General features: G+C 70.0%; 65 protein-coding genes. 6 read left to right on the forward strand and 59 right to left on the reverse strand.

Annotated features, from left to right (window positions below; translation table 11 throughout):
* The first annotated feature begins 160 nt into the window (after positions 1-160).
* From NLX83_RS39425 to NLX83_RS39445, 5 genes are all read left to right on the forward strand, one after another.
* A complete protein-coding gene (locus NLX83_RS39425) occupies positions 161-1483 on the forward strand; it encodes a DUF2637 domain-containing protein (RefSeq protein ID WP_254240408.1) in 1323 nt (440 codons plus the stop codon).
* A gap of 108 nt (positions 1484-1591) precedes the next feature.
* Entirely contained in the window at positions 1592-2794 is a 1203-nt protein-coding gene (locus NLX83_RS39430) for a helix-turn-helix domain-containing protein (protein WP_254240409.1), read from the forward strand.
* 662 nt (positions 2795-3456) lie between these two features.
* Positions 3457-3690, forward strand: a complete 234-nt coding sequence (locus NLX83_RS39435; RefSeq protein WP_254240410.1) for a hypothetical protein — start codon at positions 3457-3459, stop codon at positions 3688-3690.
* A complete protein-coding gene (locus tag NLX83_RS39440; RefSeq protein WP_254240411.1) occupies positions 3687-3971 on the forward strand; it encodes a hypothetical protein in 285 nt (94 codons plus the stop codon). The genes NLX83_RS39435 and NLX83_RS39440 overlap by 4 nt, the downstream gene beginning before the upstream one ends.
* The gene (locus NLX83_RS39445) at positions 3968-4225 is read left to right on the forward strand and encodes a hypothetical protein (RefSeq protein WP_254240412.1); all 258 of its coding nucleotides are present in this window, start codon (positions 3968-3970) and stop codon (positions 4223-4225) included. Before NLX83_RS39440 ends, NLX83_RS39445 begins: the two co-directional genes overlap by 4 nt.
* Before the next feature lie 254 nt (positions 4226-4479).
* Here NLX83_RS39445 and NLX83_RS39450 read toward each other — a convergent pair whose 3' ends face one another.
* The 58 genes from NLX83_RS39450 to NLX83_RS39735 form a co-directional block, all read right to left on the reverse strand.
* Positions 4480-4911, reverse strand: coding sequence for a DUF6338 family protein (locus tag NLX83_RS39450; RefSeq protein ID WP_254240413.1), 432 nt, complete (start codon positions 4909-4911; stop codon positions 4480-4482).
* A gap of 9 nt (positions 4912-4920) precedes the next feature.
* Complete coding sequence (locus tag NLX83_RS39455) at positions 4921-5781, reverse strand: peptidoglycan recognition protein family protein (protein ID WP_254240414.1); 861 nt, start codon at positions 5779-5781, stop codon at positions 4921-4923.
* Positions 5782-5785: 4 nt separating this feature from the next.
* Positions 5786-6391, reverse strand: a complete 606-nt coding sequence (locus NLX83_RS39460; RefSeq protein ID WP_254240415.1) for a collagen-like protein — start codon at positions 6389-6391, stop codon at positions 5786-5788.
* Complete coding sequence (locus NLX83_RS39465) at positions 6388-6621, reverse strand: hypothetical protein (RefSeq protein ID WP_254240416.1); 234 nt, start codon at positions 6619-6621, stop codon at positions 6388-6390. The genes NLX83_RS39460 and NLX83_RS39465 overlap by 4 nt, the downstream gene beginning before the upstream one ends.
* Positions 6622-6660: 39 nt before the next feature.
* Positions 6661-7590, reverse strand: a complete 930-nt coding sequence (locus NLX83_RS39470; protein ID WP_254240417.1) for a hypothetical protein — start codon at positions 7588-7590, stop codon at positions 6661-6663.
* Positions 7591-7597: 7 nt separating this feature from the next.
* Complete coding sequence (locus NLX83_RS39475; protein WP_254240418.1) at positions 7598-8731, reverse strand: siphovirus ReqiPepy6 Gp37-like family protein; 1134 nt, start codon at positions 8729-8731, stop codon at positions 7598-7600.
* A gap of 6 nt (positions 8732-8737) precedes the next feature.
* Positions 8738-10213 (reverse strand): phage distal tail protein, encoded by a 1476-nt coding sequence (locus tag NLX83_RS42180; RefSeq protein WP_254240419.1) that lies wholly within the window; start codon positions 10211-10213, stop codon positions 8738-8740.
* Positions 10214-10271: 58 nt separating this feature from the next.
* Complete coding sequence (locus tag NLX83_RS39485) at positions 10272-12923, reverse strand: hypothetical protein (protein WP_254240420.1); 2652 nt, start codon at positions 12921-12923, stop codon at positions 10272-10274.
* 188 nt (positions 12924-13111) lie between these two features.
* Entirely contained in the window at positions 13112-13438 is a 327-nt protein-coding gene (locus NLX83_RS39490) for a hypothetical protein (protein WP_254240421.1), read from the reverse strand.
* Between the two features lie 19 nt (positions 13439-13457).
* Complete coding sequence (locus tag NLX83_RS39495) at positions 13458-14042, reverse strand: hypothetical protein (protein ID WP_254240422.1); 585 nt, start codon at positions 14040-14042, stop codon at positions 13458-13460.
* 23 nt (positions 14043-14065) lie between these two features.
* The gene (locus NLX83_RS39500; protein ID WP_254240423.1) at positions 14066-15037 is read right to left on the reverse strand and encodes a phage tail tube protein; all 972 of its coding nucleotides are present in this window, start codon (positions 15035-15037) and stop codon (positions 14066-14068) included.
* A complete protein-coding gene (locus NLX83_RS39505; protein ID WP_254240424.1) occupies positions 15037-15255 on the reverse strand; it encodes a DUF7302 family protein in 219 nt (72 codons plus the stop codon). The genes NLX83_RS39500 and NLX83_RS39505 overlap by 1 nt, the downstream gene beginning before the upstream one ends.
* Positions 15256-15314: 59 nt before the next feature.
* A complete protein-coding gene (locus NLX83_RS39510; protein ID WP_254240425.1) occupies positions 15315-15758 on the reverse strand; it encodes a hypothetical protein in 444 nt (147 codons plus the stop codon).
* A gap of 23 nt (positions 15759-15781) precedes the next feature.
* Positions 15782-16414: a hypothetical protein gene (locus NLX83_RS39515; protein ID WP_254240426.1), complete on the reverse strand. Its 633-nt coding sequence runs from the start codon at positions 16412-16414 to the stop codon at positions 15782-15784.
* Positions 16415-16417: 3 nt separating this feature from the next.
* The gene (locus NLX83_RS39520) at positions 16418-16660 is read right to left on the reverse strand and encodes a hypothetical protein (RefSeq protein WP_254240427.1); all 243 of its coding nucleotides are present in this window, start codon (positions 16658-16660) and stop codon (positions 16418-16420) included.
* On the reverse strand, positions 16660-17076 hold the full coding sequence (locus tag NLX83_RS39525) for a hypothetical protein (protein WP_254240428.1): 417 nt from the start codon (positions 17074-17076) through the stop codon (positions 16660-16662). Before NLX83_RS39525 ends, NLX83_RS39520 begins: the two co-directional genes overlap by 1 nt.
* 75 nt (positions 17077-17151) lie before the next feature.
* Positions 17152-18381: a phage major capsid protein gene (locus NLX83_RS39530; protein ID WP_254240429.1), complete on the reverse strand. Its 1230-nt coding sequence runs from the start codon at positions 18379-18381 to the stop codon at positions 17152-17154.
* 2 nt (positions 18382-18383) lie between these two features.
* The gene (locus NLX83_RS39535; protein WP_254240430.1) at positions 18384-19124 is read right to left on the reverse strand and encodes an HK97 family phage prohead protease; all 741 of its coding nucleotides are present in this window, start codon (positions 19122-19124) and stop codon (positions 18384-18386) included.
* Positions 19124-20494: a phage portal protein gene (locus NLX83_RS39540; protein WP_254240431.1), complete on the reverse strand. Its 1371-nt coding sequence runs from the start codon at positions 20492-20494 to the stop codon at positions 19124-19126. Before NLX83_RS39540 ends, NLX83_RS39535 begins: the two co-directional genes overlap by 1 nt.
* Complete coding sequence (locus NLX83_RS39545) at positions 20491-20664, reverse strand: hypothetical protein (RefSeq protein ID WP_254240432.1); 174 nt, start codon at positions 20662-20664, stop codon at positions 20491-20493. The genes NLX83_RS39540 and NLX83_RS39545 overlap by 4 nt, the downstream gene beginning before the upstream one ends.
* A 16-nt stretch (positions 20665-20680) precedes the next feature.
* Positions 20681-22042, reverse strand: coding sequence for a terminase large subunit domain-containing protein (locus NLX83_RS39550; protein ID WP_254240433.1), 1362 nt, complete (start codon positions 22040-22042; stop codon positions 20681-20683).
* Positions 22043-22064: 22 nt separating this feature from the next.
* Positions 22065-22271 (reverse strand): hypothetical protein, encoded by a 207-nt coding sequence (locus tag NLX83_RS39555; protein WP_254240434.1) that lies wholly within the window; start codon positions 22269-22271, stop codon positions 22065-22067.
* A gap of 216 nt (positions 22272-22487) precedes the next feature.
* Entirely contained in the window at positions 22488-22877 is a 390-nt protein-coding gene (locus tag NLX83_RS39560; RefSeq protein WP_254240435.1) for a hypothetical protein, read from the reverse strand.
* Between the two features lie 4 nt (positions 22878-22881).
* Complete coding sequence (locus tag NLX83_RS39565; RefSeq protein WP_254240436.1) at positions 22882-23169, reverse strand: HNH endonuclease; 288 nt, start codon at positions 23167-23169, stop codon at positions 22882-22884.
* Positions 23170-23555: 386 nt separating this feature from the next.
* Complete coding sequence (locus NLX83_RS39570) at positions 23556-23777, reverse strand: hypothetical protein (protein WP_254240437.1); 222 nt, start codon at positions 23775-23777, stop codon at positions 23556-23558.
* 291 nt (positions 23778-24068) lie between these two features.
* A complete protein-coding gene (locus NLX83_RS39575) occupies positions 24069-24938 on the reverse strand; it encodes a hypothetical protein (protein WP_254240438.1) in 870 nt (289 codons plus the stop codon).
* Between the two features lie 57 nt (positions 24939-24995).
* Positions 24996-25247 carry a hypothetical protein gene (locus tag NLX83_RS39580; protein ID WP_254240439.1) on the reverse strand — a complete coding sequence of 84 codons (252 nt, stop codon included), beginning with the start codon at positions 25245-25247 and terminating at the stop codon, positions 24996-24998.
* Positions 25248-25289: 42 nt separating this feature from the next.
* Positions 25290-25532, reverse strand: a complete 243-nt coding sequence (locus NLX83_RS39585) for a hypothetical protein (protein ID WP_254240440.1) — start codon at positions 25530-25532, stop codon at positions 25290-25292.
* A gap of 134 nt (positions 25533-25666) precedes the next feature.
* Positions 25667-26047 carry a hypothetical protein gene (locus tag NLX83_RS39590; protein WP_254240441.1) on the reverse strand — a complete coding sequence of 127 codons (381 nt, stop codon included), beginning with the start codon at positions 26045-26047 and terminating at the stop codon, positions 25667-25669.
* Between the two features lie 143 nt (positions 26048-26190).
* On the reverse strand, positions 26191-26634 hold the full coding sequence (locus tag NLX83_RS39595; protein WP_254240442.1) for a hypothetical protein: 444 nt from the start codon (positions 26632-26634) through the stop codon (positions 26191-26193).
* Complete coding sequence (locus tag NLX83_RS39600; protein ID WP_254240443.1) at positions 26631-26891, reverse strand: hypothetical protein; 261 nt, start codon at positions 26889-26891, stop codon at positions 26631-26633. The genes NLX83_RS39595 and NLX83_RS39600 overlap by 4 nt, the downstream gene beginning before the upstream one ends.
* A 26-nt stretch (positions 26892-26917) precedes the next feature.
* The gene (locus tag NLX83_RS39605) at positions 26918-27760 is read right to left on the reverse strand and encodes a hypothetical protein (RefSeq protein WP_254240444.1); all 843 of its coding nucleotides are present in this window, start codon (positions 27758-27760) and stop codon (positions 26918-26920) included.
* Positions 27757-28341: a hypothetical protein gene (locus NLX83_RS39610; RefSeq protein WP_254240445.1), complete on the reverse strand. Its 585-nt coding sequence runs from the start codon at positions 28339-28341 to the stop codon at positions 27757-27759. The genes NLX83_RS39605 and NLX83_RS39610 overlap by 4 nt, the downstream gene beginning before the upstream one ends.
* Positions 28338-28625 carry a hypothetical protein gene (locus NLX83_RS39615; RefSeq protein WP_254240446.1) on the reverse strand — a complete coding sequence of 96 codons (288 nt, stop codon included), beginning with the start codon at positions 28623-28625 and terminating at the stop codon, positions 28338-28340. Before NLX83_RS39615 ends, NLX83_RS39610 begins: the two co-directional genes overlap by 4 nt.
* Positions 28622-29596 (reverse strand): hypothetical protein, encoded by a 975-nt coding sequence (locus NLX83_RS39620; RefSeq protein ID WP_254240447.1) that lies wholly within the window; start codon positions 29594-29596, stop codon positions 28622-28624. The genes NLX83_RS39615 and NLX83_RS39620 overlap by 4 nt, the downstream gene beginning before the upstream one ends.
* 11 nt (positions 29597-29607) lie before the next feature.
* On the reverse strand, positions 29608-29901 hold the full coding sequence (locus NLX83_RS39625) for a zinc finger domain-containing protein (RefSeq protein WP_254240448.1): 294 nt from the start codon (positions 29899-29901) through the stop codon (positions 29608-29610).
* Entirely contained in the window at positions 29898-30203 is a 306-nt protein-coding gene (locus tag NLX83_RS39630) for a hypothetical protein (protein WP_254240449.1), read from the reverse strand. Before NLX83_RS39630 ends, NLX83_RS39625 begins: the two co-directional genes overlap by 4 nt.
* Before the next feature lie 19 nt (positions 30204-30222).
* Positions 30223-31422 carry a helix-turn-helix domain-containing protein gene (locus NLX83_RS39635; protein WP_254240450.1) on the reverse strand — a complete coding sequence of 400 codons (1200 nt, stop codon included), beginning with the start codon at positions 31420-31422 and terminating at the stop codon, positions 30223-30225.
* Positions 31419-31691: a response regulator transcription factor gene (locus NLX83_RS39640; protein ID WP_254240451.1), complete on the reverse strand. Its 273-nt coding sequence runs from the start codon at positions 31689-31691 to the stop codon at positions 31419-31421. Before NLX83_RS39640 ends, NLX83_RS39635 begins: the two co-directional genes overlap by 4 nt.
* The gene (locus NLX83_RS39645; RefSeq protein ID WP_254240452.1) at positions 31688-32053 is read right to left on the reverse strand and encodes a hypothetical protein; all 366 of its coding nucleotides are present in this window, start codon (positions 32051-32053) and stop codon (positions 31688-31690) included. Before NLX83_RS39645 ends, NLX83_RS39640 begins: the two co-directional genes overlap by 4 nt.
* A 2-nt stretch (positions 32054-32055) precedes the next feature.
* Positions 32056-32265, reverse strand: coding sequence for a hypothetical protein (locus tag NLX83_RS39650; protein ID WP_254240453.1), 210 nt, complete (start codon positions 32263-32265; stop codon positions 32056-32058).
* A complete protein-coding gene (locus NLX83_RS39655) occupies positions 32262-32687 on the reverse strand; it encodes a hypothetical protein (RefSeq protein ID WP_254240454.1) in 426 nt (141 codons plus the stop codon). The genes NLX83_RS39650 and NLX83_RS39655 overlap by 4 nt, the downstream gene beginning before the upstream one ends.
* Positions 32684-32998 carry a hypothetical protein gene (locus NLX83_RS39660; protein ID WP_254240455.1) on the reverse strand — a complete coding sequence of 105 codons (315 nt, stop codon included), beginning with the start codon at positions 32996-32998 and terminating at the stop codon, positions 32684-32686. The genes NLX83_RS39655 and NLX83_RS39660 overlap by 4 nt, the downstream gene beginning before the upstream one ends.
* Positions 32998-33210, reverse strand: coding sequence for a hypothetical protein (locus NLX83_RS39665; RefSeq protein WP_254240456.1), 213 nt, complete (start codon positions 33208-33210; stop codon positions 32998-33000). The genes NLX83_RS39660 and NLX83_RS39665 overlap by 1 nt, the downstream gene beginning before the upstream one ends.
* Entirely contained in the window at positions 33210-33548 is a 339-nt protein-coding gene (locus NLX83_RS39670; protein ID WP_254240457.1) for a hypothetical protein, read from the reverse strand. Before NLX83_RS39670 ends, NLX83_RS39665 begins: the two co-directional genes overlap by 1 nt.
* Positions 33541-34056 (reverse strand): hypothetical protein, encoded by a 516-nt coding sequence (locus NLX83_RS39675; RefSeq protein WP_254240458.1) that lies wholly within the window; start codon positions 34054-34056, stop codon positions 33541-33543. The genes NLX83_RS39670 and NLX83_RS39675 overlap by 8 nt, the downstream gene beginning before the upstream one ends.
* Positions 34043-34744, reverse strand: a complete 702-nt coding sequence (locus NLX83_RS39680) for a helix-turn-helix domain-containing protein (RefSeq protein ID WP_254240459.1) — start codon at positions 34742-34744, stop codon at positions 34043-34045. The genes NLX83_RS39675 and NLX83_RS39680 overlap by 14 nt, the downstream gene beginning before the upstream one ends.
* The gene (locus NLX83_RS39685) at positions 34741-35076 is read right to left on the reverse strand and encodes a hypothetical protein (RefSeq protein WP_254240460.1); all 336 of its coding nucleotides are present in this window, start codon (positions 35074-35076) and stop codon (positions 34741-34743) included. Before NLX83_RS39685 ends, NLX83_RS39680 begins: the two co-directional genes overlap by 4 nt.
* Complete coding sequence (locus NLX83_RS39690) at positions 35069-35236, reverse strand: hypothetical protein (RefSeq protein ID WP_254240461.1); 168 nt, start codon at positions 35234-35236, stop codon at positions 35069-35071. The genes NLX83_RS39685 and NLX83_RS39690 overlap by 8 nt, the downstream gene beginning before the upstream one ends.
* Positions 35233-35841, reverse strand: a complete 609-nt coding sequence (locus NLX83_RS39695) for a hypothetical protein (protein WP_254240462.1) — start codon at positions 35839-35841, stop codon at positions 35233-35235. Before NLX83_RS39695 ends, NLX83_RS39690 begins: the two co-directional genes overlap by 4 nt.
* A 304-nt stretch (positions 35842-36145) precedes the next feature.
* Positions 36146-36310, reverse strand: coding sequence for a hypothetical protein (locus NLX83_RS39700; protein WP_254240463.1), 165 nt, complete (start codon positions 36308-36310; stop codon positions 36146-36148).
* The gene (locus NLX83_RS39705) at positions 36307-36744 is read right to left on the reverse strand and encodes a hypothetical protein (protein WP_254240464.1); all 438 of its coding nucleotides are present in this window, start codon (positions 36742-36744) and stop codon (positions 36307-36309) included. The genes NLX83_RS39700 and NLX83_RS39705 overlap by 4 nt, the downstream gene beginning before the upstream one ends.
* Positions 36741-37169 carry a hypothetical protein gene (locus NLX83_RS39710; protein ID WP_254240465.1) on the reverse strand — a complete coding sequence of 143 codons (429 nt, stop codon included), beginning with the start codon at positions 37167-37169 and terminating at the stop codon, positions 36741-36743. The genes NLX83_RS39705 and NLX83_RS39710 overlap by 4 nt, the downstream gene beginning before the upstream one ends.
* Complete coding sequence (locus NLX83_RS39715) at positions 37166-37594, reverse strand: hypothetical protein (RefSeq protein WP_254240466.1); 429 nt, start codon at positions 37592-37594, stop codon at positions 37166-37168. The genes NLX83_RS39710 and NLX83_RS39715 overlap by 4 nt, the downstream gene beginning before the upstream one ends.
* Positions 37591-37977 (reverse strand): hypothetical protein, encoded by a 387-nt coding sequence (locus NLX83_RS39720; protein WP_254240467.1) that lies wholly within the window; start codon positions 37975-37977, stop codon positions 37591-37593. Before NLX83_RS39720 ends, NLX83_RS39715 begins: the two co-directional genes overlap by 4 nt.
* Positions 37974-38285: a hypothetical protein gene (locus NLX83_RS39725; protein WP_254240468.1), complete on the reverse strand. Its 312-nt coding sequence runs from the start codon at positions 38283-38285 to the stop codon at positions 37974-37976. Before NLX83_RS39725 ends, NLX83_RS39720 begins: the two co-directional genes overlap by 4 nt.
* 126 nt (positions 38286-38411) lie before the next feature.
* Positions 38412-38678, reverse strand: a complete 267-nt coding sequence (locus tag NLX83_RS39730; RefSeq protein WP_254240469.1) for a hypothetical protein — start codon at positions 38676-38678, stop codon at positions 38412-38414.
* Complete coding sequence (locus NLX83_RS39735; RefSeq protein ID WP_254240470.1) at positions 38675-38914, reverse strand: helix-turn-helix domain-containing protein; 240 nt, start codon at positions 38912-38914, stop codon at positions 38675-38677. The genes NLX83_RS39730 and NLX83_RS39735 overlap by 4 nt, the downstream gene beginning before the upstream one ends.
* A 172-nt stretch (positions 38915-39086) precedes the next feature.
* Here NLX83_RS39735 and NLX83_RS39740 point away from each other — a divergent pair, with 172 nt between their 5' ends.
* The gene (locus NLX83_RS39740; RefSeq protein WP_254240471.1) at positions 39087-39530 is read left to right on the forward strand and encodes a helix-turn-helix domain-containing protein; all 444 of its coding nucleotides are present in this window, start codon (positions 39087-39089) and stop codon (positions 39528-39530) included.
* Between the two features lie 438 nt (positions 39531-39968).
* Here NLX83_RS39740 and NLX83_RS39745 read toward each other — a convergent pair whose 3' ends face one another.
* Entirely contained in the window at positions 39969-40847 is an 879-nt protein-coding gene (locus NLX83_RS39745) for a tyrosine-type recombinase/integrase (protein ID WP_254240472.1), read from the reverse strand.
* Positions 40848-40999: the final 152 nt, after the last annotated feature.

A 40999-nucleotide genomic window follows, 5' to 3' on the forward strand; every position in this document is an offset into this window, starting at 1 on the left:
TTCGGCAGTATCCGCAGCTAGAGCGTTGTGGTGGAGCGGCTTTGCCCAGGTCGCCGCGAACCGTCGCAGCCTCAATATCCTTCACTATCGATGCGACTCAGATCGCCGCTGAGCGCTCGAAGGACGCTCGCCGGGCCTGCCACCCGACCCCGGAGACGATATGCGCTCAGCGCCGAACGGCACCGATGACCCGCCCACCGGCGTGCCGAGGGGAGCTTCCCCGCACTGGTCTGCACGGCTGGTCGCGTGGACCGGCTTCGCCTTTGGGTCGGTGGCATCCATCGCGGCGAACGTGCTCAGCACCTGGCTGCCGGTTCCCGGCCCCGACGGGAAGCCGGTCGCGCGGCCGGAGGGCTGGGTGCCGGAGCTCGCCCCGCAGCTCGGCGCCCCGCAGCTCGGCGCGGCCGTGTGGTCCATCGCGTTGTTGGTGAGCGTCGAGGTTCTGACCCGCGTCCCGTGGCCGAACACGGCACTCTGGATCTGGGCGCGATACCTCGGAACGGGATCGGTCGCGCTCGGCTCGGCGGTGATCAGCTACTCGCACATGCGGGACGTCCTGCTGTCCTGGGGCTACCACTGGTGGGCCGCCAGCGTCGGGCCGATCGTCGTCGACGGGCTCATGACGGTGAGCGGGTTCGCGCTGTTGGCGATGAGCCGCGCGGCGGACCACGTCGTGGTGGCCGTGGCTGGCCTGGACCAAGCGGTCCAGGCCGGACCAGCTGGACCGCCCGAGCGGTCGGTCCGCCGGTCCAGTCGACTGGACCGCGCCCGGCGGACCGGTCCGGTTCGGGAGCGGACCGTGGACCGCCGGACCACTCGCCGGACCAGGGATGCGGACCGGTCCGCGGACCAGGTGGCCCGGGGCGGCGGACCAGCGTGGACCGTTGCGCCGCTGAGCGAGCCCGAACCGGCCCGTGAACGTGGGCGCTCGGTCCACGCGGACCGGTCCACTGGCCCAGACCTGGTGGTCGCTCCCCTCGACCCGCCTTCTGGTCCGGTCAGCGTGGCCCCGGACCAGACCACTCGGCGGCGGACCGGTCCGGTCCGGGACCAGCGGACCGGACCAGTCCGTGCACGCACTGTGGACCAGCGGACCACACGGCCCGGACCGGATGGACCGGACCCGGCGGGCGGCCGCAACTGGACCGGCGACGCACCACGACCCGGACCACCGACACCGCGGACCGGTCCAGGACAGGCCGCACCGACTGGACCAACTGGTCCGGACCGGACCGAGCGGACCACCGAGACGCGGACCGGTCCGCGAACCTCAACTGGTCCAGGCCGGACCACGCGGACCACTAGCGTCGACGACCTGCACGACGTCGGCGCCCGCGTGCTCCGCGACCTCCAGGCCAGCGGTGCACGGGTCAGCCGCCGACCGTTCGCGGCGGCGATCCGCGCACGGGGACACTCGATCGGCACCGTGCGCGCAGGGGATCTCCTGCGGGAACTCACGGAACGGCAGCGAGTCACGGCCTGACCTTGGTCACCCGACCGTGGCGGGCGTACCGTGGCGGACAGCTCTTTCGCCGAGAGCAACACCCCGGGCCGACGGGCCCGGGGTTCCGGCGAAGGAGACTCGGCGAAGATGAGCGAGGTGTTCATCATGGACACGAACGCGGACATGGGCGCGCGCCTGCGTCAGATCCGACAGGCGCGCCGCAAGTCCCTCAAGGCCGTCGCGGAACTCGCGGGGATCTCCGAGGGCTACCTCTCCCGATTGGAGACAGGCGAACGTGCGCTCGACCGGCGTTCGCTGATCCTCGATCTCGCGAACGCCCTTGAGGTTGCTCCCTCGGAGATCACGGGATCGCCGATAGCCACGCTTGGTGAGCTTGCCGAAGATCAGTCGCTCGGCCCCGTCCGACTCGCGCTGCTCGCGGTCAGCATGGGCGAGCCGCAAGGGCAGGTTCTTCCGGTCGAGGCGCTGTCCGCACGTGCAACAGGCCTACTCGATGCTCAACGCGAATGCCGCTACGCCGCTGTCGGCGAAGAACTTCCAGCACTGATCCGGGACCTGCACGCGTCCTTGGCAGCCAAGCGCGAGGTGAAACAGCTCTTGCGGTTGGCAACCCTGGTGCACGTCCAAGGCACACAGGCTTGGCTGATGGACATCGGCGCCAACATGGACTTGGGCTGGCAGGCCGCCACGCTGGCAAAGAGCGCGGCGGAAGAACTCGACGAGCCCGTCGCTCACGCCGTGAGCGCGTTCGGGACAGGATTCGGCCTGCTCGGCGCAGGCGCGTTCAGCCTCGCCAAGAGGACGCTGACGGCCCCCGAGATCGGGACACGGACGGCGGAGGAAATGCAGCTCAGCGGGATGCTTGCGCTGGCGAAGTCCCTTACGGCGGCAGCCGAGAAGAACGAGAGTGAGCGCGCGTCGGCGCTGGAACATGCGGCCGAGCTCGCCGAGTGGACTGGCGAGGGAAACGCTCTATGGTTCGGTTTCGGCCCGAGCAACGTGGGCGTCTGGCGCATGTCGGTTGCCCTCGAAGCAGGCGAGTACGCCGCGGCCGCGAAGGTCGCCAAGACGGTGAATCCCGAAGCGCTCGCCTCGCCTACCCGGAAGGCGGCCTACTGGCGCGAATACGGTCGGGCATTGGCTCGACTCCCCAAGCAGCAAGATGCCGCCGTGATGATGCTGCGCAAGGCGGAGCTGATCTCGCCTGCGCGAATTCATCGGCACCCGTTCATGCGCTCCGTACTTTCCGAATTGCTTACCAGGGCCAAGCAGGGAGCAGTCCGGCGGGAGCTTCGTGGCATGGCCTTCCGGGCTGGACTGCCTGCCTAAGCCGTTTGGGGGACCCTTGCCACCCAGGCAAGGTTTCGCGCGCAGACGTTTCTACCTTCCTCACCTCCTGATGGAGGCGAGGAACCGCTATGGCCGGATGGCAGGGACTTGCGTTCGTGGCAGGAGTCGGCATGCCGACCTTGGCCGCGTACGAATTCGTGTGGCGTTGGTGGACGCGGCGGCGCGATTGCGGCGCGACCACCGAGGCGAGCTTGAGCATCAGCGAGACGAATCCTGATCTCGGCGCGCTGATCGAGCGCGTCGGAACGCGACACCCCTATGCCCCGCTTGACGGGGCACATCGAGACCGCTCGGCGTCCGGCTGCACACCGGCCGTGACGCGCCGGTCGTCGAGCACCAGCGGGGGCGGAGGCTTTCCGCTCCGCTCCCGCTGGCCCAGGCGGTAGTGGCCGTGGCTAGCCCGGACATCGACAAGTTGCCCGTCATGCCGGAACGGAGCTGGCATTGGCGACCGGTCGAGGGCAAGCGCCACGCGGCGACCGGTCAGGATCACGCCACGGTGGAGACCTTGTGCGACAAGAAGTTCGCGGCCCCCTTAGACCTTCCGGAGACGGCGTACTGGTGGCCGACATGTAGGGCTTGCTGGGACCGGGCAAAGGCGTGAGGACGAGTGTCCTTTGTAGACATGGGGTGAGGGTCAGTTGACAGAGCAGGACATAGCAGCGCAGGCGCGGGGGCGCATCCGGGCCGGGTTCGTGCGGGTACGCGACGCGCTGGCGTTTCTGGACGGGCAGTTCACCGAGGCGGCTGATGAGTTGGAGATCATGGGGTGGCCGGGGCGGAGTCGGCAGCTGCTGTCGGAGTTGCCGGAGCCGTTGGGCAGGCTGATGTCGTTGTCGAAGGATCTGATCACGGAGTTGGAGCCGAAGCGGTGACCGTGCATGGGGACCCGCCGCAGAAGCTGGCGCGTGGCGTGCCGGGTGCTCTGTCCCTTGTGGACTCTGCGCGGGCGAAGGTGGAGGCCGCGGTCGTCGAGCTCGCCGAGGCGCTGCGGTGTGTGGAGGACAATCCGCGTACCGCACCGGATGCGTTGGGTGAGGCGATCAGGAGCAGCGGGACGCAGTTGCGGAACGCGGCTGCCCGGTTGGGGAACGCGGCGGCGCGAGTGAAGCCCGGCGCTGCCGTGATGACGGTTCAGGAGGATGACCGATCGTGAGTTTGGGGCAGAGCCGGGTACAGCTCAATGAAGCGGCGCGGAAGTTGAGTCAGCTCTCCGGTGAGTTGTTCGTCGCGACCGAGACCGCGGAGTACCTGTATGGGGAAATGCGGGACGTCACCGACGGGTTGGAGGACTCCGAGCTCATGCGCGCGGTGGAGTTGGCGGGTCGGATCTTCGACTGCGTGAAGGGGACCTCGAACGACGCGGCCGCGGCGGTGGAGCTCATCGACTCCTACACTGCGCGCATGTAGCCCACGCACGACGAGGAAGCGCCCCTCGTCCCCGGTTCGGCCGGGGACGAGGGGCGCGGGCGTGTCTGGGGCCGGGCGTGCGGGGCTACAACGACAGGACGCCCCCGCCCGGGTTGGGCGGGGGCGTCCTGTCGTGCGCGGTGTAGACGAGCCGAGTGAGCTTGCAGCAGGCCCTGATGCTAGGGCCTGCCGTCGGGGCGGGCAAGATGTCGCGCCCTCCAGCGGCGGGCTTTCGGGGGTGGCCAGGCCGCAGATCACGAAGGAGCGTCGGGGCCACACACCTGTGCGGGTACCGCCGCGGATGCCTGCTCCGCCTTCTCCTCCACCGCCTCCGTCGCCTTCTCCACCGCCGCAGAAGTAGCGGGATCGAGGTAGGTCACGAACATCGTGACGATGCGACGGGCGGAGATGCAGACCGCGCTGGCGGGATAGCTGCGGTCCTCGGCGGTACCGGCGGGCCGGTAGGTCAGGGGTGCGGTCAGGATCAGGTCGCGGTCTGGTGAGTCCTCGCCGAGGGTGTTCCAGGAACTCAGGTGTCCGGCGATGTAGGAGCCGTCGTCGAGAACGCACCCGACATGACGGAGGGCGGTCGGGTCCCAGAGCTCGAACAGCGTCCACCACGACGACACCGACGAGGGGTGCGTTGACCGGCGGCCGAGGAGCCACCCGGCCAGAGTGGTGGGCATGGCGTGATCCTAGGAGGTCAGACCAGCGCGAGCGCGCCGGTCGTCCTCGTCGCGGATGACTGCCCGGACCTTGGCGAGGTCGGCGTCGGAGAGCTGGCCGACCCGATCGGCCAGCACCTGGACGACGACGGCGCTCACCTGGCGGCCGATGGCGTCCTCGTCGACGTCGAGCACCGGGAGCGGACGGTCGGCGGCGCGGTGGGCGGCGATGTTGCCGTAGGTCAGCCACACCCATGCCGCGTGCTTGCTCTTCTCGTCCTGCGGGTCGGTGAGGATGTGGGACCACACGGCGGTGGCGATCTCCTGCGGGCTGGGCATGTCGCCCTCCATCCAGTCGGCGACGTCGTCGCGGAAGCCGGTCAGGTCGCCGGGCCATCCGGCGGGGTCGATCTTGCGGCCGCGGGGGGTGGCCCATTCTTTGTGGCCGAGTGCGCGGTCGGGGCCCAGGCGCAGGTGTCGCAGCAGTGCGGCGACGCCTTCGGGGTAGGACTCCAGCTGTGCGCCGGACCAGTCACCTTGACCGGTGGATTCGGCCTCGACCCCGATGAGGTGGTGGTTGCCGTTGTCGCGGCCGCACCACGGCACGTATCCGGCTCCGGCGTGGTGGGCGAGTCCGGCGGCGATGACGTACCAGGTGCCGTCACGGCCCAGGCCCAGGTTGCACAGCGGGCCCGCGAGACCGGGGCGGCCGTTCACCAGGACGTTGTGCGAGGGGAAGATCCCGGCGCGGGGTCCAGCCGTGTGGTGCAGCAACACACCGCGGATCTCGCCCATGGCGCCGCGGCCGCGGGTCTGCCAGCCGTCGACCTCGATCACGTGCAGCCCGGCGGCGCGCAGGACGTCGGGCATCCAGGTCAGCGAGTAGGCCACGGGCTCACCTCCTCGCGGTCGTCGACGGGGTGCTCGTCGGGGTCGGGGTGACGGTGACGGTGGTGCAGGCGGGGCCGCCGTCCTCGGTGGCGCCGTCGGTGTAGGTGATGCGCCAGCGGCAGTCCTGGACGTAGCTGCGGGCGATACCGCGCCCGGGGATGCCGGTGGGCCCGGGTGGACCAGACGGCCCGGGTGGCCCGTCGGCGCCGTTGGTGCCGTCGCGACCCGGTGTTCCGTCGCGGCCGGGTTGGCCGGTGGGTCCGGGAGCGCCGGAGGGACCCGCGGGTCCCGTCGGCCCGGGTGTTCCGTCGCGGCCGGGCGCTCCGGCGGTCACCGGTGGTGGTGGGGTGACGATGGGCTGCTGGCCGAGGCGTCGGACCTGCTCGGCGAGTGCACGGGCGGCGGCGTCGGCGTCCTCGGCGTGCTGCTGCAACACCGTGGCGCGGCCGTCGAGGATGTCCACGCGCCCCTGGAGAGTGGAGCGGTCGAGCAGGTACACCAGCGCCAGCGCCAGGACACCGAGGATGGTCGCCCCGGCGGCGATCCACATGCGACGGTGGCCCTGATCGTCCTTGGCGCCTTCCACGGTGGAGGCGATGCGATCAGTCATCGCGCCTCCCCGGAGTCGTTGCCCTGCATGCGTTTGCGGATCTCTTCCAGCTCGGCCGTGGTGATCTCGCCGTCGGCGGCCGCGGCGAGCAGTTCGTCGACGACGTCGGTCGCGGTGTTTTTCCGCTCGCGTCGGCTGGTGCGGATCGCGGTGACGACGATGGCCACCGCCCCACCGATCGCGGTGACCAGCGCCGCGACCGCGGAGAGGAGTGTCGCCAGTTCACCCACCGGCCCCCCTCTCGACGGTGTGGCGCACGGGAGAACACCTCAGGCGAGGCGTTCGATGCGTACCCAGGACCCGGTGTAGAGGACGGCGTTGTTGGCCTCGGCCACGTTCTGCGCGACGGAGACGCCGAGCGGGCCCGCGGTTTCACCGGTGACGACGGTGCCCGCCATGCGCGCGCACACCTTGGAGCTGGTGCCCGCGCCACCGACCACCAGGGTGGTAGCGAGTGGGAAGATGCCGAGCTCGATGTCCCCGGAGATACCGCCCACGCCGAACACCAGGCCGTTGGCGGTGAGCTGGCCGGTGGCGCCGCTGGGGCCGGTCATCGCCAGCCGGACGTCGGCGGTGGTGGTGGCGGTGTAGATCAGGCAGGACTCGACCGCGTAGGTGGCATTGGCCGACATGAGCGCGGCGAGCTGGGCGTCGGCTGAGAGGACGTTGGAGTTGGTGACGGTCTTGTCGGTGGACTTGACCACGCGATGGGCGACGCCGTCGATCCAGGTGCGGTTGTCGGCGACCTGGGCGGCATCGATGCTGGTGTCGGTGGCGGGGACGTCGACGATGCCGAGGCCGATCTCCCACTTGGCGGTGGTCTGGGTCAGCGCGGGCGCGACACCAGCACCGGCTGTGCCGGTGAGCACGTCGATTTCGAGGCGGTTGAGCACGAAGTCGTTGCGCAGGATGATCCTGTCCTTGCGGGCCAGGCTGGCGTGCGCGGCCGCCAGGGACTGGATCTTCTCGGCGGTGCTCTGCCCCCACGCCGCGCGCAGCCACGCCTCACCGGTGCGGACCTTGACTTGCAGGCCGGTGCTGTCCGCGTAGACCTCTAGGGCGGTGGATGCGGTGCGCAGCACGCCGTCGCCGAAGGTCGAGCCGCGCATGTGGCGCATCATCGCCCGCCAGGTGTCCTCGCGGACGTCGGCACCGGCGCCGGAGTCATAGGGGGCGTAGGTGTCCAGACTGGTGGCCAAGGAAAGGTCACCTCCGTTCGACGTTGATGAGCCTGGTGTTGAGCAGCCGGTACGCCCGGAACAACCGGAACACGTCTTGGTTGCCGGGGGTGCCGATGATCGGCTGAATGCGTTGCGGCCCTTCGGGTGTGAGCGTGATCTGCACTTCCCGGATCAGTTCGGTGATCGCCTCGTCGACGATCGCGGTCACCTCATCGCCCAGGTCGTAATGGAGGCCGTAGCTCATGCCCGTGGTGTCCACCGGTGTGGCCTTGAACGCCGCGCGTTCACCGACTTCCGGGAGTTGCTTGGCGATCTCCTGGTCAAGCTCGCTCGTGACGGTGGTGTCGCGGCGGTCGATGAACTTCTCGATGCGCCCCCAGGTGGCCACGCTGGCGGAGTCCTGGCCCTCACGGACGGTGCGCGCGGTGCCTTCCCCGCCGCCACCGACGAACAGGTAATTCCCTTCGGGGGCGGTGGATTCGTAGTCGAAGGCGGAGAGGTTGCCCAGTGCTTCGGAGAAGATCACCGAGGCGGTGAGGTCGGCGGGCTGATAGCACCGGAACTCCAGGTGCGAACCGGATTGGCGGATGCGGAACCCGATTCCCCCGCCTGCCAACGCCAATCCCTGCATGAGTTCCAGCAGCACTTGCCAGCGGGCGCGGCCGGTCACGCTCGTCCCGGCCACGTCGACCGCGGGCACCGTCAGTCCCGGGACGCGCCGCGGCGCCAGGGCGCCGGGGCCGAGGTTGATGTCGACGTACTGATCCAGCACCACCGACGCGGTGTTGGTGCGGACGTCGTACTCGGCACCGGAGTACGGTGGCGCCGCGGTTCCGGGTTGTGGGTGTGCCAGGCGGCGGGCCAGCCACACGTTGTCGTCGAACCCGTTCACCGTCACCGTGTTGGTGTTCTCCGCGCGTTGCGGGTGCCGGTAGTTCACCGGTCCACTCAGGACGGTGTTGCCGTCGCTGCTGCGCACGAGCTCGATGCCCGCGCCCGGCGTGGTCAACTCCACCGCCAGCGGTAGCCGACGGTCGAGGGTGATGCTCCAGGTGCCCACGGCGTTGAACCGCGGTATGAAACTGGCGCGCTGGTAGTCCTCCAGCAGCCCGACGCGCTGCAACTCCCGGTTGCGGACGTAGATCCTGAACGTGGTCATCGCCCATCACGCCGTCAGGTAGCGGTGGCGGCGGGAGAGCACGACCCGGGATGCGGCGGTGGTGCCGGACATCTCCACGCGCAGCGCGTTGGCTCCGCGCGCTAGCGCCCATAGTGACGACGCGGAGGACAGGGCGGGGAACTGGTTGGTGCCGTCGCTCTTGGTCACGGTCTTCGCCCCCGGCCTGGTGTCGATGGTCAGGGACTCGCCCGCGGCGAGGGTGATCGTGAGCGTCATGTACTCGCCGGTGGTGAGGTTGCGCAGCGTGATCGCCGACCCGGGGCCGGTGATCGTCCACACTGGCCAGGTCTCGACGTCGCCGCTGTTGGTGATCGTGGCCTCGGCGAACACCGACGAGCTCGACAACCGCAGCGGGAAGAACGGGAAAAATGTTGCGGTGTCACCGGATTCGAACGGGTCGGTGGTGTCGGCGATGTCGTACCAATACGGGTCGACCGCCCGGAACATCGGCACCGCGCGCTGCACCAACGGGCCGCTGGTGCGGCCGAGGGTTTCGTCGAGCTCCAGTCCAGCCGAGACCCGGCAGTAGATCTCGCGCTGATCCCCGGTCGGACTGGTGAGCCGGATGGTGCCCTGCCCGCGCACGGGGTCCATCGCCGCGATCATTGACCGCAGCCGGGCGCGCAGCGCCGCGGGCGAGGAGTCGGTGATCCACAACGGCAGGCTGAACTCGCGGACTCCGTGCCGTGCCTCGCGGAACCGGGCGCCCGGTTGCTCCGGCACGCCCTCGTCGACCAGGACCGGCGGCGGCGCGAACCGCCCCGACACCGCCCACTCGACGTCGAGGGGGATCATGGCGCCGTTGGGGTCGATCCACACCAGCGACTCGGTGCCCGCGCTGGTTCCGGCGGGGTTGACCGCCAGCGACACCGTCAGCGACGCCGTGCTCGCCGAGGCGGTGGCGGTGCGGGTCCCGGTCGCGCCGGAGGCAATCAGCGATTGCCGGGCGATCGCGGCGAACAGATACAACGTGTTGGTGTCGGCAAGCTCGGTCATCGCCGCGGGCGGGGTGTAGGTGCTGCCTCCGGCGACACCGGCCCACGCGCACAACATCATCGTCTCGGGTCGCGCCGGGGAGAGCTCCGGCGCGACGTGGCTGGTCGAGGCCGAGCTCGACCCGCCCCACGCGACGACGTCCACCGGTGTAGAGGTGTCCGCACCGGTCAAGCACTCCACGTGCGCCACGCAGCTGGAGGACGCCGACACCCCGAAGGTGTGCGACGCCGGTTCCCCGCTGCTGACCGCGCGGATGAAGACCTTGCCGAACCCGCAGCCCGCCACGGCTCCGTCACCGCCGACCTGGGACCACCCCGAGGGGGCGGTGATGTCGGCGGCCGCGCCATCGTGGTCGATGAGCACCACAGCGACCAGGACGTCACCGACGCTCGCCCCGGCCGGGGTCGACACCGTCAGCGTCGTCGTGCCGTCCGCGGTACCGGAGCTGACTGACCGATGACCCACCGACACAGCCGCCCACCCCCTCGAAACCGTTTCGGGACAAGGGATGTGGGGCGGCCGGTCAGATCCCGGCGAGTTGTTCCATCCGCGCGAACTGCGCCTGCAAGTCCACCGTGGAATTCCCGGCCTGCACGATCGTCAGGTGGTAGTGGACCTCCTGACCGCCACCGCCGAGGCCGACGCCGAATCCCATGCGCCGGTTGGCCTCGGCGAGGATCGCCATCGAGCGTGCCGACCCGTCCAGTGGGATGAACGCCTCGGTGCCGGTGAGCCGATCACCCACCACCCGCCAGGAGTTCGGGGGCACCATGCGCGCGATCGAGCCGGACATCGGTGTGAGTGCACGGATTCCGCCCTCGGCCATCGGCTCGACGATGCCGCCGAGCGCACCCATCGGGTTGGGACCACCGATCCGGATCGAGCTGTTTCCGACCACCCGGACGTTGACGTTGACCGTGCGCGGTTTGGTGATCTCGTTCAGCTCGGCCTTGGCGCCCTCGGTCTTGGCGTCCACCCGCACCTGGCCGTTGGGCAGCCGCGTGACGATGAACCCGACCCGTTCCAGTTCGGCTTGTGCCTCGCGGGTCAGCGAGGTCACCGTGATGGACTTGCTGTTGGGCACGGCATCGAAGCGGGACTTCAACACCAACAATTCCAGCTGGGTCGGCGTGAGGCCGGGTGCGCGGATCAGCGTCTCGACCAGTCCGGGGATCAGGTGCATCCGGTCGGCCAGCTGCTGGGCCTGGTCGCGGGTGAGCCCCATCTGCGTGGCCATGTTGACGAAGCTGTCGCGGCTGGTCTGCACGACGCCGCGCGCTTTCTCCATGGCCTGCGGGACCGACTGTCCCTGCTGGATCGCGAGCTCGTAGGTTTTCTGCGCGGCCTCGGCGGTGGAGTCGCGCAGCCCGGTCAACGTGCTGAACAGCGACTGGCCGTTCTTGGTCATCGTGTTGACGCTGCCGTCGGCGTTGAGCAACGCGCGGCCGAAGCCCTCCGCCTTGTCGATGTTGCGGCCGAACAGGTCCTGAAGCTGCAACAGATGCGAATTGACCTTGGCCTGTGACTGCTCCAGGTTCAGGCCGCCACCGGTGAGCGCGTCGAGGGCGTCCTTGAGCGCGCGCGCCTTGGTGTCCGCGTCGGAGGCGGTGTCCTTGAGGACCTTGATCGCCTTGGACAGCCCCGAACCCGCGGCGGTGGAGTCCAACATGGACCGACCCGAGGACTGGATCGCCTTGGCGTAATCCCGTTGTCCTGTAGCGGCTTCGCCGGTCTTCTTGTTCAGCGCGTCGAGGTCACCGAGCAGCTTCTGGGCTTCCTGGGCCCGCTCGTTGTGCACCGGCCGGGACAGACCGGTCTTGGCGTTCTCGACATAGGAGGTATTGGCGCGGATGACCTCTTGAAGGTGCCCGCGCAGATCGGCCAGGGCGGTGCCCTGGCCGAGGACCGCGTCCACCACCTGGTCACTGGCGATCCCGAATGCCTTGGCGGAGGTGATGGCGTCCTGGACGGACTGGTCGGCGGCGACGGTGGCGCGGACGCTCTGATTCATCGCACCGCTGGAGTCGCGCAGCGCCGTGGTGAGGTTGCGCGCGAACGAGGTGTGTCGCTGGGTGCGTTCGGCCGCGGACTCCTGCGAGGACGCGAGCAGGCCCAGGCCGACCACCGCGATACCGAGGGCGGCGCCGAACGGCCCGCCGAGCGCGGCCAGCAGCGCCCCGGCCCTGGTGGCGAACTTCGCCGTGGTGGGCATCGCGGCGTTGAGGCCACCGGCGTAGGTGGTGACCGCCGACCCGACGTTGATCAGCATCCCGGAGATCGCCGACCAGGTGCGCCACGCCAACCCGGCCGCCAGGACCACGCCGGTGAGCGCGCCGATCTCGTTCGCGATCGGCTCGATCACGACGAGCAGTCCATTAAGGACGGTCAGCGCGATGGAGAGACCGCCGCCGAGAACGGGCAGCGCCCCGGAGGCCAACCTGGTGACGGCGTTGACCAGGTTGATCACGAACCGCTCAACCTGCGGCATCGTCGCCGCGGCCGTCCCGGCCAGCTGGGCCAGCAGCCCACCGAGGCGGCCGAGCGTGAACTCCACGATCCGGCCCAGCGAGGTGAGCACGGTCCCGGCCGCGGTCGAACCGGAGGAGAGCGCGGTGAGAAAGTCGCTCGTGCCGGACCCGGCCGAGGACATCAGGTCAGCCAGGCCCTTGACCGCAGGCCCCGCCGAGCGGGTCGCGACCACCATGCCGGGCAGCGCGTTCTCGGCGAAGTCCGTCACACCCTTGGTCAGGGTGAGCAGATGCGGACCGGACGCGGCGAACGCCTGGGCCAGCTGGCCCTGCATCCGCATGAACGACGCGCCGATGTCGCTGGCCGCTTGGGTGAGGTAGGGGACCAGGGCGCCCGCGGCCGCGGTCGTCTCGGCCTGGATCGTGTCGCCCAGCTGCGAATACGCCTGACGAACTTCGGCGTTGGAGGACAGCGCGGCCGCGCCCACCGCGGCGAAGAGCACCGGCAGCCCGCCCAGCGCCCCGCCGATGGCCGCGGCCGAGGCCAGGCTCGCCGCGGAGGTGACGGCCATCGTCTTGGCGCTGACGGTGCCGAAGCGGTCCAGCTGACCTTGCAGCTTGTCCAGCTGCTTGGCGACCTTGAGCAGGGTCGGGCTGACCCGGTCCTTGCCCAGGATCGTGAAGGACAGCACCGAATCCCCGGCCACACCCACCACCCCCGCGTCCGTGTGGTGGTGACGTCAGCGGCCGCGGCGGCCCGTGCGGGAACGTGCTGTTTCGGCCACGCGCAGATCAGCGAGTTGCCGCAGCCACAGGTAGTCGAAGTGCCGTAGCTGGGTATCGAAGTCCCAGGGCTTCATTGCCCACAGGACGAAGAACAGCTGCTTGTACCGGGCTACTTCTTCTTTGAGGCGGCGCGCTTGCGCGCGGGAGGCTTGGCGGCCGCGGGGGTAGGAGGGATCGGCGCGTCCTGCTCGAAAGCCAAGTGCGCCAAGTTGAACCGCATGTCGGCGTAGGCGATCTCCTCCCCGGCATGCTTGCGCGCCAACCAGAACATGGCGTTCAACCCCAAGATCCCGCGGTTGAGGAAGCTCTCGTAGACGTCGCCGATCGGACGCCCGGTCACCTCCTCCAAGAGCATGGCGTCGGTGTTGAGCAACGTCTCGGGATCGAACGGAAAGCTGCTGACCCCATCCGGGGTGGTGAGGATGAACCGTGCCATGGCTGCCCTTTTCCTTGTCTCACACCAGTTTGTTCAGGAACTTGCGCACGACGTTCATCGCGCTGCGGCGGACCGTGGGGCCCTCACGTTGCATCACCTCGTCCCACCACCCCGGCGGCGCCTTCTGTCCCACCCACGTCTTCTTCTTCCCGAAGACCGGATGCCTCCACTTGCCCTCGTTGAGGTAGCCGGGCAACGTGCGCTGATCGGCGGGGAGTAGGGAGTTGTTGACGTGCAGGCGGACACTCGCGGTGGTGCCGCCGGTGCGCACGGTGGTCTTGACCGCGCGGGCGATGGTGGCGCGCAACCCCGACCGGGCACGGGCACGCCGCCACACCCGCACCGATCGGGCACTCTTGGTGCGCCGCAACGCATACAGCTCGCGAGCGCGGGCACCGCCGCGTCCACCGGCACGGGCGGTGCTCTTCTCGCCGACGATCTCCAGTCCGGACACCGACGCTTGGGCGGCGCGCTGCACCGGCGCGGCCGCGGTCTTCATCTCCTTGGCCATGGTGCGGGTGAGCTCGCCGCGCCCGGCCTGCCGGAACCGGCGCGCGGCGCGGATGAAGTCCTGCGTGCCGCGGATCTCGACCTTGACGACCACACGCCACCCCCGCCCAGGTCAGATCAGGGGGTGGTGTCGGTGGTCTGGTACTCGACCTTGATCGAGGTGGTGCCGTTGTCGACGACCTTGTACGGCAACGGCTGTTGCAGGATTTCCGTTCCGCTCACGCCCGGGGTTTCCCCGTCGAAGCGCACGTTCGCGGTGATCTTCGTTTCGAACTTGTAGGCGTTGGAGATCGTCGCGCCCTGGAACAGCAGGATCATCTCGGCTTCGGTGCCGTTGATGAACCGGTTGTAGGCGGTGAGGCTTTCGAATTCCGACTCCAGGGTGCCGGTGTACTCCCGCAGCGCGGCCTCCAGTGGTGCCTTGCGCAGCTGGGTGCCCAGGAAGTACCGGTCGTCGGCCAAGCCGTTGTTGCCCTCGACGCTGGCGGACTTGACGCTGTGCGCGGATCCGGCCAGTGACAGTGACCCGTGGACGAACGTCATCAGGGTCGGGCTGGTCGGGTAGGAGGCGGTCGCCAGGGCGGTGCCGGTGTCCTCGTCCTCCCCGATCAGGCTCAGCCCCAGGGTGGCGATCTCCCCGACGGAGCACTCCAGGTTCCACGAGCCGACCCGGCACCCGTGGTAGGTGAACGCCCGCACCGTCCCGGAGACATCCGGGCGCCCCACCTGCCAGGTCATGCCGACCGGGATGTCACCGAGGGTGAAGGTGTGCAGGTAGACCGTCGGGTCGGTGCCCGCGTTCGGCTGGCTGGTGACCAGCCCGCCGAACATGTGCTTGAACAACCGGCCGAAGCTCTTGTTGGTCAGCTCCAGCGACACGTCCCCGCCAACCGACTTCTGGCCGGAGGACCAGTCATCGGAGCGTGTGAGGCGGGTTCCGGGACGCAGCGCCTGGGACTCGATGCGCTCGATGCTCATCGCCAGGGACTCCGACCGGAACTCATAGAAGCGGTCGACCGTGACGGGCGTGCCGTAGGTGGACTCCTCGGCGCACCCGATCTGGGCCGAGAGGCCGGACGGGATCGGCATTACGGGGCCTCCTGCTCAGTCGTGGCCTCGGCGGGAGCCTCGGTCTTGGCCTTGGTCTTGGGCGGCCGCGCCGGGGTTTCGGCCTGCGCCCAACAGGACTGAGCGACCAGGGCGGCGCCGAGCTCGTCGTCGACCTCGACCGACTCGTCACGGCGCACCACGCGGTGCAGGGCGGGGACCTCGACGGCCTCGAACGGGCCGAGATAGGTGATGCGCACGGCAAACTCCAGGCATGCCAAGGAACCCGCACGACGGCGGGCACGGATGTGGTTGGTGCTTAAGGGAAAAGTCGAGCGCGCACGCGGATGGTGACCTCGAAGCGGGCGGCGCCGGAGTTACCGAGCACCGCGGTGCGCTGCTGCCACCCGATGACCTCGGCCCACATGATCGCCTCGATCAGGTCCGGTTTCTCCGCGAACGCCTGCTGCACCTCGGCCAACAGGACCGCGGCGCGGGTGTCGGCGGCCTCCTGGTCGCGGCCGTCACCGAGCAGCACCTGCACCACCAGCGTGGTGGTGTAGGACTCCTCCACCCGCTTGGTCCCGGCCTTCATGACCGGGATCTCGACGACGGCCTCGGCCTCCTCGAACCACAGGCCCTCGGCGGGGGCGGTGGTCTCGGCGCGCGCGTACTCCACGCTCACCCCGGCCAGCCCGGGACGCAACGCCAGGGCGGTGACTGCGGCGCGCTTGAACTCGATCAGCGTGGTACCCACGGCCACCGCGGCTCACCGTCCCTTGTTCCTCAGCCGATCAGCAGGTCGGGTTCCTGGACCTCGCCGTGCATGAGCTCGCGCACGGCGTTGGGGACAGCGAAGCGGGGGAAGATCTGGTTGGGGATGTCGAACTCGCCCATCCCGCCAGAGCTGTCCTGCTGCGAGCGCCACAGGTTGATCAGGATCAGGCTGGCGGCGAGCTTGAACCGCTGGTCAACCGCCGCGGTGTCGACCGCGCGCCCGGCGGTGTAGGTGATGACCACGTTGCCGCGCCCGACCGGGAACCGGGCATCGGCGCCGCTGGAGCGGCGGTGCAGCGCCGGGCCCTTCAGGGTCACATCGGCCGAGTAGGGCTCGGTGAGGTAGGCATCGGCCGGTTGGGTGCCCGGGGTCTCCGCCGTCAGCACGGTGGCGGTGGTGCCGCTGTACTCGGTGACCGAAGCCACCAAGGAGACCGGGAAGAACCTGACGAACACCTGCCCCGCCCCGCCGTCGTGGGTCTCGGCGGAGATCTGCCGCCGCACCACCGGCCCGACCAGTTCGTCCAGGCGCAACGAGGACGCGGTGATAAACCCCGCGAGCTCCACGTCGTGAGCGCCTGTGCCGGTGAGGTTCAGCGCGAGCTTGGCCTCGCTGAGCGTCAGCACGTCCAGCGTCGCCATGGGCTACCTGCTCTTGTCCTCGCCGCGGCCGCGAGCCTTGTCCGCTGCCTTGGCCTTGCCCTTGGCGCCGTCGGCGAGCAGCCCATAGCGGCGGGCGTCGTCCTCGCTGATCTCCTCGCCCTCGGTGCGGTACAGGGTCGCCGCGGCGGTGTCGCCCTCGGTGACGATCTTCTCGTCGTCGGTGAGGTACAGCCGCTGCGTGGCGACCAAGCGGCCGCCCTTCTCGGTGACGTAGTCGCTGCTCATCAGATCTCCACGTAGTAGGCGACCACCGAGAACTTGCCCGCGGTCAGGGCCGCGGTGCCGACGGTGGCGGTGATGGTGCGCGCGGCGGTGGTGCGCACCGGCGCGCTGGTGGCGGTGAGGTCGCCGCGCTTGGCGCCGGTGGTCGACCACGGCGCCCCGCTGATCGCGTCGGCGGCGTTGATGTCCGCCGCACCCTCGGCCTTGATCGCCACCGTTGCCGCGCCACCGGAGGTGAGCGCGGTGTCGACGACGATCAGCGAGTCGACGATCACCGCGCCAGACGGCAGGGTGTCGCCGCGTAGTGCGATGTCACCGACGGCGCCGCCATCGATGGCGAACTCATACAGCGCCACCGCGGACTTGACGGTGCCCTGGCGGCCGACGCCGAGCTTGTTGGTGCCCTCGATCACGGGCATGGGCTTCTCCCTACGGGTGGGACCACACGGGCAGCGGCCGCCCTCGCCTGCGGCCGCTGCCCTCTTCGTGGTGGATCAGATGCCGGTGACCGTGGCGAACGCCGCGGGGCGGTAGACGACCAGCGCGACGCGCATGTCCGCGCGCACCGCGAGCTTGCCGTTGATGAAGAAATCGCTGTGCGAGTTCGACACCTGCACGTCGATGCCGCGGCGGGTTGAGAGCTCGCTGTAGTTGGCGAAGTCGCCGACCAGGCCGGTGTTCTCGGTGATGCCGTCGGCCTCCACCACCGGCAGGCCCCAGATCCGCGCCGGGCCAGCCTCCGAGGGCGAGCCCCAGATGTAGATGCCGTCCGCGGTGCGCAGGAGGCGGATGTCCTGCCAGTCGTTGGGGTGCAGCACCGCGGCGTTCGGCATCGCGCGGCCGGTGACCTTGACCTTGGTCATGGCCTTGTAGATCGCGTCCGGGGTGGGGTCTGCGCCCTTGGCCTGGGTCTGGATGCCGACGGTGTTGAGGATGCCGCGCAGGTTCGGCGCGGTGCCGTTGCCGACCAGGATCTGGGTGTCCAGGCGCTGGCGGAGCATGTTCGGCAGCCGGTTGTTGATGTACCCGGCGGCCTGCGGCTCGTCCTCCAGCTGCTCGTCGGTCACCGGGAGCCACGTCGCGATCTTGCGGACCGGAGAGCTCTTCTCGGTCAGGGCGAGCGCGGACTCGGGGTAGGTCGCGGCCTCGGCGGTCTCGGCCGCGGCGTTGGTGTAGGTCGTCTCCTCCATGTAGACCACGGCCGTCTGGTTCGTGGTCGTCCCCGGGATCAGGTCGATGACCTGAAGCGGGCGGGTGGCGAACTCGACGAGCCTGCCGGTGCGCGTGGTCTCCGGCGCCCACCCGGCGCCGGTCTCCATCAGCGTCTTGAGCTCGACGTCGATGTGCGCCTCGGGGCCCTGCTTGCCCTGGCGGGCCTTGTACGCCTGCGAGGCGACGAAGTGCTCGCCCAGCCGCTTGCGGCCGCGGCCGCCGTCGTCGACGCGCCGCTCACCGTCTCCAGGTTCGCGTGCGCCCGGGATGTTCGCGGCCGCCTCAGCGGCCTTGGCGACCGCGCGCAGCCCTTCGGCCTTGACGGCGAGCTCGTCGAGCTCGGTGTTGAGAGCGCGGATGTGCTCGACCTTAGCGAGGCTGTCACCGCTGATGGACGTGATCTTGTCCATGTCCAGGTCGGGACCGGCCTCGTCGAACACGCTCTTGAGTTCGCGCCGCTTCGCGTCGAGGCGGCCCTCGGCATCGGCCAGCGCGGGGAAGGTCACGGGCATGGTTACTCCTTGGCGAGCTGGGCGGAGTGAGCCAGGAAGCGCAGAAACTCTTGCGCCGCACCGGTCTCAGGGGATGCGGGCGTGGTCTCGGTGCCGGGCGCGAGCAGGTCCTCAAGCCGCGTGAGTTCGTCGCGGATCTGCTTCAGCTGCTGCGCGCTCACTTCACCGAGGGACTTGCCCTTCTCTCGCCGCTTCGCCAGGACGTCGGCGGCGCGACCGGTCAAGCCGGTGACCGCGGCCAGGACCGCGGCGGCGTGATCGGCAAAGGTCATGCCCTCACCGGATTTCACGGTGAGAGTGCGGGTGTTGACCCCGGCGCCGAGCAGCACCGGAGACACCTCGTGCACGGTGAGCGCCTTGAGAAACCGCACGTGGCGGTCGGCGTGCTCACCGAAGCTGTATTCGTCGGCGTCGTAGCCGTAGGACCACTCGCCGAGGCTGTCCTCGGCCAGTGCCTTGACGACCTCGAAGGTCTCACGACCGGCCACAGTGGACAGGAAGAACGTCCCGTCGAGGATCGCCTCGGTGTCGGTGGCGCGGATGACGCCCTTGCCGACGGGGAGCTTGCCCTCCCAGGACCCGTGCCCGTAGGCGGAAATCACCACCGGTGCGCCGTCGGCGAACGCGCCCGCGAGGGTCACGTCCCCGTGCGCGTCCACCACGTCGAAGGTGGAGAACACCGCCGAGACGGTGCCCGCCTCGGCGTCCTTGATCTCGACGCGGCTGAGGGACTTGGTGTGCATCACGACTCCTCGCCTGTCGCAGGTGTGGAGGACGACGGCAGTCCGCCGCCAGGCTTTTGCAACTGCACGGAGAACAGGCCGCTGTGGTGCAACAAGGACCAATCGGAGGCGGCCACGGCGGCGAGCACCGACTCGGCGGTGTATCCGGCGTCCACGAGGGTGCGGATGGTGCGGGACTCGATGCCCTGGATCTCCGCGGCGTCGCGTTCGTCCTCGCGCAGGAACGCGATGTCGCGGGTGTCCACCGCCAGGCGCGAGCCGGTCGGCGGGGCGGTGAGGCGTTGCAGGCTCGCGGCCGCCATCCTCCACAGTGGACGCATGGTGCCGTCGGCGAAACGGCGCCGCGCCTGGCTGTAGTTGGAGTACGTGGCGGCGGCCAGGCCCTCGGACAAGCCGACGATCACCGGCGGGACACCGGCGGCCGCGGCGATGCGGGTCTCACCAGCACCCTGGATCGCCCGGAAGTCAAGCTTCTGGAAGTCCGCGGCCAGCACCGACACGTCCGCGCCCCCGCCCATAAACAGGGTCTTGTAGGCGTTGTCGGCGCCCTCGTGCTGCCGCCTGAACATCTCCACGAACTGCTTGAACTTCTCCGGCGAGGTGTCCTTGTCGAAGGTCACCACCAGCCCGGGACGGGCGCCCCGGCTGAAGAACTTGTCGCGGTAGACGTTGGCGGCCTTGTCGGCCTGGACCTCCCGCAACACCGGCGTCAGCCACGACATGCCCCGGAACCGCGCGGAGGCGTCGGGGATCGGCGAGTAGTGGCAGACCTCCTCCGGCAGCAGCACCACCGGTTCCGGCGCGGCCACACCGCCGTGGGTGGGCGGGTCGTAGAGGTAGGCGATGGTCCGCGCGTCCAACGCGTTGGGGTTGTCGGAGTTCGAGCCGATCAGGATCGTGACCCGGTCCGGGCGCATCCGGACGATGCGCCGCCCCGGGCCCGTGGCGGCGCGGCCGAGGCGGCCGCGGTCGTCGGCGACGGTCGCGTAGAAGTTGCCCGCGAGCGAGGCGTCCACTTCCATACGGGAGAGCAGTTCGCCGGTAGTGCCGCCAGGCCACGGAGTGCTCAGCAGCTCCAGCCCCGCGGCGGTGAACAACTCGCCGGGGCGGCCGCTCTCGTTGCGCTGCCACAGGAATGTGGCCTCGCTGAACACCAGCTGCCGGGTGAGGATGCACGCGAACACCGGGCCGCTCGCCTTGTAGGCGCCCTCGATGTAGCCCTCGAAGTTGCTCGCGATCTGCTCACGGTCACCGGTGAGTCCACCGGAGAGCAGCGACCATGCGCGGTCGAGATCCCAGAACGGCGGCTCACTGAAACCCTTGGTACGACGGGGATTGAGGACGTGGCCGAGGCGTTCGATGAGCTTCACGTCGGCGGCCCCGTCCCGTCATCGAACATCAGCAAGACCGCGCCACTGGCGAGAAGGAGCCCGGCGACGATGAGCGCGGCCGCGCCGGAGAGCAGCGCCACGCCCCAGACGATCAGCGCGGCGGCGAGCACCAACAGCGCGACGACGACGAGCACAGCAAGCGGTGACACCGACCACCCCCTTGCTCTATCCCCAGGCGCACAACGGTTCGACGTCTTCGGGTTCGGGGACCTGGCCGTACTGGGCGAAGCCGTGCAGGGCGCCGGTGACGGCCACGAGCGGGCTGATGTCGATGTCGGGGTCCTGGCGGTCCCACGCCCACGCATGGCCGAGTGGGCGCTTCTTGGCGCCCGCGAGGGCGGCGTTCAGTTCGGCCTGGTTCAGGTGGCGCAGGGCGTCCTTGGTCGCGGCGTCGTAGAAGGCGGAGCAGGCGTGCGCGACGTCGCGGGCGGTCATCAACTTCGGTTCGATCCCGGCCTCGCGCAGCACCGGGATCAGCGCACCGGCGGGGCTGGACGGGTCGAGCACGACGGCGGCGGGGTTGTGCTTCCGCACGAGCTCGATCACCCGCTCGCCCATCCACCCCGTGCGGGGCCGGTGCTCGACGACCTCGACGTGCATCCGCCCGTCAGCACGCCGACCGGCGGCGGCGATGGCCCCGGCGGTCTGCGCGGGCGTCATGTCCAGGAAGAACACCAACGCGCCGGGGATGCGCGAGTGCTCGTCGACGAGCGTGGCCCAGGTCTCGGCGGGGATCACCGGGTCGACGACCACGCGCTTGGGCCACATGTTCAGGTAGGCCCGCATGAACTCGATCCGCTTCATCGACACGAAGTCGTCGCGGATCGCGTCCTCGGTCACGGTGTGGCCGAGCGCGGGCATGCACGCCCGCCACACCGCCGGGTCGCCCGGGTCGGCGTCCTCCGGCGCGGACCACTCGAAGTACGCGACGCCGGAAGTGCGGCCGTCCTCGACGTGGCGGCGGCCGTCAACGACCTTGTCCCACAGGTACAGCGAGCTGCCGCGGTTCCCGGCGGTGGAGACCACCCACAATTGGGGTTGCTCGCGGGTGATCATCGCCGGTTTGAACGCCTGCTCCAACCGGTCGTCGACCTGGGCGAACGCCTCGTCGACGAACGCCAAGTCCAATGTGGAGCCGTGCCCGGCCTTCTCGGTGGTCGAGGAGATCCCGTGCCGGGAGCCGTTGCGCCAGATCACCGCTTCGTTCCCGTTGGCCTTGCGGACCCGGAACAGGCGGGCGAACGGGCTGTTCCTCAACGCCTCGACATGGTCGTCTTCCCACTTCTTGCGGGCGTCGTTGCGGGTCTGCGCGGAGTAGGTGATCACCTGGCGCGAGCCGAAGCCGAGGGCTCGCTGCACCGCGGTGGCGAGGATGAGCGAGGTCTTGCCGGACTGCCGCGGCACGGTCAGCACGACCTGCCGGTAGACCAGCCGCCGCGTGAGCGGGTCGACCTCCAGGGCGATGTCGGCGACGCCGCGCTGCCACGGCATCAGCGGCGTGCCCAGCTGCTCGGCGACCTGCGCCACGCGCGGGCCCAGCGTCGGGCGCTCAGGGGTGCGGGATGTCGCCCACTGGGGTGGACAGTGCCCCCACGAGCTCGTGGAGTTCGTCGGGGTCACTGGCGCCCCCGTCCTTGCACAGCGCGTCCAGGCACGCGCGCAGCTCCCGGGACACCGCCGCGGTCGCCAGGCCCGCGCCGTCATCGAGCTGACGGGCGAGCTTCAGCGCGAGCGCGGACAGCGCCTCGTGCGCCACCGAGAGCCCAGGCAGGTCGTCGAGGGTGGCCCGCAGACCCGCCTCGACTGGCCCCGCGCCCCCCTCCCCAGGGCCTGGGGAGTTTTTGGGCGAGTCGTGAGCGATGGGGTCTCCCTGTCGCACGTCATCACGACCGACCACGGCCCCCCGCCCTCCTGTTACCCCGCCGTGACCGGCGGGACGTTCGTTTCGTGATCGAGCTCGCGGAAGCGGCGATCACTCGCCGTACCAGCGCCGGACCAGGTCCATCGCCGCGGCAGGACGAGCACGCAGGCACCGCGCCACCACCACCGACTGGCCGGGATCGACGACCACGAACTCGGCACCGAGCCGGGCGTAGCGCAGGTGGTCGCGGTCGGTCATGGCCGAGTGGATCACGTACACATCAACGCGATGACGGTGCGCAAGCGCAGCACCGAGCGCCGCCTTGCGTGCTGCCCTGGTGGTGGCCAGCACCGGCGCGGTGTGGTTGTGCGCATCCGCGTTCGCTCCGGTCAGCGCGTGCGCCAGCCGGTCGAAGTCAATGACGATGTCGTAGGGTCGCGCCCTGCTCAGCACCCACGTGGACTTGCCCGCCGCTGGCGGACCGGACACGACGTACAGCACGGACTCACCACGCTCTCGACGTCCGCGACCGCTTCGCCTCGCCGAGCGGTCGGTTGCCGCGGCGGGCGTTGCACCGCCGGTGCGCGGGCGCCATGTTCTCCGGGTCCAGCTCCGCGCCATCACGCGAGAGCGGGTCGAGGTGATCCACCGTCGCGCTCATCGGATGCTCGCGCGGTAGGTCGAGGTCGATCGGGTGACCGCACAGGTGGCACACGCACACCTGGTGCTCGGTCAGCACCGCCCACCGCACCCGCCGGAACGGTCGGCCCGTGCGGCCTTTGCTGCGCGCCACGACGACCACCACCCCGAGAACGTGCGGCGGTAGCGCCGCGGCCTGATCCTCGGCGGCCGGTCACCGGCCACAGGTCGGACACCGCCCGCACGTCGGACACGGCGCAGGTGGTGGCGCGGGCGTGGCAGCCGGGGCGAGGAGCTGCGTCGGGAACTCAGCCACCGGCGTGATCTCGAAGCCCTCGACCATCGTCGTCCAGTCGCCCATCGTGGGGTCACCTCCCGCGGTTCAGGCACGTGCCACACGCCGGGCATCGGGCGCCTTCTCCGGAGAACACCCTCCCGCGAGTGCCCGCGGGCGTGGCCGGTTCCTTCGGCAGTTGCGTGACCGGCTTGGGATCGTGGCCCGGACGGATGGTCACGTACGGATTGCCGCCGGTCATCGCGCTACTCCTCGTCGGTCCACACGAACCGGGTCAGGCCGCCATGTCCGTGGACGAGCTCAGCGTCGGCGAGGCAATCCCAGTGCGCGGTGGACGCCTGGTCACCACGCCAGCGCACGGTGACCGTGCCGTCGGGCCACTGGACGCCGTCAGCCACGCGGCCGGTGCGGGAGCGGCCGCTCGTATCGACCTCCCGCCACACCTGGAAGCGCCGGGGCAGCCTCATCACCTGGTGCTGCAACTCCCTGCGACACGTGGTGCACATACCGGGGCCCCCGCAGCGGGCACGCGGCGGAGGCGGTGTGGTCGGAGTTCCGCGACCGAACCAGTAACCATGGGAGGTGTAGGGCACGCGCCACCTCCCAGCCTGCTCCAACTTGCTCCACAAATTGGAACAACCGCAACGAGCGGAACCCCCAAGCCCTGGGGGGGTGCTCGGGGGTTCCGGGGTGGCCGATCGGGTCCGGTCCACTGGAGACACGGGTTCCACCTGATCAGACTCTACGTTCGCCCCAGCTCAGACGGCAATCAACGGGTCCGGCGCGGTGTGTCGCCGAGCGGTGAAGCTGGCGAGCGCGTCGGTGCGCAGCCACACCGGCCGGGCCCGGGAATGCCCGGCCGGATCGCGGGCCCACCCATCCTGTGCGCACCAGCGGCGCAACGTGCCGACCGGCACGCCCAGCCATACCGAGAGGCTGGCGTAATCCGAGCGCGGGCAGCCCAGGGCGTGGCCGAGCTCGTCCCACCGCTCACGCGGCCACGTGGTGCCGCAGGTGCGGCAGCGCACCAGCTCGGCGTCCGGCCGCACCCGCAGCGCCGTGCCGCACGGCGCGGTGTTGCCCGGGACGCCGCTCGGCACGGGGCACGGACCGATCGGCACGGCGCGGGCCCGCGGCCGCACGATGTGCGCCAGGTGCTCCCGCAGCTCGAAGACCTCACCGCCGAACTCGTCCAGCCACGGTTGCGAGATCACCCACCGCCACACCTTGCGGGAGAGCAGCCAGGCGATGTCACCGGCGACGCTGGCACGCTCCGGCGCGGTCATGTCGGTGGACTCGACGATCTCGCGGACCCACTGCGACAGAATGGCCGGGGCGGACTCGGCGCGCTCGTCGTAGGTGGTGCGCGGGTCGGTGCAGATGATCAGGTCGTCCCGCGCGGGCGAGCGGGAGCCGTAGCCGGGGTTGCCGCGGCCGGACGAGTCCGCGCCAGGCACGAGGTTGCGGGGGTCGAGCAGGAACTCGTAGTCGCGGGCGATCTGCCGGAGCGCGGCGTCCACGGCGTGCGCGCAGATGTCGCACGCGAGGGTGCCCTCGACGGCGGGGTACGGCTGGCCGAACGAGTCGGCGCAGCCCAGCACACACAACGCGAACGGCGCGGCGGTCATGATCGGCAGTATGCGCCGCTCATGACCCCCACAGAAGACCCGAATCGAACGCGCGTTCTACAGCTCCCACCCTTCCAGGTACGGCGTGGACTCCTCCGGGTTCTCGACCACGATGAGCTGGACGCCCGGCCCCGGGCAGACCTGCCCGCTGTAGCAGCTCCAGGGGTCGGACTCGTCGAACGGATCAGCTTTGCCCTTGCGGCGCATGACTTCAAGGAACTGGTCCGGCGTGAGGTAGATCGGTCGGCTCTGGAGTGGATCCGTGGTCATCGTCATGATCTCGGTTAGCTTGTCGATCAGCTTGCTCACCTGATCCCCTTTCCTCTCCTGAATGCTGACGGACGGCGCGGTTCAGCGCGGGGCGTTGTAGTCGTAGCCGTGGACCTCCCACGTCGTGTAGAGCGCGCGGGGGGTGATCCTGGCGGCCTCGGCGATGGCGGTCACGGCGGCGTTGGCCTCGCGGGCGGCCGCGGTGCGCCGGGAGCGCTCGGCAAGCAGTTCGGCGTAGCGCTGCTCGTGTGCGGCGATCTCCTCGGCGATCTCGCGGACCGCGGCGAGTTCGGCCTCGGGCTGGGGGCGGTGTCCACGTGGCATGGCGGTCGTCCTCGTCGGGGTGTGTGACACTGCGAGGGTGGGAACGTGTCGCGTCTCCACACCTCCGTGCCGGTCGTGATGGGCCGGAGCGGGGCCGGGGCGGCACCCTGTGCGGGTGCCGCCCCGGTCATTGATCAGCCGACGAGTGCGCCGATGTCGAGTCCGTCGTGCCGGTCGGCGCGGACCTTGGCGACCTTGATCTCGGCGAGGAATCGCACGTCGTGCTTGTTGTCCTTGCCCTGCCAGTTGTAGCGGGCCGTGACGGTCTTGATGCGAGCGCGGGTGTGCTCGCTGTTGGCGTACTCGCCGGACATCTCGGCGGGCAGCAGGTGCGCCAGGACCGAGATCCGGTTGCCGACCACCTTGAGCACGAACACGATGGCCTGGGCCACGGTGCCGGTGGCCTGGTCGGCCTTGAGGTCGGACAGGATGCGCCCGGCGACTCCGTAGAGGTCCAGCTCGGCGGTGTCGACGTACCGGTAGCCGTAGTACCGGGTGTCTTCAAGCTCGTACATGTGTCGCGTCTTTCTCTTGTGTGGCCCCGCTTTCGGGTGGTGATGCACCCGGGGCGGGGGCCCCGCTGTGCGGGACCCCTTAACTATGAACCACGGTTCACACCATTTCAAGTGGATGGTGTGAACCGTGGTTCACGGTTTGGTCACGACCCGTCGCGCAGCTTCTCGGCCGCCTCGCGCGCCAGCTCCTCGGCGCGCTGCGCCGAGGGCCCGAACGCCGTGACGTGATGGAGGTCGAGGCCCAGCGCGGTGCGGTCGAGCTCGCCCGCCTCGGCGTCGATCAACACCTTCTCGATCGTCGGCAGGGCGTCGCCGGGCAGCACGAGCACCGCGGCACCGCGCATCCGCACCGGCGCCGCCACGGTGACCGCTCCCTCGGCGACGGTGGCGCGACACCGCCACCGCTGGATCACCACGCACTCCTGAGCGCTCACCACCCGGACAGGATGGGCCTGGTAGCCCTCGCCGAGCTCGTCGAGCAGGCGCTCGCTGCCGGGGCCGCGGATCGCGGCCAGCGCCTCGACCTCCCCGCCGGGGCCCGTGCGGATGATCACGGCCACCACGTCGTCGTGGTCCTGGTTGGTCATCGGGTGTTCCTCCTGGTTCGGCGGCGCCGATGGTAGGCGCGGCCGTCGATGGCCAGCCGGGACGGGCGCACGTGGCTGGGGTGTACGCGGCGGCCGTCGCGTAGCTGGACGCGCCGCCGTGCGGCGAGGCTGGTGAGTAGCGGGCGCAGCGTGGCGGCCGCGGCCCGCTGGCTCGCCGCGACGGCGGCCGCCATGTCGGCGAAGGCCGCGCACATGGTGGCGGCGAACGCCTTGACGTCGATGGCGGGTCGCAGCATGGGCGGCGGAGGGTTCTCCGGTGGCGTCACTGGGGCTCCGGGAAGGCTTCGGGCTTGGCGCCGCCAGCCACGAAGCGCAGGACACCGATCTCGCGTCCTTCGCGGAAGGCGTTCCACGCTTTGATGGTGTAGGCGGTGGTGACGACCTCGGGCAGCCGGGCGCGGGCGGTCAGGGGCTGGGTGAGCGTGCGGCGCAGTGTCATGACGGGGTGTCGGGAGCGCAGGTTCTCGCCGGTGCGTACGTGTTCGAAGAACCACGCGCAGTCTTGCGCGTCGATGCGGTGGGTCAGCCAGTGGCACAGGCTCGCCGCGGCCGGTTGGATCGGCACCGCGGCGCCGGTGGCCATGCCCGCGGCGGCGCTGTCGCGGATCTCCGGGTAGGCGTCCAGGACGGCGAGCATCTGGTGCGTGGTGGGCTGGAAGCGGGCGCTGTCGCCGCGGCGGACACCGGCTTCCCACAGCACGACGCGGCGGCACAGCGCGGCCACGGCGGAGTAGTGCGTTTCCTGGCGCAGCTTGAGGATGTCGCCGAAGGTGCGTTTGGCGCCGCCGTCCACGGTTTCCTGGACCTGCATCGGCAGGTTGGCCACCACCAGCATCCGTTGCGTGGTACCGGATTCGACGATGGCGGCCAAGCGGTGCTGTCCGTCGATCACGGTCCCGTCGGTGGCGATCTTGATGCTCTCGCCGTTCTCCGGCCAGGTCCCCGCGGCCATGTCGAGGGCGTACCCGGCCACGATGCGGCGCCGCAGGTTCCGGTTGTGGGTGTTGCGGGCCAGGATCTCCTCAGCCGCGGCCGGGGTGATGTCGAGGACGTCGTAGGTGGGCGGGGAGGACTTGCGGCGGGAGGTGGTGGTGCGCTTGCTCACTCGGCTATCCGTTCAGGTCGTAGTTGGTTGTCGGCGTGCGGGCGCGGGATCGGGCGGATGCGCAGCGGCGCGGTGACGCGGGCGCCGTAGAACTCACCGCTGGGCAGGTAGGTGCGGACGTAGTCCCAGCACCACACGGCGTGCCAGGGCTCAGCCGGTTGTCCGGCCAGGGCCGCGCGCTGCTCGGGTTCGTCGACGATCCCGCCGCAGTCGCATCCGGGGTCGGGGCAGACCTGACCGGCGGGCCCGTTGGCGCGGGTCGGGGTGGATCGGTAGGCGGCTTGGCGGCCGGTGAGCATCGGGCACACCTGGGCGGCGTAGTGCGCGCACTCCGGGTGCATCGGCGGTTCGCCGGTGTCCAGGTGGGTGGTGAGGTTCGAGTCGGGCACGAACAGCACGACCTTGCCGACGATGTAGTCGCCGCAGATCTGGCAGATCCGGCGCAGGAACGCCGCCTCGACCCGGGCACGGCGGGTCTGGCCGAGCACGTGGGTGCCGTCGGCAAGACCGAGGCTGATCCACGGGACGACCAGGCCGCCCTGTAGCGGGCGTTGGTGACAGCGCACGGGGATGGGGATCACTGGTGACCCCGATCCTGCTCGGAGGGCGTGCCGTGGGCTTCGGCGTACATGTCGGCCACGCGGGCGCATCCGACGATCTGGCCGAAGTTGTAGCCAGTCCGAAAGGAAACGGCGGCACCGAGTCCGGCCAGAGCCCACAGGAGCAGGGCACTGCCGAGGTCCTGCGGGATCACGATCATGGCCAGGGGCGCGGTGAAGACCAGGCCGACGAGGTAGCTCATCACCCAGCCCGCCACGATGTGGGGCAGGGACAGCACGCGCTGCCTCGCGGGATGGCGCGTCACCGGTCACCGCCGTCGGTCTCGGTGGCGATGCGGGCGAAGGCGCGGCGGTCGTAGAAGGCGGCCTTGTAGAAGACGCTGATGCGGGGGTGGCCGTTGCTGTCGATGATCTCCGACCACATCGGGTGTTCGGTGGCGCGGCGGGTCCAGCCGTCGGGGAGGGTGACGTGGCGGAACAGCGGGTCGCCGTCGACGATCTCGCCGAGGCTCACGCCGAGGTCGGTCAACACCTGGGGGCCGCCGTGGACCTCGGTCGGTAGCACGGTCGAGGCCACGAACTCGCGCTGCCCGGTGGCTTCCATGTCCTCGATAAAGCGGGAGGGATCTCCTACGGAGGCGACGATCCTGCCCAGCAGCGTCGACGCGCTGAGGCTGCTGGTGTTGGTCACCGTGCCATCGGCCGCGGCCGTGGCGTCGGAGGTCTGGCTGGCGTCCCGGACACGTTCGGCGAGCAGGTTGTACCGGCGGGCTTGGCGGCGGTACCCGGCCCGCGCCGCGCAGCTGTCGAAGCCGCAGCTGTGGTTGGCCGCCTTGGCCTCGGCGAGGACGCGCAGCAGGCAGGCCCGGCGGATCACGCCCTCGGCGGTGGCCCACTTCTCGTCAAGGGTGGGCATGTGGTTGTCCGCGGCCGCGTGGTCGATGTACTGCGTCAGGGACACCACGTAGAGGAACGGGGCGCGGCTGACATCAGCGTGGGTGTGCGCGGTCAGGCGCGGCCGCTGGTGTTCGTCCAGCACTACCGCCCCCGGGCCCAGCGGGTCGTCTTGGGCCATCGCGAGCCAGCCGGTGGGCAGGTCGGCGCGGCGCAGCAGCGGGTTGCCGGGCATCGGCTCACCGACGGTGATGCCGAAGCGGCCGAGGTCGACCGGCCGACCGCGGTGGTCGACGACCGGCAGCAGCAGCGCGGCGGAGGGCTGGGCCGTGGTGTGCGGCCGGGTACGGAGCAGGTCGGTGAGGTCGAGAGTGATGTTCACGCGGGTTCTCCTCAGGTTGTGGAACGGGGATCGGGTACCGCGGGTGGCGCGCCGAGTTGGGCTTGCGCGGCGTCGCGGATGCGGATGTCGTGGTAGCCGCGCAGCAGCGGCACGACGCGGTGGCGCTTGTGGCGAACGCAGGGCTCGCTGACGCGGGCCCGGCACCGCTGGTTGCGGCACTCGACGTCGCGGGGGTTGGCGCGCAGTTCGCCCGCCTGGACCTGCCCGCCGGGGCCCCAGGTGAACAGGCCGCCGGGATCGCGGCCGTCACCGCGGCGGCGGCGGCCGCGCCGGGCGGGGGTCACCGCGCTGCCTGCCGGTGTCCGCCGGGCACCACCTCGACCAGGCCCAGGCCGACGGTGCGCAGCCACCCGGTGGACACCAACCGGTAGACCTCGCCCGCCACCCGGGACTGGCGCAACCCGAGTCGCTTGGCGAACTCCTCCAGCTCGGGCAGCTCGACCGGGCCGAGCACGTCGACCCCGGCATCGGTGGTGTGCCGGGCCCAGCACGCCAGGGCGAGCAGCACCAGGCGCCCGGTCGCGGTGAGCGCTCTGGCCTTGTGGGCGCGGTCGAGGGCGATTTCCAGTGCAGCGCGGGTGATCACGAGTGGGTTCTCCGGTCGATCAGGGGACGGCGGCCAGCAGGGCGGTGAGACCGGTAGCCGGGGGCGGGTGCAGGTTCGGCGGCGGTATCGGGTGACCGGCGCGTCGGCACAGCGGGCAGCGCGGCGCCCCGTCGAGCCGGACCTGCGCCGACAATCGGTGCGCACACCGCGATGGATTCGGCTGTCCTTCATCGCTCGTGCGCGCGGTCGGTAGTTCCGCTGGTACGTAAGGAAATTGTTCTTGTGGCCGGTCGTGGCTGGTAGGTGGCAACCCAGGCTGCCGGTCAATGGGTCCGGAACTGCCGGTCGATTCCTCTGCGGGCATGTCGGCGGGCAGGTTGTCCACAGGGGACTGTCCACAGTGACCGGCAACCTGGGTTGCCGGTGGAACCGGGTTGTCCACAGGGGACACAGCGGGCACGGGCGAGGGCGTGTTGTCGTTGCGTGGCAGGGGCTTGCGGTGGGCGTCAGGGTCGCGGAGCTCGACGACGTCGAGCAGGTTCTCGGGCAGGGTGAGGCGGTACTCGGCGTGCTGATCGGCGCCACCGCGGCCGCCACCGCGGCGCACGCACTCGATGAGGCCGAGCGTGGCGAGGGCACGCAGGTGGGTGCCGATGGTGCGTTGGCAGAACGTCGTGTCGGCGGCCAGGATCTCGGTGCCGGGCCAGATCCGGGTGCCGTCACCGTCGGCGTAGCAGGACAGGGCCAGGGCGGTGAACTTCAGCGCGGACGCGAGGTTGGTGCGGAGCAGGATTCCGCGCCAACGCAGGGTTCGGGCGCCGCGCAGGCCGTTTTGATCGGCAACCTGGGTTGCCGATCGATACCGGCGCGGCATGGGCGGGTCGGGCGGGCGCACGGCGACGTGGTCGACCAGGTCCAGGGGCATCGTCAGCCGGTAGGTGTTGGCCACCAACTCGCCACCGTGGCCACCGCCACGGCGGGTGAGCTGCAACAACCCCAGGCCAGCCAGGCCCCGCACGTATGTGCCGACCGTGCGCATGGACAGGCCCGTGTCGGCGGCCAGCAACGGCAGACCCGGGCGCGCCCGGGTGCCGTCGGCGTTGGCGTAGTGCGCCATCGCCAGGCCGACGAACTTGGTCTGCCACGCCAGCTCAGCGCGCCCGATCAGCTCCCGCCATTCGTGTGCGCGCATCGGTTCCAGCTCGACCGGCGGCGGGCCGGTCGAGCTGGAACCTGCTTCTACAGGGTCAACGCTCACCGGCCCTCCGGCGCGCTCACGTCGGACGGGCGAGGCACCGAGGCGGGCAGCAGGATTCCGCGCTCGTAGGCCAGAGCGACCGCGTGGGTGCGGCCCTGGGCATCGAGCTTGGAGTAGATGCGGCGCAGGTGGGTCTTGATCGTGGAGAACGACAAGCCGAGATGGCGGGCGATGGCCTCATCGGTGAGCCCGTTGGCGGCCTGCCGCAGCACCTGGCGCTCACGGTGAGTCAGCGGGGTACCGGCCGGTGGTCGTCGGGTACTGGTCACCGACACCCCCCGAACAGGTCGTCGGGCAGGTAGGCCGCGAGCCCGTCGGCGTAACCACGCATCGCCTCCACCAACGCCGACGGCACGCCGGACGCGCCGTGCTCGGCGAGCTGGCCCTCCCACAACGCCACGCGGTCGCGGGCGAGGACGTGCTCGCGGGCGACATGGGTCAGGCCGTCGTGGTCGAGCAGCTGCCAGCGGGCCAACTCCGTGCCCGCGTCATAGGGAGACGGGCTCACGCCGAGCTCGGCGAGCATGCTCAGCTGGGTATGGAGTAGACGGCGCGCTCGCCGCAGCGTCCGCCCCGCCGGGACCGCTATGCCCACCGCGACGAGTGTCGAGAGAACCATCAGGATGATCACAGCTACTCCTTGGAAGGTCGAGGGGCACCGGTCGCACACTGGCGGCCGCCGGGATGCAGCGGCGGCAACGCGAACGCGTGCCCGCACCGGGCGTAGGAACGGCGGTCCAGATGCACCCGCATCGCCGAGGTCCTCCCGCACTCCGGACAGGACGCGGGGACGACGACGTTGATCACCCGATCGCCACCGAGGGCGCAGGCGAGGAAGCTCATCCGCCACCACCGCCGTTGTAGCCACCGCCGAACCCGGCACGGGTGACCGCCCCGCCCTCGCGAGGAACACCGCCGCGCTGCACCACCGTGTGTGCCGGTGGCCGCACGTACTGGCCATGGGATCGGTTGACCTGCCCGCCGACACCCGGCGCGGTCGCACCGACGTGGGTGTAGGACCAGAACCACATGACCCCGCCGGGCGGATTGTCGGTGTCGCCGCACCGCTCATCGGCGACACGGGCCTCGGTGGCCGGGTCCACACACACCGCCACGTAGTCGATCTCCGCCGGGCGCTCGCTCTCCTCGATCGCCCTGCCGAGCGCGTAGACACCGACCCCGACCAAGCCGAGCACCGACACCGCGGCGAGCGCGGCGAGACCGGCCTCGGCCCACCGGCCTTGCATCCGGCGTGACTCGGTCACCGGCCACCGTCCGATGTGGACCGGAGCTCGGAGACGAACGCGGCGAGTTCGTCCTCGGACAGCGACCGCACGTCGTCGGCGTGGGTGAGCACCGCGAGCGCGCAGTACCAGCGGCCGGTGTCGTGCCGGTGCCGGTCATGGCGGGCTGGTCCGATGGCCACCAGCGCGACCCGGCGGCCGTCACCGAGCGGCTCCGCGCAGAACGCACACGGGGCCAGCACAGCGGGATGGTCCTCGCCCAGCGGCGGGAACGTGCTCACAACCCGCGGCTGGTCACGCTGCCAGCGCACGTAGGTGCCGTTACCCGCCATCACGCACCGTCCTGGGTGGACTCATCGTCGTCCGTGTCGGTGCCGAGATCGGGGAAGCGCCTCACGGTGTCGCGGTGCAGCTCGCGCCAGTAAATCTGGTTGGCCGTCAGCGGTTTATCTGTTGTAAGCAGCCAGTCCAGCCATTGCTTATTGGGCGTCCCGCAGACGGTGAGCTCGAAACCGGGCTTTTCGATCCGCGACAGGATGGTCATCACGCACCGTCCTTCGTGGACTCGCCGGTGTAGAGACCGTTCGCCGTTCGCCGCTCCGTCATTCCCAGCGCGCGGGTGTAGAGAGGACGGTCAGCCATCACGCACCGCGGGCTGTCGGCTTCCTCGGGCTCGTCGTGGGGGACGTGGCCGAGGTGTTCCCGGCAGGTGCATCCGTCGACCGGTCCCCAGGACGGGCACGTGCTGGTGGCCCCAGCCTTGTGCCCGCAGGGAACGTTGACGGCGGGGCCTTCAGTGTTCAGGCCGCGTGCACCGGTGACCCACCAGGCGCAGGCGTCGCAGGCGAGGTATGGGTTCGCGAAGGTGGTGAGGTCAGCCACGGCTGCCCACCTCCCGGGCGGCGGTGCGGTAGCGGTCGCGCAGCGCCCGGACGCCGTTGACCGCGTGGGCGGCGGCATCGGCCACCGACAGGGCGCGGGGCCAGTCCTCGACGGTGTGCCCGGTCAGTCCGGCGATGAGGACCAGGGCGCCCACGGCCTGGCGCAGCTCGGGCATCCGCCCGACGGCCGAGGCCAGGCCTTCCCCGAACTGTGCGGCGGTGGCCTCGGCTCGCAGCTGTTCGATCTCCGCGCGCAGGGCGGGGACGTCATCGTCGAGCAGCCCGGCACGGGTCGCGGCGCTGAGCCAGTGGGAGGCATCGAGGATCGCGTCCTCCCGTTCACGCTCGCTCAGTTGCTCCCACGTGGGCATGGGCAGCCACCTGACGCCTTCGTGCGCCAGTTGCTGGCGTGCCGCGGCTAGGCACAGCGCCCGGTCCCGCTGGGCCTGCGAGGGGTAGAAGTAACGGCAGCCGTCGACGGTGACGGCGAAGCGCTCACCCGTTGCCATGGACACCACCGGTGAACCCCTCCGTTGCGGCGAGCAGCGGGGCCAGGCGGTCGTTGACCACGCTGGCCACCACCGGGTCCTCGGCGTGCGGGGCGGCCACTCCGGGCGGGATACCGGTGGCGTCCAGGACTGCGCCGAGGATGTGGCGGCGCAACCGCGCCGGGGCGCCGACCTCGGCGAGCGCGGCCACGACCGTGTCGAACACATCGCTGGCCTTCTCGGCCTCGGCACCGGCGAGGATCGTCGACACCGGCGCCGGACACACCTCGACGTAGCGGCGCACCACCGTGGTGACCTGGTCAACCAGCTGCGGCAACGCCAACGCCAGCGGCCACGCCGCGGTGGACTGCCCGCACAGCTGCGCGATCTCGCACAGCGCCGACCGCAGCTTGGTCACCGTGTCGATCATCGCCTCGGCGGCCGCGGCGTCCGGGGTCTCCAGCACCCCCGCCACGTAGGCGATCGCGGTCAGATGTGCGCGATTACGAGCCCGGACTACCTGGTTGATGCTGGCCAGATAGGACTTGACCGTCGGGACTGCCAGACCCATCGCCTCGGCGATCTGCTCATTGTTCAGGCCGCGGGCGACCAAGGGCAGCAGCTCCAGCTCACGCGCACTCAGCCGCCCGATCCCGTGACGGCGCTTGCCCTGCGGGCACAGGTGGATCGCCGTGTCGTTGACGATCACGAAGCCTCACCGGCCTTCCAGGGCGCGGGAGTCATGTTGCGGTTGAACTCCGTCAGCGCGTTCGCCAGGCTGCTGGTCATGGTCACCATCTCGTCGGGGACCGGCGGCGGGCCCTCCGGCCACGGCGACACCGCGCCGGAGGCGACCGCGTCCCACGCGTCGGCCAGCGCCGTGTGCCAGGCGACCATCCCCGAGGACGTGGCCGGGTCCAGCGCGGCGAACCCCGCCACGGTGGCGGCCTGGATCGCCGCTTCCCGCCGCGCGTGATCGCGGATGTGGCTGGTCAAGTGCGCACGCACCGTGCGCAGCGCGGTGCGATCGATCTCAGCCACCCGCAGCCCCCTTGTTGCGTTTGGCCTCCGCGCGCGCGGCGTGGTCCTGGGTGTGGTCGGCCTCGACCAACACCCCGAACCCGACGCCGATCAGCAACACCCACGCATACGGCTGGCCGAAATCCACCAGGACGCCGAGCGCTTCCCACAACCCGATCACCGCGACTCACCACCCGTGCTCGCCGCGACCGTGGACAGCTCGGTCAGGAACACCTCGTCGCGCTCGTCGAGCTCGGCGGCCATGTCGTGCCGGGCGGTGTCGAGCACCGGGTCCAGCGGAATCCAGGCGCCGCCGACGGCCGCGGTCACGGCCTCCGCCGACACGGTCAACATCGCGGTGTCACCGAGGCCGTCGACCGCGTGCTCGTCCAGCCCCGCGTCGGCGGGCAGGGCGTCGAGCTCGGCGGCGAGGTCCTGCTCGATCGGCGCCGGGCTCGTGGTGCCGTACCAGTGGCGGCGCAGCTCATCCAGGCGCGACCCGTCACGGATGTCCACCTCGGCGAGCTCGCGCAGCGCGTTGACGTGCACCAGCAGTGGCTCGTCCAGGCCGAGCGGCAGCTCCGCGACCAGCAGCATGGCGGGCTCGAAGAACGCCGTGCTGCTGGCCCGGACCGGGATGCCGACGCCCTCGGGCAGCTCCGCGGTGATCACGAGCTCGACGGAGTCCTGCTCGCGGATCACCTTCACGTGCTCCACACCCAGCTCGTCGGCGACCGCGCAGATCGCGCCGAAGTGACGGCCGCGGTACATGTCCGGTAGGACCATCCGCACCTCACCTGAGGGCGCTGACGCCGTGGCCTGGACAAACACCCCCGTGGGCGCAGGCAAGTCAGGGCGGACCCCACGATCGCCCAGGAACCGGAACACCGCCCGCAGAGCGGGCACCAACGACGCGATCACAACGAACCTCCACAAGGGACAGTCGCAGCGGTGCCCATGTCGGGAACCGTTGGAGCACAAGGAGAAGACAGGGCCAGCACCAGTGCGGCGCAGGCGATGACCAACAGGGCCTGAGCGGCACGGACCCGCGCGGGCACCGGTGAGCGGCGCAGACGGCGGCGGCGGGCGATCACTCGGTCACCACCGCGGCGGTGACCACGACGGCCTGCTCGTACTTGGTCGCTTCCAACTTGCTGGTGGCCAAGCCCACCAGCAGCAGGACCAGCAGGACGGCGACGCCGTAGGCCAGGGCGATCCGCGGCGGCATCGTGCGCGGCGAGGGCGTGGTGTTCATCGGCCCGCCCGCCTGGCCGATGCCTCGGCGCGTCCCGCCTCGCGAGCACGGTGCAGCCAGGACGCGACCGTCGCCACCGTCGAGGGCTCCCAGCCCGTCAACCACTCGATGATCCGGACGTCGAACTCGCCGAGCTCGACGTCGGCGAGCGGCTGCATCAGCGCCGCCCGGCGTACCGCGGCCGCGCGGACCCGCCACGCTTCGCGACCCTCGCCCGGGTACGGCTGCGGGGACCGGCCGGGCGCGTCGAACGGGGCCGTGAGGTGACGCGGCTCCCGGTGCAGCGGCCCGTACACCGGCCGCGGCAGCTCACCCGAACCCGGGCAGGACCGGCCCGGCGTCTGCGGGTCGGCGTGCGCGAAGATCCGGCCGTCCGCACGGACCCGCCGGTCACGACGACACGCGATGCACACACCACGACCGGGCGCGTTCACGCGCTCACCCCCAACGCGCGAGCGAGGATGTGCACCACGGCGTCACGGCTCACCGACCCGCCGTCGGCGGCGGCCACGCACAACTCACGCCAACCCGCGCCGTCATAGACCACGCACACCTCGGCGACCTGCCCGCCATAGAGCCGCCCGAGGAAAGACACGGCCGCGAAGTCCTCGAAGGCATCCACCTGCACCGGCAGGCAGTGCGACAACGACCGCAACCACGCCAGCACCACCACGGCCTGCCCCGGCGCGCCCGGCATCCGCCACGTCGGCAACTGGATCACCGGGTCGACCCCGCCGACCATCGCCAGATCACCGAGAAGGCCGTGATGCTCGGCGTGATCGGCCACCGCCCGCAGCCACTCCCACACCTCGATGCCGAGCTCGGCCAACGGAAGCGAGTGACGCTCGAACTCGATCACGACCCCACCACCCCGGCCTCGGCGCCGATGATGCGCGCGAACTCCGCGACCTCGACACGCTTGGCGTCACCGGCGGCATCCCGCAGCGTCCTCACCTGCTGGCCCCGGTAGGACAGGTTCACCTCGACGGGGGCACCGCTGACCAGCTGCCCCCGCGCCTCCAGATGCAGCCACACCGATTGGTCCTCCTGCGTGTAGGTGCGGACCTCGATCTGCTCGACCGCGCGCAACGACTCCACCCACCGCAGGAGGATCAGCAGTTCGACCTCCTCGTCGAGGCAGCTCACCCGCACCTCGGGAACCAGGCTGGGCGAGACCACCAGCGGCAGCGACACCCCGCCGACCCCGAACTCCAGGCCCGGATTGGCCTGGACGTGCGCCATCACCGCGGCCAGACCCAGCCGGACGTCATAGCCCTCGCTCATGACGCCACCGCCCCGGCGACGATGCGCGCGAACCGCTCGGCGGAGATCTGGCACGAGGACTCGGCGGCCTGCTTGATCTCGTCCACGAACGGGCCGCTGTAGACCGTGTAGACCTCCAGCGTGAAGCCGCACGCGGTCGTGCCGGTGATGCTCAAGTGGACCTTGGCCACGCCGAGCACGTGCGTCTTGACCTCGGCGACGTCCGGCATGGACCGCAACCACAAGCCCAGCAGCGCGGCGGAGTCGCACTCGTCGGGGTTGCCCATCAGGTGCAGCCCAGCGGCCGACGAGTTCATGGCCCCGAACCCGACGTGCAGGTCCGGGTGACGCTCGGCGTGCCCCAGCACAGCCCACAGAAACTGTTGAAACCGCTCGGCGCTCATGCGATCACCGCCGCACGCGGCGCGAACGCGGTCAGCGCCGAGGTGAGCACCCGGGCCGGGCGCGCGGGCAGCAGCGAGGGCAGGACGAGCGCGACGACCGCGCCGAGGGCGGCGTCGTGGTCGACCTGCACCAGGGACAGCGCGTCCGGCAGCGAGGCGTACCCGGACCGGGACGTCGAGCACGCGCACCGCCACGACCAGGTGCCCTCACCACGGGCCCGGAAACGGATCACGTGCTCGTCGCCGTCGACCGGCGCGAGCATGGTCACGATCGGGTCGGACGGGCGGCTAGAATCCTTGGTGTTCATCAGGTTTCTCCTTCGACGGTGACTGATGGACGGCGGGTCGCTCGGGGCGGAATCCGAGCGGCCCGCACCTTGTTCGGGGGTTAGTCACTGGTCCGGCCGGAGAGGGAGGCACGGCCGGACCAGGGGCTAGGCAGCGCCCTTGCGGCGCCGGGCGCGGGCCTTCTTTGAGGCCAGCGACAAGCGCAGGAAGAACGCCTTGCGCGCAGCGTCAGCGCGACGGGCACGCTCGGCGGCAGGCAGCTCCCTGTTCGGGTCGACCTGCCTCTCGAACCGGTCGTTGAACGCAGCTCGGGCCGGAGCGGTCCGGGCGGTCGCGTCGGTGGTGTTCGCCCAGCTGGTGTAAGCACCGAGACGGCCGAACTCGGCACGCTGCTGGCGCTGCTCCGGCGTCATGCGCAGTCCTTGATCGAGTCGAGCACGATCGCCCGGTCGGTCTTGAGGGCGCGGCACCATGCGCCAAGGAGCTTGGAACTCGGCTGCCTACTCCCTCTCTCGATCTTGTAGATGGTGTCGATGTGGACCCGTCGTCCCAGGTCCTTGGCCATCTGCTCGGTGAGCTCGCGTGCGGTGAGCTCACGGCTTTCTCGGAGCTCTCGGAGCTTCTGGCCGTCCACGTTCGCGGTCAGCATGGGACTGACCGTAGGCTCGATTCAGGCAGCTTTCAAGGCCCTAGTCAGGTCGTTATCAGGCGGTTGTACGGTAGGTTGCCCACCTGCGGACACGCTGAGCGGTTAATCAATTACGGTTTTGGCCTTATTTGCGCCTGGACAGGGCATGACGTAGGTAGGCATCATGTGCAGCATGCGGGGGTCCGAAGCCGACTGGTCACGCGTCGCCGACGAGGCAAGAAGCCGTCGCGAAGCTCGCGGCTGGAGCCAGCTCGAAGTCGCTGCCCGCGGCTCCATCGGACTCGACACCGTCCAGGCCATCGAAGCGGCGCGACGCGTGAGCTATCGAGGCCGCACGCTAGACGGCCTAGAACGCGGCCTCGACTGGAGGCCAGGAAGTATCGAGGCGATCCTCCGGGGCGGCAAACCCACCGGGACCGAACAGGATCTCAACGTCGACGAAGCCGCTCCCGATGACGAGCTCACCCGTCTACTTCGTGTGAAGTACCGGCAGCTTGTCGGACTACTCGGACCTGAACTGGGCGCGGAGACGTTTGAACGCTGGTACATGGAACTCGGTCGGCGCATGCGCGAGCTTGAGACCGAGGAAACATCTACAGACAACTCGGCAAAGTAGCGCGCTCATTTGCAGTAACGAAGCCATAACCGGGGTAGCGGAGAGACCGCTTTACGCGGCAAGTTGATCGCCTCGTAAAGATCCACAGGAGCGCTCACCACTTAGGCCGGGAGTGGGAACCCGCTCGTAGCGGAAGGGTCTCACATGCCCCGACTACGCAAGACCTCCCTGTTCGTCTTGGCCATCACAGTTGCGGCCGTGACTCAATCGATGATGTCCGACCGAATGTGGCGCCCAGTCTCCTGCGCTGCCATTGGGGTCGTCTTCGCAGTCGGTTACGGAATCGGCATGAGATCCCGCAGCAGTCGCACGCAAACCACCCGAACGAATGAACTCGCCGCCCGAGTTCTCGCGATTCCCAACTCAGTTGAAGAAATTGCAATCACCCAAGCGGCGGCACATCTACGCGAGATTTCAGAACGTCACAAGAAATAGGCCTTACAGGTCACCGAGGCCGAGCCTGCGCGCTTCCTCGGCGGCGCGACTCGACTTCGTAGCACGGGTGTAGCGGTCGATCATCGCGCGGCTGCTCCATCCCGCGACGGCCATGAGGCCGCCTTCGCTGCCGCCGCGTTCGAGCCAGCGAGTCGCACCGGTTCCGCGGAGGCGGTGAGGATGGAAGTCGGGGATGCCAGCCTTCGCGGCGCGGCGGGTCAGCGTCAGGTAGAGGCCTGGATACCCGAAGGTGTGACCGCGGCCGCCGAGCCAGAGCTTGGGTGAGTCGGCTTTGCTGTGATGGCGTCGCATGCGCAGGTAGCGGTCCAGCGCGCGGGCGGTCTGCGGCCCGAACGGCACGATCCTGCCCTTGCCTCCCTTGCCCCTGAAGATGAGGGCCGAGCCCTTGGGCAGGCTGAGGTGTTCGGTTTCCATGTTGATGGTCTCTTCGGCGCGCACGAAGGTCTCTGCCATGAAGCGGATCACAGCCTCATCGCGTCTGTCCACAAAGGACTTGCTGGCGCATGTTCCGATAAGCGCCAGGATCTCGTCTTCGGTAAGCGGGACCAGGGCGCGCTGGTCCAGCCGCGGCGCCGTCAGTCCGAGCAGCCGGTCGCGATCGATCTCATCCTCTTTGTCCAGCCACCAGGAGAAGCGACGGACGGCGAGCTGGCGCGCGACGAGCGTCGCGTCGCCCTTGCCCTGGTCCTCCAGGTCGACGATGAACGCGTTGACGTTGTCCTTGATCAACGCGGGTTCGATGCCCTTCGTCTCGCACCACGCGAGGAACTGCTCGACTCCGACGCGGTAGGACTTGATCGTCTGCTTCGACAGTCGGGCCGCACTCATGTGCAGCGCCCAGGACTGGAGCAGGTCGTGCATCTCCTCGGCCGAGAGCGGCCAAGGTTCCTCTTTCGCCATGGCCCGATATCTTGACCATGAGCGCTGTAGGTGTCTAGCCTTGCGCCCCTATCCGATGAATCAGCAGGCCAGGGCCACGTCTGAGCGAGTCAGATAGTGAAGGTAATTCGGCA

This window comes from Allokutzneria sp. A3M-2-11 16, from assembly GCF_024213555.1.
Taxonomy (GTDB): domain Bacteria; phylum Actinomycetota; class Actinomycetes; order Mycobacteriales; family Pseudonocardiaceae; genus Allokutzneria.

Coding starts and splice junctions, on each gene's coding strand:
- NLX83_RS39450 (WP_254240413.1), bottom strand. CDS start 4,911: ATGCCCACCACTCTGGCCGGGTGGCTCCTCGGCCGCCGGTCAACGCAC.
- NLX83_RS39740 (WP_254240471.1), top strand. CDS start 39,087: ATGCGGGGGTCCGAAGCCGACTGGTCACGCGTCGCCGACGAGGCAAGA.
- NLX83_RS39535 (WP_254240430.1), bottom strand. CDS start 19,124: ATGCACACCAAGTCCCTCAGCCGCGTCGAGATCAAGGACGCCGAGGCG.
- NLX83_RS39425 (WP_254240408.1), top strand. CDS start 161: ATGCGCTCAGCGCCGAACGGCACCGATGACCCGCCCACCGGCGTGCCG.
- NLX83_RS39590 (WP_254240441.1), bottom strand. CDS start 26,047: ATGTACGAGCTTGAAGACACCCGGTACTACGGCTACCGGTACGTCGAC.
- NLX83_RS39530 (WP_254240429.1), bottom strand. CDS start 18,381: ATGCCCGTGACCTTCCCCGCGCTGGCCGATGCCGAGGGCCGCCTCGAC.
- NLX83_RS39745 (WP_254240472.1), bottom strand. CDS start 40,847: ATGCACGACCTGCTCCAGTCCTGGGCGCTGCACATGAGTGCGGCCCGA.
- NLX83_RS39700 (WP_254240463.1), bottom strand. CDS start 36,310: ATGAACACCACGCCCTCGCCGCGCACGATGCCGCCGCGGATCGCCCTG.
- NLX83_RS39675 (WP_254240458.1), bottom strand. CDS start 34,056: ATGGCAACGGGTGAGCGCTTCGCCGTCACCGTCGACGGCTGCCGTTAC.
- NLX83_RS39650 (WP_254240453.1), bottom strand. CDS start 32,265: ATGAGCTTCCTCGCCTGCGCCCTCGGTGGCGATCGGGTGATCAACGTC.
- NLX83_RS39515 (WP_254240426.1), bottom strand. CDS start 16,414: ATGGCGACGCTGGACGTGCTGACGCTCAGCGAGGCCAAGCTCGCGCTG.
- NLX83_RS39475 (WP_254240418.1), bottom strand. CDS start 8,731: ATGACCACGTTCAGGATCTACGTCCGCAACCGGGAGTTGCAGCGCGTC.
- NLX83_RS39525 (WP_254240428.1), bottom strand. CDS start 17,076: ATGCCCGTGATCGAGGGCACCAACAAGCTCGGCGTCGGCCGCCAGGGC.
- NLX83_RS39665 (WP_254240456.1), bottom strand. CDS start 33,210: ATGACCATCCTGTCGCGGATCGAAAAGCCCGGTTTCGAGCTCACCGTC.
- NLX83_RS39730 (WP_254240469.1), bottom strand. CDS start 38,678: ATGACGCCGGAGCAGCGCCAGCAGCGTGCCGAGTTCGGCCGTCTCGGT.
- NLX83_RS39695 (WP_254240462.1), bottom strand. CDS start 35,841: ATGGTCCTACCGGACATGTACCGCGGCCGTCACTTCGGCGCGATCTGC.
- NLX83_RS39585 (WP_254240440.1), bottom strand. CDS start 25,532: ATGCCACGTGGACACCGCCCCCAGCCCGAGGCCGAACTCGCCGCGGTC.
- NLX83_RS39660 (WP_254240455.1), bottom strand. CDS start 32,998: ATGGCGGGTAACGGCACCTACGTGCGCTGGCAGCGTGACCAGCCGCGG.
- NLX83_RS39490 (WP_254240421.1), bottom strand. CDS start 13,438: ATGGCACGGTTCATCCTCACCACCCCGGATGGGGTCAGCAGCTTTCCG.
- NLX83_RS39600 (WP_254240443.1), bottom strand. CDS start 26,891: ATGCTGCGACCCGCCATCGACGTCAAGGCGTTCGCCGCCACCATGTGC.
- NLX83_RS39430 (WP_254240409.1), top strand. CDS start 1,592: ATGAGCGAGGTGTTCATCATGGACACGAACGCGGACATGGGCGCGCGC.
- NLX83_RS39725 (WP_254240468.1), bottom strand. CDS start 38,285: ATGAACACCAAGGATTCTAGCCGCCCGTCCGACCCGATCGTGACCATG.
- NLX83_RS39570 (WP_254240437.1), bottom strand. CDS start 23,777: ATGAGGCTGCCCCGGCGCTTCCAGGTGTGGCGGGAGGTCGATACGAGC.
- NLX83_RS39735 (WP_254240470.1), bottom strand. CDS start 38,914: ATGCTGACCGCGAACGTGGACGGCCAGAAGCTCCGAGAGCTCCGAGAA.
- NLX83_RS39720 (WP_254240467.1), bottom strand. CDS start 37,977: ATGAGCGCCGAGCGGTTTCAACAGTTTCTGTGGGCTGTGCTGGGGCAC.
- NLX83_RS39500 (WP_254240423.1), bottom strand. CDS start 15,037: ATGCCGATCCCGTCCGGCCTCTCGGCCCAGATCGGGTGCGCCGAGGAG.
- NLX83_RS39460 (WP_254240415.1), bottom strand. CDS start 6,391: ATGACTGATCGCATCGCCTCCACCGTGGAAGGCGCCAAGGACGATCAG.
- NLX83_RS39595 (WP_254240442.1), bottom strand. CDS start 26,634: ATGACCAACCAGGACCACGACGACGTGGTGGCCGTGATCATCCGCACG.
- NLX83_RS39575 (WP_254240438.1), bottom strand. CDS start 24,938: ATGACCGCCGCGCCGTTCGCGTTGTGTGTGCTGGGCTGCGCCGACTCG.
- NLX83_RS39520 (WP_254240427.1), bottom strand. CDS start 16,660: ATGAGCAGCGACTACGTCACCGAGAAGGGCGGCCGCTTGGTCGCCACG.
- NLX83_RS39715 (WP_254240466.1), bottom strand. CDS start 37,594: ATGAGCGAGGGCTATGACGTCCGGCTGGGTCTGGCCGCGGTGATGGCG.